Here is a 54805-nt window from a genome sequence, read left to right as displayed (position 1 = left end):
CGTTCAAGGTGCTGTTCGACTACGCCCACAACGCGCACGCCGTCGGCGTGATGGCCGACCTCGCGCAGCGCCTGGACGTGGAAGGCCGGCGCATCGTGGTGGTGGCCGGACCGGGCGACCGCCGCGACGACGACCTGGTCGCGATCGCGCAGGCGGTGGCCGGCCGTTTCGACCACTACGTCTGCCGCCGCGACGACAACCTGCGCGGCCGCGATGGCGACGAGGTGCCGAACATCATCGCCCAGGCACTGCGCGATGCCGGCGTCGGCGATGACGCGATCTCGGTCATCCCCGACGAACAGCAGGCCATCGACGCCGCGCTGCGCATGGGCGCGTCGGGCGACCTGCTGCTGGTGTTCGCCGATGCCCTGGCGCGCTCGTGGAAGCAGGTCACCAAGTTCAAGCCCGAAGGCTCGGCCGCCGACCCCACCCGGGCCGTGCAGCCGCCGCTGCCCGTCGTCCATGTCGAGGAGCCCGCCTACGACATGGAAGGACTGGTGCGCGAGGAGCGCGGCCTCGTGTTCGCGCCGGAAGAGGACAGCGACTGACGCCCGGCGCAGCGTGCTGCCGGCCATGCCGGTCGCGCGCTGACACCGGGCTGCACGCCACGACGATGACCGACACCACGCCGCCCTTCGACGACTCCCGCCGCCTGACCGGTCCCAACCTGTATTTCGCCGCGCCCGGCGCGGTGCTGGAGACGGGGGTCGGCGCGCCGGTCGCGCCCGCGCTGATCACCGCCTGGCGCCAGCGCATCGGTCGCGCGCGCAATGCGCTGGGCTGGCCCGACGGCACGATCGTCATCCGCGAGCACGCCAGCGGCGCGAGCCTGGCCTTCACCGCGCCTGCCGACCTGCTGTACACCGCCACCGAGGTCAACGAGTGGGCCTGGCTGTCGGCGCTTGCCGAGGCCGGCCTCGACACCGGCGAAGCCGTGCTGCAGCCCGGCCATGCACCCATCGGCGATGACGATGCCGCCCTGCGGCTGCTGCGCGCCGCCGCGGCGGGTGAAGGCCTGCCGCGCCTGCCCGCACTGCGCCACGCCGCGAAGGACCGCAACCTGCCCTTCCTGCTCGATGACGAGCAGCTGTCGATCGGCACCGGCACCGGCAGCCTGACCTGGGACAACCACGCCCTGCCGCAGCCCGGCGACGTGCCGTGGGAGCAGCTGCACGCGATCCCGGTGGCCCTGGTCACCGGCTCCAACGGCAAGACCACCACCGTGCGCCTGCTCACCGCCATCGCCATCGCACACGGCTGGCACACGGCGAACAGCTGCACCGACGGCATCTACCTCGACGGCGCGCTGATCGAAGGCGGCGACTACTCCGGCCCCGGCGGCGCCCGCAGCCTGCTGCGCAACCGCCAGGCGCAGGCCGCGATCCTGGAGACAGCGCGCGGCGGCCTGCTGCGCCGCGGACTCGGCGTCGAACGTGCCGACGTGGCCCTGGTCACCAACGTCAGTCCGGATCATTTCGGCGAATACGGCATCCACGACCTCGACGGCCTGGCGCAGGTGAAGCTGACCGTCGCCCGCGCGATCGATGCCGGCGGCACCCTCGCGCTCAACGCCGACAACGCACTCCTGCGCCGCCATGCCACCGCCGTCGATGCCCCGCTGGCGTGGTTTTCCGTCGACGACGCCCATCCGCTGCTGCAGCAGGCGCGGGCGGAGGGCCGCCGCAGCTGCGGCGTACACGAAGGCCATCTGCGGCTGTTCGACGGCGCCACCACGCACGACCTCGGCGCGATCGCCGACATGCCGCTGACCCTGGGCGGCCTGGCCGCGCACAACGTACAAAACTGCGCCGCCGCCGCGCTCGCGGCCGCCTGCCTGGGCATCGAAGCCGGCACCATCCGCGACGTGCTCGCGCGCTTTGGCAGCGACCATGGCGACAACCCCGGTCGCCTGCAGCGCTGGACGCTTGGCGGGAACGTGCAGGTCTACGTCGATTACGCGCACAACCCCGATGGCCTGCAGCACCTGCTGGGGCTTGTCCGCCAGGCGCACCCCGAAGGCGGCCGCCTGCACCTGCTGCTGGGCCAGGCTGGCAACCGCAGCGATGACGCCATCGCCGACCTTGCGGCCACGGCCGCGGCGAATCGCCCGGACCGGGTCGTGCTCAAAGACATGGAGGGCTACCTGCGCGGGCGCGAAAGCGGCGCCGTCGCCCGGCTGCTACGCGAGTCGCTGGTCCGCCACGGTGTCGCCGACGACGCCATCATCGAATGCCTGGACGAGACCGAGGCCACGCGCCTGATCCTCGCCAGCGCGCGCCCCGACGACAGCCTGGTGCTGCCCGTGCACGCCGCCGGCAGCCGTGCCATGGTCACCGACCTGCTCGACCGCCTGCATGCGCAGGGCTGGGCCGCGGGCGACATGGTTCCGGAGTCCGGGCAGCCGGAATAAGGCCCGGCTGGTGCGCAACCGCGCTCCCAGGTCAAGGGAACGGTGCTTCCCAGCACCATGCACGCGGCCGTCAACTCCTCGCCCGTAAGATGAACGGGCTCACACTCCGCACGGGGTGTGCCACCCATTCTTACCGGACGCCCACGGCGTCCTTCCAGGAGGACCGACCATGGTCGCAACCGTCGAACGCCGGTACGCACCCACGTTCCATCCGCTCCACGCCCTGCTGCTGGGCGGCGCCGTCACCCTGTTCCTGGGCGCATTGCTGAGCGACATCGCCTACGCACGCACCTTTGAGATCCAGTGGAACAACTTCGCATCCTGGCTGATCGCCAGCGGCCTCGTGGTGGCCGGCATCGCCATGGTCTGCGCCCTGATCGGCCTGGCACCGTCCCGCCGCACCCGCAACGCGGTGCTGCATGCGCTGCTGTGGCTGGCAACGTGGATCGTCGGTTTCTTCAACGCGCTGATGCATGCCCGCGACGCGTGGGCCAGCATGCCCGGCGGCCTGGTGCTGTCGGTGATCACGTTCGTCCTCGCCTGCGTGGCGACCTGCTTCGCCGTCTGCGCGACGCGCACCGGAGGTGTGAAGTGAACCGTCTTTCCCTGCTGGCCGTTGCCACGACCGCCCTGGTCCTGGGCGCCTGCAATCCCGACCCGGGCCCGCTGCAGTACGGCACCGAGGTGGATCTGCCCGACCCCAAGCGCGGCCTGCTGCCGCAGATGGTCATCGCCGACCCCGCCGACTGGGGCGACAGGCTGCCGATCGTGCCGGACGGCTATGAGGTCCGCGCCATCGCCACCGACCTCCTGATCCCGCGACAGACGCTGGTGCTGCCCAATGGCGACATCCTCGTGGCCGAAGGCCGCGGCGGCAACGCGCCACCGCTGAAGCCCAAGGACATCATCGCCGGCCCGATCAAGGCCGCCGGCACCACCCCGGTGAAGGGCGGCAACCGCCTGACCCTGCTGCGCGACGCCGACGGCGACGGCAACTACGAGCTGCAGACAGTGTTCGCCGACAAGCTCAACGCCCCGTATGGCATGGCACTGGTGGGCAACAAGCTCTACGTCGCCAACCAGGACGCCGTGGTGCGCTTCGACTACCAGCCGGGCCAGACCCAGGCCAGCGCCGCGACGCCGGAAACGCTCACCGAGCTGCCCTCCGCGATCAACCACCACTGGACCAAGGCGATGGCCGCCAGCGCCGACGGCCGTCTCCTGTATGTCGGCATCGGCTCCAACAGCAACATCACCGAGCGCGGCATGCTGGCCGAGTCGAACCGTGCCCAGGTCTGGGAGATCGATGCCGAAACCGGCATGCACCGCCCCTACGCCACCGGGCTGCGCAACCCGACCGCGCTGGCCATCCAGCCGGGCAGCGGACAGCTCTGGGCCGTGGTCAACGAGCGCGACGAGATCGGCCCGGACCTGGTGCCCGACTACCTGACCTCGGTCCGCGACGGCGGCTTCTACGGCTGGCCGTGGGCCTACTGGGGCAACAACGTGGATGACCGCGTGCGCCCGGAGAACCCCGAGAAGGTCGCGGCGTCGATCACGCCCGACTACAGCCTCGGCGCGCACGTCGCCTCGCTGGGCGTCGACTTCTCCAGCGCAACGATGGGCCCGCAGTTCGCCGACGGCGCCTTCGTCGGCATGCATGGCAGCTGGAACCGCTCCGAGCCGGTGGGCTACAAGGTCGTCTTCGTGCCGTTCCGCAACGGCCAGCCGGCCGGCGATCCGATCGACTTCGCCACCGGCTTCCGCGATGACGACGGCACCACCCGCGGCCGCCCCGTGGGCGTGACCGTGGACCCGCGCGGCGCGGTGCTCATCGCCGACGATCTGGCGAACATCGTCTGGCGCGTGACCCCGGTCGGCGGCACGGCGGCCCTGCCGTCCGACATGCCTGCCGACGCGGCCCTCCAGGGTGACGCGGCGGATCTCGCCGCGGACGCTCCGGCCGCGCCAGAGCCGGAACAGCCCTAAGCGGGCTTCGACGGGCCCCGGGTCGCGCGCGCGCGGCCCGGGGCCCGCTGCTTTCTGGCCGCCGGCGGCTGCGGGGCGGACGATGGCATCGCCTGGGCCTGGACGTCCTGCAGGCAGGCCAAGGCATCCACGTACGCGGTGAAATGCCGCAGGTAGCCCGGGGACTCCTCGCGCATCAGCACCAGGGTGCGATGCACCAGGGTGACGGAGTTGAGCGGCCCCGCATCGGCGGGCGCGGGCGCCAGCGCACGGCGCAGCTGCTCTTCGGTCCGCATGCGTGCCCACAGGGCGCGGAATCCCTGCAGCGCCGGCAGTTCCGGCCAGGCCGGGCGATCCGGCTGCCTTGCATCCGCGGCGAGCACTTCGCGCTCGTCGCGCCACGCATCCAGCGTGTCCAGCAGCCCGGCGAGCGACATGCCGCCGTCGCGCACGCTACCGCTCACCGGCCACCTGCGCCTGCTGTCCCTGGCGCGGCACCGGCGCCATTTCCACGCGGCGGTTGCGCGCGCGGCCGTCTTCGTCGGCATTGGAATCGACCGGATGCCCGGCGCCGAAGGCCGCCGCGAACACCGACGACGCCGGCACGCCCTGCGCGATCAGCGCGCGGGTGACGGTCAGCGCGCGCTGTGCGGACAGCTCCCAGTTGTCGGCGAACTGGCGGTTGCCGCCACGGACCTGGCGGTCGTCGGTGAAACCGCTGACCATGAGGATCTCGTCGCGCGAGGCGAGGAATTCGGCGAGCGGCGCGGCCAGGCTGTCCAGCAGCTCCTCGCCCTCGGGCTGCAGGCGGTCGGAATTGAGCGCGAACAGCACGCTGCCGCGGATGCCGATGCGGCCATCGACCAGGGTGATGCGGCCGCTCGCCAGCGGCGCGGCCAGCGCCTGCTCCAGCGTCTCGCGGCGCTGCTGCTCGGCCTGCCGCTGCGCGACCTCTTCCTGCAGCCGCGACTCCAGGTGCAGCTGCACGCCGATCACGCCGACCAGGATCAGCACGAACACGCCCAGCAGCACCGACATCAGGTCACCGAAGGCGGCCCAGACCGGCACCGCCGAATCGGCGTCGCCGTCGATCTCCAGGCTCATGCCGCATCGGCTCCGGCATGCACGGCCGGCAGCTGGCGGAGCTCGCCGATGATCTGCTTCTGCGCGAGCACGCTCAGGTCCACGACCTCGCGCGCCTGGGCCACGTAATAGGCCAGCTGCTCGTCGCTGCGCGTGCCTGCTGCCTCCAGCGCGCCGGCAATGCCTTCCAGCCGCTCCGTGAGTGCGGCATTGCTTTCACCGAACTGCTGCACGGCCCCGGCGAGCGACTCGCCCAGGCTGGCCACGCCGGCAACCCCGGCATCCACGCGCGCAGCGGCGGCATCGAGCACGCCGGCGCCGGCCTCGACCTGGTCGCCGAAGCGGGCGCCGGCCTGCTCCAGGAGCGACGAGGTGGTGGAGACCAGCGCATCGATCGCACCGCGCTGCTCGGTGGAGGCGTGGTTCACGGCTTCGAGCAGGGTGCCCAACGTGTCCATCAGCTGGGTGCGCTCGGCGAGCAGCGCGGTGTCGCGCACCATGCTGTCCGACAGCTTCTGCCGCAGTTCGGCCACCACTTCGGCGGCCGCGCGCGGCGCTTCCGATGCCGCGTCGACAAGCGTGGCGATCTCGGCGATGGTCGCGGCGGCGTGCGCCTGCGACTGCGTGCCGATGGCGTCGGCCGCGCGCGCCAACGCGTCGCAGACGGCCTGCTGCCGGCGCGCGGCGTCCTCGCCGATGCGCTCCCAGTCGTCGCGCAGTGCGGACGCCATGTCCGCCACCTGCCCACGCCAGGCGTCCAGGCGCTGTCCGTCGGCTTCGGCCAGCGTCGCCTGCAGGCGCGCGTGCGAGCCGTCGACCTCGTGCAGCAGCGCCGTGGCCTGCGCCGCGAAGCCGGCGGTGGCCGCATCCAGCGCCTGCCGGTGGTGCTCGGCCAGGCCCCTGTGCTGGGCCTGCTGACGCGAGAGCGCCTCGTCCCAGGCGGCGCCGACCTGCAGCGCAGTGGCATCCAGGCGGGAGGACACGTCGTCGAGCAGCGCGCCCGAACGCTCCACGAAGCGCTCGCCGGCGGCGTCCAGGCCGGTGCGCAGCGCCTGCGCGAGCGACTGCTGCGATGCCGCCTGTTCGTCCATCGCCCGCTGCCACAGCGCGGTGGCCGCGCTGGCGTTGGCATCGAAGCCGGCGCCGAGCGCGGCCAGCTGCCGGTCGACGGCGCTGGCGACGGTCGCGTTGAGCTGCGCCGCCTCGCGCGTGAGCGTCTCCATCGCGGCCGCCACTGCCGGCTGCACGGCCTCGGCCGCGGCCCGCGCGCTGTCGGCGGCGCTGCGTTCGAGCGACTGCGCCATGGCGTCGGCCAGCCGCTGGTAGGCCGCCGCCGTTCCGGCATGGAAGGCGTCCTGCTGGCTGGCCTGTTGCGCGTGCGCCGCCCGGGCCTGCTGCTCCAGCGCGTCGGTCATCGCCTGCAGGCGCTCGACCAGCGCCGGCATGGCCCCGGCCTGCAGCTGCATCAAGCGCAGCGACTCGTCGCGCTGGTGCGCCCGCGAATGCACGCGCAGGCTGGTCGCGACCGCCGCGTCGAGCGCGCGCACCGCGGCCGCGCGCTCGCGGCGGCACAGCGCCGACAGCAGGCCCAGCATCGCCGAAGCCGCCACGCCCGCGATCGACGTGCCGAAGGCGACGCCCAGGCCCTCGACGGGTGCTGCCAGCGAATCGCGCACCGCCTGCAGGTCACTGGCCGACTGCAGCGCCAAGCCGGTGCCTTGCAGGGTCAGCAACATGCCCAGCAGGGTGCCGAGCATGCCCAGCAGCACCAGCATGCCGACCAGATAGGGCGTGAGCGCGGGGGCCGGCAGCGGTGACTGCCCGCCTTCGATGCGCAGGCGCACCGCGGTGCGGAGCGAGGCGTCAACGCGGTCCAGCCATCCGGCAAGCGCGTCCGCAGGCGCCGGCGGCGCATCGAGCGCGGCCACCAGGGTCGCGGTCGCCTGCCGGTAGCGGTACAGCTCGAGGCCGCCCACGAGGTAGAGCACGCAGATCAGCGCGGTGACCGCCAGCGCGAGTGCGTGGCTGCCGACATAGCCCGCACCGATCCAGCACACGGCCAGCAGGCCGGCGGCGAAGACGAATCCGTTGAGGAAGGTTTTGTTCATGCGTCCAGTCGTGGGGTGCGGAGCGCCGCCAGCAGCGCTTCGATGGGTTGGAAACGTAAGTCGAGTTCGGCCAGCAGCACCTGCCGGGCCTCGGTGCGGAAGCGCGCGCGCCATGCGTCCGGGCCCGCGGCGGGCGGCGGCTCGCCCGCGCCGTGCAGCGCGTGCAGGTGTTCGAAGCGCGCCACCAGCGTCGGGATGACGGGGGCCAGCAGCGCGTGTTCGCGCGGCGCCAGCAGGCCTTCCATCACCGCATCGATGCCAGCCAGGCGCGCGTGGCCGTTTGGACGCCGCGCCAGCCGCTCGCGCAACTCGCCGCGCAGGCGCCCGGTGGCGGCCTGCATGTCGCGCTGCAGCCCCTGGCAATGGCGCAGCACCTCGGCGGCCCCGGCCGTGGCATCGGTGCCGGTCTGGCCCCGGCGCGGACGCAGCGGCAGGGTCCAGTCGCGGGCGTCGTCGGTGATCGCGGCCTCCAGCGTGGCGCGCCGGCGGCGGCAGTCGTCGGCGATGCGCTCGTCCGCGTCGGCTCCATCGGCTCCGTCGTCCGGGGAGCCGGCGTCGCCTCCGGCCGCGTCGGCGTCCGGGACGTCGGGGGCGTCATCGAGGGCATGCGACAGCGCCACGGCCCGCTGCCAGTCCAGCCACGCACCCAGCCTGTCCGCGGCCGAGTGCGTCGGCGGGGCGGCATGCCGCCCCGTCAACCGCGCCAGGAGGCGGGCCAGGGAGGCGCCGGGGACAGGCGCCGGGGAGTGGAGGTCCGGCATGCGATGGCCAAAAAACGACCATTTTAGCGCGCACCGGGGGCCAGGCCGGGACCCGGCGCCCGGGAATGGCCCGCGGGCGCTATTCGACGGTCACGCTCTTCGCCAGGTTCCGCGGCTTGTCGACGTCGGTCCCGCGCGCAAGCGCCGTGTGGTAGGCCAGCAGTTGCACCGGGATCGTATGCACGATCGGGCTCAGAACGCCGACGTGGCGCGGAGTGCGGATCACGTGCACGCCCTCGCTCTCGCTGAAGTTGCTGTCGGCGTCGGTGAACACGAACAGCTCGCCGCCGCGCGCGCGCACTTCCTGCATGTTCGACTTCACCTTCTCCAGCAGGCTGTCGTTGGGCGCGATCACCACCACCGGCATGGCATCGTCCACCAGCGCCAGCGGTCCGTGCTTGAGCTCGCCGGCGGGATAGGCCTCGGCGTGGATGTAGGAGATTTCCTTGAGCTTGAGCGCGCCCTCGAGCGCGATCGGGTAGTGCACGCCACGGCCCAGGAACAGCGCGTGCTGCTTGGGCGTGAAGCTCTCCGACCACAGTGCGATCTGCGGCTCCAGGTTCAGCGCGTGCTGCACGCTGCCCGGCAGGTGGCGCAGCGCTTCGATGTACTCCGCTTCCTTCTCGTCCGAAAGCCGGCCGTTGAGCTTGGCCAGCGTGGCCGCCAGCGCGAACAGGCCGACCAGCTGGGTGGTGAAGGCCTTGGTCGAGGCGACGCCGATCTCGGCGCCGGCGCGGGTGTAGAACACCAGCTTGCTGGCGCGCGGGATCGCACTCTCGGGCACGTTGCAGATCGACAGCGTGTGCGCGTGGCCCAGCGACTTGGCGTACTTCAGCGCTTCCATGGTGTCGAGCGTTTCGCCCGACTGCGAGATCGTGACCACCAGGTGCTTCGGGTTGGCCACCGCGGTGCGGTAGCGGTATTCGCTGGCGATCTCGACGCTGCACGGCAGGCCGCTGATCGCCTCGATCCAGTAGCGCGCCACCGAGCCCGAATAGAAGCTGGTGCCGCAGGCGAGGATCTGCACGCCCTCGACCTCGCGCAGCACGGCCTCGGCGTCCTTGCCGAACAGGGTGGGCTCGAACACGCCGGCGTCGATGATCGCCTCCATGGTGTCGCCCAGCGCGCGCGGCTGCTCGTGGATCTCCTTCTGCATGAAGTGCCGGTAGGGACCGAGCTCCAGCGACGCCAGCGAGACATCGGACAGGTGCTCTTCGCGCACGACCGGCTGGTCGTTGCCATCGAACACCTGCACGCCTTCACGGGTGACTTCGGCGGTGTCGCCTTCCTCGAGGAAGATCACGCGACGCGTGGCCTGCAGGATGGCCGACACGTCGGAGGCGATGAAGTTCTCGCCTTCGCCCAGGCCGACCAGCAGCGGGCAGCCCATGCGCGCGCAGACCATGCGCCCGGGCTCCTTGCGGCTCACCACGGCCAGCGCGTAGGCGCCATGCAGCTCCTTGACCGCGCGCTGCAGCGCCGCGAGCAGGTCGTCGCCGCCCTTGAGGTAATGGTGGATCAGGTGGGCGATGACCTCGGTATCGGTCTGCGACTCGAACTCGTAGCCCAGCGCCATCAGCCGCTCGCGCTGCTGCTCGTGGTTTTCGATGATGCCGTTGTGCACCAGCGCGACGCCGTGGCTGACGTGCGGATGGGCGTTGGATTCGGTGACGCCGCCGTGCGTGGCCCAGCGGGTGTGGCCGATGCCGAGCGTGGCGCTGAAGCCCTCGCTGCCGGCGGCCCCTTCCATTTCCGAAACGCGCCCGGTGCGGCGCACGCGGCGGATGTCGCTGCCCTCGACAACGGCGATACCGGCGGAATCGTAGCCGCGGTATTCGAGACGCTTGAGCCCTTCGATCAGGACAGGAACCACATCGCGATCCGCGATCGCGCCGACGATGCCGCACATAGGTGATGGACGCCTTGGTTGGGAACTTCACGAGTTTAACGGCGAAAGGCGGCGGGACCGTCCGCCGGACAGCGCGGGTGTCCGGGCGGACACCCGGACACCCGCGACGAATCAAACAAAATCAATGGCTTGGCGTTGGCACGGCGCTTGCGTCACTACAGGGCAGACAGCCCCCTTTGCAGAGACCACCGCCTCCATGGACCCGATCCGCGCCCGCATCCGCGACACCTCCGGCCAGGACCACGCGTCCGCCGCCGCGCCCGCCGCGCGCCGCCTGCTGCGCAAGCCCTGGGTGGTGGGCACGGTGGCCGGCGCGCTGCTTCTGGCGCTCGCGGCCTGGGTGGCGGTGGGCTGGAGCAGCGGTGGCCGCTCGCACGACGCCGCGCGCCTGCGCATCGCCCAGGTGACGCGCGGCGACCTGGTGCGCGACCTCTCCGCCGACGGCCGCGTGATCGCCGCCAACAGCCCGACGCTGTACGCGATCGCCGGTGGCACCGTCGCGCTCAAGGTCGTCGCGGGCGATGCCGTGGAAAAAGGCCAGGAGCTGGCGGTGATCGACAGCCCGGAACTGCGCAGCAAGCTGGTGCAGGAAGAGTCCACCCTCGCCAGCCTGCAGGGCGAAGCCAACCGCGCCGTGCTCGACGCACAGCTCACCCGGTCGGATGCGCAGAAGATGCTCGACCAGGCGCTGATCGACCAGGTCGCCGCGCAGCGCGACGTCGAACGCTACAAACGGGCTTTCGAGGGCGGCGCCGTGTCGCGCAACGACTACGACCGCGCGCTGGACGGATTGAAGAAGGCCGAGATCGGCGTCGCCTCGGCCCGCCAGGATTTTTCGCTGCAGGGCCAGGGCGCCGGCATCGACGCCGGCAACAAGCGCCTGATGGCCGAGCGCCAGCAGGCGGTCGTCGACGAACTGCGCCGCCAGGTGGATGCGCTCACGCTGCGCGCCCCCTTCGACGGCCAGGTCGGCCAGGTGCAGATCGCGCAGGGCACGAACGTGGCCGCCAACGCGCCGATCCTGGGCGTGGTCGACCTGTCGCAGTTCGAGGTCGAGATCAAGGTGCCCGAAAGCTTCGCCCGCGACCTCGGCATCGGCATGCCGGCGCAGGTGACCAGCGTCGGCAAGGCCTGGGCCGCGGAGATTTCGGCAGTGTCGCCGGAAGTCGTCAACGGCGAGGTCAACGCGCGGCTGCGCTTCGCCGACGGCCAGCAGCCGCCCGGGCTGCGCCAGAACCAGCGCCTGTCGGCGCGGATCGTGATGGATACGCGCGATGACGTGCTGATGGTCGAGCGCGGACCCTTCCTCGAGCAGGACGGCGGCAGCTTCGCCTACGTCGTCGACGGCGGCAGCGCGCAGCGGCGCCCTATCCAGACGGGCGCGTCCAGCCTGTCCGCGGTCGAGATCGTTTCAGGGCTGCAGGCAGGCGAACGCATCGTCGTGTCGGGCAGCGACCAGTTCCAGCAGGCGGACCGCGTCCGCATTTCCGGAGAGTGACCATGTACGCAACGACCGGCTTCCCCCACCACCTGAACTGGAGTTCGTTCGAACTGGCCGACGCCGTGCCGCGCAGGCTGAGCGAGCTCTACCGCTTCGACGCCAGGTTCGACGGCCCCGATGACGTGGCCTCCGCCAACGGCGACGTCCACCACGGCCGGATCACGCGCCAGTACGTACCGGCGTCGGCCCTTCCCGACATGTTCCGCGTCGACTGATGCCCACTACCACGCCCATCGAACAAGGATCCACCGCCATGCTGGACATGCGCCAGGTCACCAAGGTCTACCGCACCGAACTGGTCGAGACGCACGCGCTGCGCTCGCTCGACCTGCGCGTGGATGAGGGCGAATTCGTCGCCGTCACCGGGCCCTCGGGTTCGGGGAAGACCACCTTCCTCAACATCGCCGGCCTGCTCGAGACCTTCACCGGCGGCGAGTTCATGCTCGACGGCGAGGACGTGCGCGGACTCTCGGACAACCAGCGCAGCAAGCTGCGCAACCAGAAGATCGGCTTCATCTTCCAAGGCTTCAACCTGATCCCGGACCTGAACCTGTTCGACAACGTCGACGTGCCGCTGCGCTACCGCGGCATGCCGGCCAACGAGCGCAAGCTGCGCATCGAGGATTCGCTGGGCATGGTCGGCCTGGGCTCGCGCATGAAGCACTTCCCGGCGGAGCTCTCGGGTGGCCAGCAGCAGCGCGCCGCGATCGCCCGCGCGCTGGCGGGCAGTCCGCGCCTGCTGCTGGCCGACGAGCCTACCGGCAACCTCGACACGCAGATGGCGCGCAGCGTGCTGGAGCTGCTGGAAGACATCAACCAGCAGGGCACGACCATCATCATGGTCACCCACGACCCCGAACTCGCCGCGCGCGCGCAGCGCAACGTGCACATCGTCGATGGCATGGCGACCGACCTGTCGGTGGAGCCGAGCCTGACCCGCGCCGCGCGCGCCGAACGCATCGCCGCCGAAGCCGAAGCGGCCGACGCTGCCTCCGGAATCTGAGGAACGCCCCCATGTTCGGTTACTACGCCAGGCTCGCGCTGCGCAGCTTCCGCCGCAACAAGATGCTGACCGCGCTGATGGTGCTTGCCATCGCGCTCGGCATCGGTGCGTCGATGACCACGCTGACGGTGTTCCACGTGCTCTCCGGGGACCCGATCCCGGGCAAGAGCGACACGCTGTTCTACGTCCAGCTGGATGCCGACGGCATGGACGGCTACGTCGCCGGAGAGGAGCCCGACGAGCAGCTGACCCGCTTCGACGCCGAGGCGCTGCTGCGCGAGCGCAAGGGCGACCGCCAGGCGATGATGACCGGCGGCGGCGTCAGCATCGAGCCGACGAAGCAGGGCCTGAATCCCTTCGTGGTCGACGCCCGCTACACCTCGACCGACTTCTTCCCGATGTTCAAGGTGCCGTTCGCATTCGGCAGCGGCTGGTCCGCCGCCGACGACGAGGGATCGGCGCGCTCGATCGTCATTTCCTCCGCGCTCAACGCCAAGCTGTTCGATGGGGCCAACAGCGTCGGCCAGACCGTCCGCATCGACCAGAACGATTTCCGCGTGGTCGGCGTGCTGGAGGAATGGATGCCCACGCCCCGCTTCTACGACCTCAACCTGGACCGCTATGGCGAGGTCGAGCAGGTGTTCCTGCCCTTCTCCACGGCCGTTGGCCTGCAGCTTGGCCGTAACGGCTCGATGAGCTGCTGGGGCGACTCGGGCGGCGAGGAGACCGCACTCAACGCCCCCTGCGCCTGGATCCAGTACTGGGTCGAGCTGGACTCGCGGGAGAAGGTGTCGACCTACCGCCAGTACCTCGACAACTACTCGGCGCAGCAGCGCGCCGCGGGTCGCTTCGAACGCCCGGTCAACACGCGCCTGCGCTCGGTCATGGAGCATCTCGACCACAAGCGCGTCGTTCCCAGCGACGTGCGCCTGCAGGCCTGGCTGGCCCTGGGCTTCCTGCTGGTCTGCCTGGTGAACACCGTCGGCCTGCTGCTGGCGAAGTTCATGCGCCGCAGCGGCGAGATCGGCGTGCGCCGCGCGCTGGGCGCGTCGAAGGCGGCGATCTTCGCGCAGGCTCTGGTCGAGGCCGCCGCGGTCGGACTCGCCGGCGGCGTGCTCGGGCTGGTGCTGGCGCTGCTCGGCCTGTGGGCGGTGCGGCAACAGCCGGCGACCTATGCCGAACTCGCGCGCCTTGATCCGGCGATGCTGCTGCTCACCTTCCTGCTCGCGGTCACCGCCAGCGTGCTTGCCGGGCTGCTGCCGGCCTGGCGCGCGTGCCAGGTCGCGCCTGCCATCCAGCTCAAGTCCCAGTAACCGGGGCGCCGGGAGAACACCATGGAAATCCGTCCCATCCTGTCCGCGCTGTCCCGGCACAAGACCGCGGCCGCGCTGATCGTGCTCGAGATCGCGCTGACCTGCGCGATCATCTGCAACGCGCTGTTCTTGATCAACGGCCGCATCGAACGCATGGACCGCGTGAGCGGCCTGGCCGAGGCCGAAATCATCCGCGTGCAGCTCACCGGCATCGGGCGCGACGAGAACGCCCTGGCCATGACGAAGACCGACCTCGCCAGCCTTCGCGGGCTGCCCGGGGTGACGTCGGCCAGCGTCACCAACCAGGTCCCGTTCGGCAACTCGTCGTGGAACACCGGCATCCGGCTGTCAACGGACCAGACCCAGTCCACGCTGAGCGCGGCGTACTACATGGGCGACGAAACGCTGCTCGATTCGATGGGGCTGACCCTCGTGGCCGGGCGACGCTTCAACCGCGACGAGCTGCTGGACTGGGAGACGCTGTCCACCGGCGGCGACGATGCCAGCATTCCCTCGGCCATCATCACCCGCAAGATGGCGGACAAGCTGTTCCCCGGCGAGGATCCGCTGGGCAAGGCCTTCTACAGCATGGGCGGCCCGAACCCCACGCGGGTGGTCGGCGTCGTCGAGCACCTGATCCGCCCCAGCGAGCAGGGCGGGCCCGAGGCCTACGAGTACGCGATGTTGCTGCCGATCGACATCTCCTACGGGCTGGGCAGCAACTACCTGCTGCGCGTGGACCCGGAGCGCCGCACGGAGCTGCTGAAACTCACCGTGGACACGCTGCTTGCGAACAATCCGAACCGCATCATCCTCAACGAGCACACGCTCACCGACATGCGCGCGACGTACTACCGCCAGGACCGCTCGATGATGTGGATGCTGGTTGCCGTGATCGTTGCCCTGCTGATCGTGACCGCGCTCGGAATCATCGGCCTGGCGAGCTTCTGGGTGCAGCAGCGCAGCAAGCAGATCGGCATCCGGCGCGCGCTGGGCGCCACCCGGAGCCAGATCCTGCGCTACTTCCAGATCGAGAATTTCCTGCTGGCCACCGTCGGCATCGCCATCGGCATGGTGCTGGCCTTCGGCATCAACCAGATGCTGATGGGGCGCTACGAACTGCCGCGCCTGCCGCTGGTGTACCTGCCGGTCGGCGCGATCGCGCTGTGGCTGCTCGGGCAGCTGGCGGTGCTGGGGCCGGCGCGGCGCGCGGCCTCGGTGCCGCCGGCGGTTGCCACCCGGAGCGTATGATCCCGGACCGATGCCGACGATCCTGATCATCGATGACAACCCCGCCGTCGCCATCGCGCTGGAGGTGCTGTTCTCGCTGCATGACATCGACACCGTCGCCGCGCAGGCGCCGGACGAGGGGCTGGCGCGGCTGCGGCGGGGCGACATCGACCTGGTGATCCAGGACATGAACTTCCACGCCGACACCACGTCGGGGGAAGAAGGCATGGCGCTGTTCCAGGCCATCCGCGTGCAGGAACCCGACCTGCCGGTGATCCTGCTCACTGCCTGGACGCACCTGGAGGCCGCGGTCGACCTGGTCAAGGCCGGGGCCGCGGACTACCTCGGCAAGCCCTGGGACGACCGCAAGCTGCTGGCCACGGTCAACAACCTGCTGGAACTGTCCGAGGCGCGGCGCGAGCTGGCGCGGCACCGCGGCGGCGAACAGCGGCGGCGCGACGCGCTGTCGCGCGACAACGACCTGCGCGGCGTGGTGTATGCCGATCCCGCGAGCGAGCGCCTGCTGGCACTGGCCTGCCAGGTGGCACGTTCCGAACTGCCGGTGCTCGTCACCGGGCCCAACGGCGCGGGCAAGGAGAAGATCGCCGAGATCGTGCATGCGAACTCGATGGTGAAGGACGGGCCGTTCGTGGCGCTCAACTGCGGCGCGCTGCCCGGCGAGCTGATCGAAGCCGAACTGTTCGGCGCCGAGGCCGGCGCCTACACCGGCGCGGGCAAGGCGCGCGAGGGCAAGTTCGAGGCCGCCGACGGCGGCACGCTGTTCCTCGATGAGATCGGCAGCCTGCCGGCCGCGGGACAGGTGAAGCTGCTGCGCGTGCTCGAAACCGGCCGCTTCGCGCGCCTGGGCGGCAACCGCGAACGCCAGGTCAAGGTCCGCGTGGTCAGTGCCACCAATGCCGACCTGCCAGCGATGATCCGCGACGGCGGCTTCCGCGAAGACCTGTACTACCGGCTCAACGCGGTGGAGCTGAAACTGCCGCCACTGGCCGAGCGGCCCGACGACATCCTGCCGCTGGCACGGCACTTCCTGCCTGCCGGCAAGCGCCTGGGTGCCGATGCCGAACGCGCCCTGCTCCGCCACCCGTGGCCGGGCAATGTACGCGAGCTGCGCAACGTGGTGCAGCGCGCGGCGCTGCTGTCGATGGGCGAACTGATCCAGGCCGACGCGCTGGGCCTGCCGGTATCCGACGCACGGCCCACGCCCCCCGGCAACGAGGAGCCCGACCGCGCCGCGATCGAGGCAGCGCTGGCGCGCAGCGGCGGCGTGCTCGCCCAGGCCGCCGCGGACCTCGGGCTGTCGCGACAGGCGCTGTATCGCCGCCTCGACCGCCTGGGCATCCGGCGCGACTGATGCGGCGTCCGCTGCGACTGCCGCTGAGCGTGACGTTCACCGCCCTCGCGCTGGCCTACATGGCCATCGCGGCGGGGCTGGCTGTGCTGCTCGAACACTGGCTGCCCTCGCGCTGGCTCGCGGTGCTGCTTGCAGTGGTCCTGCCCCTGCCGCTGCTGCTCTACCACGTACGCCGCCTGCTCGCGCCCGCGCACTCGCTGTTCCGCGCACTCGCCAGCAGCGTCGCCAGCTACCGCGACGGCGACTACAGCTTCGGCCTGGCATGGGAAGGCGGCGGCGAGCTTGGCGCGCTGGTCGCCAGCCACCGCGCGCTGGGCGACACCCTGCGCGACCAGCGCCTGCGCCTGGTGCAGCGCGAACTGCTGCTCGACACCATGGTGCAGAACACGCCGGTGGCGATGCTGCTGGTGGATCCGTCGGGCCGCGTGGTGCTTGGCAACCTGGCCGCGCGCAAGCTGGTCGGCGACGGCCGCAAGCTCGAGGGCGTCGCCTTCGACGAGCTGCTGGCGCAGATGCCCGATGCCATGCGCGATGCCTTCTCCCGCGGCGGCGACGGCATGTTCACCGTCGGCAGCGATGACGACGAGGACATCTTCCACCTCTCCCGCCGCCTGTTCCGCCTCAATGGCCGCCGCCACGAACTGCTGCTGCTGCGCCAGCTCACCGCCGAGCTGCGCCGCCAGGAAGTGCAGGTGTGGAAGAAGGTGATCCGGGTGATCAGCCACGAACTCAACAATTCGCTGGCGCCGATCGCGTCGCTCGCACACTCCGGCGCCGAACTCCTGCGCCGTGGCCAGCACGAGCGCCTGCCGGCCGCGCTGGCGACGATCGAGGAGCGTGCGCGCCACCTCGAAGGCTTCATCCGCGACTACGCGCGCTTCGCCAAGCTGCCCGCGCCGCGATTGGAAGCGATCGAATGGCGCGTCTTCCTCGAGCGCCTGCGCAGCCAGGTCGACTTCGGCATCGAGGGCCACGTCGGCGGACACGTGCGCGCGGATGCCCCGCAGCTCGGGCAGGCCATGCTCAACCTGCTGAAGAACGCCCACGAGTCCGGATCCGCACCCGGCGACGTGCGCCTGGCGCTGCGCCGGCTTCCCGATGCATGGCGAGTGGACGTGCTCGACCGCGGCAGCGGCATGAACGAGCCGGTGCTGGCCAACGCGCTGCTGCCGTTCTATTCCACCAAGCGCCACGGCACGGGGCTGGGCCTGGCGCTCACGCGCGAGATCGCCGAGGCCCACGGCGGCCGCATCGCCCTGTCCAACCGCGAAGGTGGCGGGCTCTGCGTGAGCCTCGTCCTGCCCGCCTGACGCTCCCCCATGTGGGGCGGCTACAGCCGCGATCCGGGCCGATGCAGGAGCGGCTATCACTGCGACCTGCCGCAAATTTGGCGGTGACGGCAATTCCGATCGCAGCTATAGCTGCTCCCACAAAGGCACTCTTCTACCGCGGCTGCTTCTTCGGCCGCTGCCAGCCTTCGATGGTCTGCTGCCGTCCGCGCGCGATCGTCAGCTTGCCCTCGGGCGCATTGCCGGTGATCACCGAACCGGCGCCGATGGTGGCGTCGCGGCCGATGGTCACCGGCGCCACCAGGGCGGAGTTCGAACCGATGAAGGCGCCGTCCTCGATGGTGGTGGTGGACTTGTTGGCGCCGTCGTAATTGCAGGTGATGGTGCCGGCGCCGATGTTCACGGTCGCGCCGATGTCGGCATCGCCGATGTAGCTCAGGTGGTTGGCCTTGCTGCCCACCCCCAGCGCCGCGTTCTTTGTTTCGACGAAGTTGCCGATGTGCACGCCGTCGGCCAGCACCGTGCCCGGGCGCAGGCGCGCGAACGGGCCGATCTGCACCGCGCCCTCGGTGCGTGCGCCTTCGATGTCGCAGTGCGCGCGCACCTCGGTGCCGGCGCCCAGCTCGGCGTCGCGGATGCGGCAGAAGGGGCCGATGCGGACGCCGTCGCCCAGCACCACGCGGCCTTCGAACACCACGCTGGCATCGATCTCGACGTCACGACCGACGATCACCTCGCCACGGATGTCGACCCGGTCCGGATCGGCGAAACGCGCACCGTCCGCGCACAGCGCACGCACCAGGCGCCGCTGCATCGCGCGCTCCAGCTGCGCCAGCTGCCAGGGATCATTGGCGCCTTCGGTTTCGACCGGATCGTCCACGAACACCATTTCCGCGGCGCTGTACTCGGCGGCGGCCATCGCGAAGACATCGGTCAGGTAGTACTCGCCCTGCGCGTTGTCGCTGGACAGGCGCTGCAGCCAGTTCTTGAGTGCGGTCGACTCCGCCGCCAGCACCCCGGTGTTGACGATGTCGATGCGGCGCTGCTCGGCGTCGGCGTCCTTCTCTTCGACGATGGCACCGACGTTGCCTTCGGAGTCGCGCACGATGCGGCCGTAGCCGCGCGGATTCTCGAGCTGCGCCACCAGTACCGACAGCCGGCCGTCCACCGCCAGCAGGCGGCGCAGGGTGTCGGCGGTGATCAGCGGCACGTCGCCATAGAGCACCAGCACCTGGGCACCGTCGGGCACGCCGGGCATGGCCTCGCGCACGGCATGGCCGGTCCCGAGCTGCTGGGCCTGCTCGACCCAGTGCAGGTCGGAGCGGTGGCTGTAGGCCTCGCGGACGTGGTCGCCGCCATGGCCATGCACCACGTGGATGGCGGCCGGCGACAGTTGCCGTGCAGCCGCCATGACGTGCGACAGCATCGGCCGCCCGGCGATCTTCTGCAGCACCTTGGGCAGGGCCGACTTCATGCGCTTGCCTTCGCCGGCGGCGAGGATCACGACGTGGAGCGGGTTTGCAGTGCGGTCCTGTTCGGGCATGGTGCGTCCTGGCCTGGTGTCGTCGCGGCCATTCTATAAGGGGGTGCTGGTAGCATGCGCGCGATGTCGCGAGCCGTGCCACCGGAACCTGCCACCATCACCGGTCCACCGCGCGCTGCAGGCCGGCCTGGCCCGGCGTGGCTGGCATGGAGCGGCGGTATCGCCTGCCTTGCCGGCATCCTCGGCCACGGCATGTTCGAACACTGGGTGCCGGCGCGCACCACCGCCCTGCTGGTGATCGCCTTGCTGGCGCTGGGATTCGCCTGGGGCCTGCGTCGCATCACCGGGCTCGCCCTTGCACACGGACTCGCGCTCGCCTGGCTGCTGGCGCTGGCCTGGCTTGGCGGCCCGCTGCCGTTGCTGGCCACGATGCTCGCCGTGGCCGCGGCGATCGCCCTCGGTGGCCTGCTGCTGCCCAACGCCGCAGCGGCCACCCGCTGCGTGACCGGCCTGGCCCTGGGCGCCGGCGTGCTCGGCTGGTTGCTGCCGCTGCCGCTGCACACGCGCTGGAGCTACCTGGCCGTGGTGCTGGTCCTGGTCGCGTGGAGGCACCGCGCTGTCGCGATCGCGCTGCGCGATGCGGCCGGTGGCTGGCGGGATACGGTGGCCGCGGACCCGCGACCGATGGCGCTCATGGTGCTGGTGCTGGGCCTCGCATCCACTGGCTGCTGGGTGCCGACCGCACAGCATGACGACGTCGGCTATCACCTGCTTCTGCCGTGGTCGCTGCAGCTCGACGGCCGCCTGGCAATGGATCCCGGCGTGCACGCCTGGGCGCTCGCTCCCTGGGCCGCCGACGTGGTGCAGGCGGTGCCGCAGCTGCTGGCCGGGCCCGAGGCCCGCGGGGCGGTGAACGCGCTATGGCTCGTCCTCACCAGCGTCGCACTCTGGCGCCTGTGTGCCGCGCTTGGCGGCGACCTGCGCGCGCGCGCCTGGACCGTGGCGCTGTACGCGAGCCTGCCCCTGACCGCCGTGCTGGCCATGGGCATGCAGACCGAACTCCCGACCGCGGCGCTGCTGGCCTGGGCGGCCTGCCTGGGCCATGCCGCTCCGTCGCGACGTACGCTGCTGGCGGCGTGCGCGCTGATCGGACTGCTGCTGGCCACCAAGCTCGCAGCGGCCGCCTTCGCCGCGCTCCTGCTGCCGTGGCTGGCCTGGCGACACCGCACGGTGCTCGACGCGCGCACCGCGGTGGCCGCGCTGTTCCTGGTCACCGCGCTGGGCGGCAGCAGCTACGCCTACGCCTGGGCGATCGCCGGCAACCCGGTCCTGCCGCTGATGAACGATGTCTTCGGCTCGTCCTACTTCGGCGGCGACTTCAAGGATCCACGCTGGCACGCCGGCGCGGGGCCGCTGCTGCCGTGGCGGCTCACCTTCGATACCGGCCGCTACCTCGAAGCGTTCCCGGGAGGCGGAGGCTTCGTGCTGGTCGCCCTCGCGGGTGCCTGGCTGGCCGCGCTCTGGCAGCGTCGGACGCGTGCGCTCGCCATGCTCGCGCTGGCCATGCTGGTGGCCCCGCTACTGGCCACGCAGTACCTGCGCTATGTATATCCGGCGCTGGTGCTCGCGCTGCCGGCCCTGGTGGTGGCCACCCGCGCAGCGGCGCCGCGCAGCGCCCACGTGCTGCTGGGAGCGACCTGCGTCGCCAACCTGCTGTTCCAGGCCAACGGCCACTGGATGCTCCGCACCGGCGTGGTGAAGGACAGCGTGGTGGTGGCCGGACGCGATGCACCTGTCCTTGCCGAGTACGGGCGCGAGCGCCTGCTTGCCGCGGCCCTGCGCGAACGCTGGGAACGCGAAGGCACCCGCAGCGGTGCGGTCCTCGCGATCGCCCTGGACGTGCCGATGCTGGCGGAACTCGGGGCCACCGCGCGCACGCTGTCCTGGTACGACCCGTCGCTTGAAGCGGAGGCGCGGCACGCGGATGCCGACGCCACGGGCGCGGCCTGGGTCGCGCTGTGGCAGCGAGAGGGCATCGCCGAGCTGGTGCTGCGCGTGGATCGCCTGACGCCCGCGCAGTCCGCCGGGCTGGCGCTGGCCGGTGCCCGCCGGGAAGACGCCGTGGGCGAAGTGGAATGGTGGCGCCTGCCTCCCGATGCGGTCGACGCCCCGGCGACGCCTTCCGTGGAGCCGGCACGATGACGCTGCGACACCAGGGTCCGCGCTACCTGGTGGTGGGCGGCATCCAGTGGCTGCTCGATTGGGGCGTCATGGTGCTGCTCAGCCACTTCGGCCTGCGCATCGGCCTGGCCAACATCGCGGGCCGCATCACCGGCGCAATGCTCGGCTTCTGGCTCAACGGCAAGGTCACCTTCGTCGGCGACAAGCACGTCATCGGGCGCCGGCAGCTGCTGCGCTTCGTGGTGATGTGGCTGGTGCTGACCCTGCTGAGCACGGTGGCGATCGAGCTGATCGACGACGTGCTGGGACGCAAGTGGGCATGGCTGGCAAAGCCGCTGGTGGAAGCCTGCCTGGGCGTGCTCGGCTTCATCGGCTCACGACACTGGGTGTACCGCAAATAGCAGGACGCCGGCACTTGGCCGGCGTCCTGGAAACCTGCGTGATGACGGCTTCGCGGATCAGTGCTTCAGGTTCTTGCGCAGGCGTTCGAGCGCCTGCAGCTGCGCCGCGACCTCGGCCATTTTCTGCTGCGCCTCGGCGATGTCCATCGCCTCGCCGCGGCCGGCGAGCACGCGCTCGGCCTCTTCCTTGACCTTGCGCACCGCGGCCTCGTCGATTTCATCGGCGCGGATCGCGGTGTCGGCCAGGATCGTCACTACCTGCGGCTGCACCTCGAGGATGCCGCCGCTGATGGCGAAGTCGAGCTTCTCGCCGTTGGCCTGCGTGACGACGACCTTGCCGGGCTTGAGCCGGGTGATCAGCGGCGCGTGGCGCGGCGCGATGCCGAGTTCGCCGACTTCACCGGTGACGACCACCATGGTGGCCTCGCCGCGGAAGATCTCGGCCTCGGCGCTGACGATGTCGCAACGGATGGTGGTCATGATTGCCTACCTGCCTCAGGCCTTCGCGGCCATCTTCGCGGCCTTCTCGACCGCCTCGTCGATGCTGCCGACCATGTAGAACGCCTGCTCGGGCAGGTGGTCGTACTCGCCGTCCACGATGCCCTTGAAGCCGCGGATGGTTTCGTTCAGCGGCACGTACTTGCCCGGCGAGCCGGTGAACACCTCGGCGACGTGGAACGGCTGCGAGAAGAAGCGCTCGATCTTGCGCGCGCGCGACACGGCCTGCTTGTCCTCTTCCGACAGCTCGTCCATGCCCAGGATCGCGATGATGTCCTTGAGCTCCTTGTACTTCTGGAGCGTCGCCTGGACCTTGCGCGCGGTGTCGTAGTGCTCGGCGCCGATCACGTTCGGGTCGAGCAGGCGGCTGGTGGAGTCCAGCGGATCGACCGCCGGGTAGATACCCAGCGAGGCGATGTTGCGGCTCAGCACGACGGTGGCGTCGAGGTGGGCGAAGGTGGTGGCCGGCGACGGGTCGGTCAGGTCGTCCGCGGGCACGTACACGGCCTGGACGGAGGTGATCGAGCCGGACTTCGTCGAGGTGATGCGCTCCTGCAGCACGCCCATTTCCTCGGCCAGGGTCGGCTGGTAACCCACCGCCGACGGCATGCGGCCCAGCAGCGCCGACACTTCGGTACCGGCCAGGGTGTAGCGGTAGATGTTGTCGACGAACAGCAGCACGTCCTTGCCCTTGCCCGAGGCGTCCTTCTCGTCGCGGAAGTACTCGGCCATGGTCAGGCCGGTCAGCGCGACGCGCAGGCGGTTGCCCGGCGGCTCGTTCATCTGGCCGTACACCATCGCCACCTTGTCGAGGACGTTGGAGTCCTTCATCTCGTGGTAGAAGTCGTTGCCCTCGCGGGTACGCTCACCGACGCCAGCGAACACCGACAGGCCTTCGTGCGCCTTGGCGATGTTGTTGATGAGTTCCATCATGTTCACGGTCTTGCCGACGCCGGCGCCGCCGAACAGGCCGACCTTGCCGCCCTTCGCGAACGGGCACATCAGGTCGATGACCTTGATGCCGGTTTCCAGCAGCTCCGCGGAGGACGACTGGTCCTCGTAGGACGGCGCGGCGCGGTGGATTTCCCAGTGCGCCGAGGCGTCGACCGGGCCGGCCTCGTCAATCGGGCGCCCGAGCACGTCCATGATGCGGCCAAGCGTGCCTGCGCCGACCGGGACCGAAATCGCGGTGCCGGTGTTGGTGGCCACGAGGTTGCGCTTCAGGCCGTCGGTCGAGCCGAGCGCGATCGCGCGCACGATGCCGTCGCCGAGCTGCTGCTGCACTTCAAGCGTGATCTCGGTGCCGTCGACCTTCAGTGCGTCGTACACCTTCGGCACTTCGTTGCGCGGGAATTCCACGTCGACGACGGCGCCGATGATCTGAACGATCTTGCCCTGGTTGCTCATCACTTAAGTCCTCTGAAACCCGATGTCTTTCTTGTTTGTGGGAGCGGCCATGGCCGCGATTGTCGGGACCGGGCCGCAAGGCCCCTCCCACATGCTGTCTGGATCAGACCGCCGCCGCGCCGCCGACGATCTCGGAGATTTCCTGCGTGATCGCCGCCTGCCGGGCCTTGTTGTAGACCAGGTTGAGCGTGTCGATCAGCTTGTTCGCGTTGTCGCTCGCGGCCTTCATCGCCACCATGCGCGCGGCGTGCTCGGACGCGATGTTCTCCATCACCGCCTGGTACACCAGCGACTCGATGTAGCGCGTCAGCACGTGCTCGAGCACGGTCTGCGCATCGGGCTCGTACAGGTAGTCCCAGTCGTGGGTCACCAGCTTCTCGTCCGACGGCGGCAGCGGCAGCAGCTGGTCGAACGCCGCGCGCTGGGTCATCGTGTTGACGAAATCGTTGTAGACCACGAACACGCGGTCCTGGCGGCCTTCGACGAAGCCGTCGATCATCACCTTGACGATGCCGATCAGCTGCTCGACTTCCGGGGTGTCACCCAGGTGGGTGACGCTGGCCAGCATGTCCACCTTCAGGCGGCGGAAGAACACCGTCGCCTTCTGGCCGATGGTGACCACGTCGACCTCGACGCCCTTCTCGTGCCACTGGCGGATCTCGCCGAGCAGCTTGCGGAACAGGTTGTTGTTGAGGCCGCCGGCCAGGCCGCGGTCGGACGAAACGATGATGTAGCCGACGCGCTTGACCTCCGGCCGCTCCACCAGGAACGGATGCTGGAAGTCGGTGTTCGCCTGCGCGAGGTGGCCGATCATCTGCTTCATCGCACGGGCGTACGGGCGCGAGGCCTTCATCCGCTCCTGCGCCTTGCGGATCTTCGAGGCCGAGACCATTTCGAGCGCGCGCGTCACCTTGCGGGTGTTCTGCACGCTCTTGATCTTGGTTTTGATTTCTCTGCCGCCGGCCATGTCTTCGCTCGCTCTGCTCGCTTCGGGGGTTCTGGATCCGTGGTCCGGGGCTCAGGGTCGATGGACCCCGGCACCCGGCTCCTGCATCACCAGGACCCGGTCGCCTTGAACTCTTCGATGCCCTTCCGGAACGCCGCTTCGATCTCGTCGTTCCAGGCGCCGCTGCCGTTGATCTTCGAGACCAGCTCGCCGGCGGTGTTGTCGAAGTGCGCGTGCAGGCCTTCCTCGAAGACGCCGATCTTGGCGACCGGCACGTCGTCGATGTAGCCCTCGTTGACCGCGTAGATCGACAGCGCCTGGTGGGCGATCGACATCGGCGCGTACTGCTTCTGCTTCATCAACTCGGTGACGCGCTGGCCGCGCTCGAGCTGCTTGCGCGTGGCGTCGTCGAGGTCGGAGGCGAACTGCGCGAACGCCGCGAGCTCGCGGTACTGCGCCAGCGAGATGCGGATGCCGCCCGAGAGCTTCTTGATGATCTTGGTCTGGGCCGCACCACCCACGCGCGACACCGAGATGCCGGCGTTCACGGCCGGGCGGATGCCGGCGTTGAACAGGTCGGTTTCCAGGAAGATCTGGCCGTCGGTGATCGAAATCACGTTGGTCGGCACGAACGCGGACACGTCGCCCGCCTGGGTCTCGATGATCGGCAGCGCGGTGAGCGAACCGGTCTGGCCCGTGACCTTGCCCTCGGTGAACTTCTCGACGTAGTCCTCGGACACGCGCGCGGCGCGCTCGAGCAGGCGGGAGTGCAGGTAGAACACGTCGCCCGGATAGGCTTCGCGGCCCGGCGGGCGGCGCAGCAGCAGCGAGATCTGGCGGTAGGCCACGGCCTGCTTGGACAGGTCGTCGTAGACGATCAGCGCATCTTCGCCGCGGTCCATGAAGTACTCGCCCATGGTGCAGCCGGAGTAGGCGCTGATGTACTGCATCGCAGCCGACTCGGACGCGGTGGCGGCCACCACGATCGTGTGCGCCAGGGCGCCGTTTTCTTCCAGCTTGCGCACGATGTTGGCGACGGTCGAGGCCTTCTGGCCGATCGCCACGTACACGCACTTGATGCCCGTGCCCTTCTGGTTGATCACGGCGTCGATGGCCATCGCGGTCTTGCCGGTCTGGCGGTCGCCGATGATCAACTCGCGCTGGCCGCGGCCGATCGGGATCATGGCGTCGACCGACTTGTAGCCGGTCTGCACCGGCTGGTCGACCGACTTGCGCCAGATCACGCCCGGCGCCACGCGCTCCACCGGCGCGCTCAGCGCGGCGGTGATCGGGCCCTTGCCGTCGATCGGCTCGCCGAGCGCGTTGACCACGCGGCCCAGCAGCTCCGGACCCACCGGCACTTCGAGGATGCGGCCGGTGGTCTTGGCCACGTCGCCCTCGCGCAGGTTCTGGTAGTTGCCCAGCACCACGGCGCCGACCGAGTCGCGCTCGAGGTTCAGGGCCAGCGCGAACGTATCGTTCGGCAGCTCGATCATTTCGCCCTGCATCACGTCGGCCAGGCCGTAGATGCGCACGATGCCGTCGGACACGGAAGTGACCGTGCCCTCGTTGCGCGCCTCGGCGGCCAGCTTGACCTTCTCGATGCGGCTCTTGATCAGTTCGCTGATTTCAGAGGGGTTGAGCTGGGTGCTTGCCATTTCCGGTTCCTCGGTGCGCGCCAGCGGGTGGTGCGCGGTAAGTGGATCTTGTGGTGGCGTCGCCGCCGGCGGGTGCCGGGCCGCGACGTCCTTGCTTACTGGCTCAGTGCCGACTGCAGGCGCGCGAGCTTGCCGCGCAGCGAACCGTCGATGACGACGTCGCCGGCGCTGATCACCGCGCCGCCGATCAGTGCGGCGTCGACCGCGGTATCGATTTCGACCTTGCTGCCGAAGCGGCGCTCGAGCGCCGCGCGGATGCCGGCCATCTCGGATTCCGAAAGCTCGGCCGCCGACGTCACCGTGGCGCGCACGATGTTCTCGGCCTCCGAACGCAGGTCCTCGTACAGGCCGGCGATCTCGGGCAGCTGCGCCAGGCGTCCGTTGCTGGCCAGCAGCGCGAGGAAGTCACGCTGCTCGGCCGCCGCGGACTCCGGTGCCAGCAGCTCGACGGCCTCGGCGTCGGTGAACGACGGATGGCCCAGCAGCGGCGCGACGCGCGGATCGGCAGCGACGCGGGCGGAGAACGCCAGCGCCTGCGACCAGCCCGCGAAATCGCCGCGGTCGCGCGCGATGCCGAAGGCGGCGCGGGCGTAGGGACGGGCGAGGGTGATCTCCTGGCTCATCGGACTCAGATCTCCGCGGCGAGTTCGTCGAGCAGCGCCTTGTGGGCGCTGGCGTCGATCTCACGCTTGAGCAGCTTCTCCGCGCCGGTGACGGCGAGCGCGGACACCTGGCGACGCAGGTCTTCGCGGGCACGGTTGGCCGAAGCCTCGATCTCCGCGTCGAACATGGCCTTCTGCCGGATCGACTCGGTCTGCGCTTCCACGCGCGCGGCGTCGACGATCTGGTTGGCGCGCTGGTGCGCCTGGTCGATGATCTCGTTGGCCTTGGTGCGCGCGGCCTTGAGCTCCTCGTTCGCAGCGTCCTGGGCCTGCGCAAGCGCGCGCTGGCTGTTGTCGGCGGCGGCGAGGCCCTCGGCGATCTTCTGCTGGCGCTCTTCGATGGCCTTGAGCAGCGGCGGCCAGACGAAGGTGGCGATCAGCCAGATCAGCGCGGCAAACGAAAGTGCCTGGGCGATCAGGGTGAGATTGATGTTCATGGCAGTGCCTGTCGTGGTGGTCGGGGCATGCGGGGCGCATGCCGGCCTTGCTGCGTGGCGCGGGCGGCCTGCGCCACCCGCACCGTGCGCGGCGAGGCGATCAGCCGGCCAGCTGCGCCAGCTGCGCGGTCCACGGACCGATGAACGGGCTGGCGAACGCGAACAGCAGGCCGACGGCGACCGTGATGATGAACGCGGCGTCGATCAGGCCGGCGGTGATGAACATGCGGACCTGCAGCACCGGGATCAGCTCGGGCTGGCGCGCGGCCGACTCGAGGAACTTGCCGGACATGATGGCGAGGCCGAGGCCGGCGCCGAGCGCGGCGAGGCCGACCATGATGCCGATACCGAGGGCGGTGAAGGCCTGGACCTGGGCAAGCGTGGTGAGGATGGTTTCCATGGTGATCTCCGGGCGTGGTGCTTTGAGGGTTGGACGAAAGGGTTGGTTTACAGCTGGAACTCTTAGTGACTGTCTTCCGACAGGCTCAGGTAGACGATCGACAGCATCATGAAGATGAAGGCCTGCAGCGGGACCACCAGGATGTGGAAGATCATCCAGCCCAGGCCGAACACGGCACCGCCGAGCAGGCCGAGGATGCTGGCACCGCCAAGCACCCAGATCAGCAGGAACACGATCTCGCCGCCGAACATGTTGCCGAACAGTCGCATCGCCAGCGAGATCGGCTTCGACACCCACTCGACGATGTTGAGGATCAGGTTGGCCGGCATCATCCACTTGCCGAAGGGCGTGGTCAGGAAATCCTTGGTGAAGCCACCAAGCCCCTTCGCGCGCAGGCCGAAGAACAGCATCAGGAAGAACACGCTGATCGACAGGCCGAGGGTGGCGTTGACGTCCGCCGTCGGCACCGGCTTCCAGTATTCGACGCCGACCCAGGACAGCGGGACGGCGAAGAAGTCGGCCGGGATGAACTTCAGCATGTTCATCAGCAGGATCCAGAAGAACAGGGTGATCGCGATCGGCGTCACCAGCTTGCTGGTCCCGTGGTAGGTGTCGCGCGCCTGGCGGTCGACGAACTCGAGCATGATCTCGACGAAGGCCTGCCACTTGCCCGGCACGCCCGCGGTGGCGCGGCGCGTGCCCGCCCAGAACAGGAAGGTGATCAACAGCCCCATCGCCAGCGAGCTGACCAGGGTGTCGACGTGGAGGGTCATGAAACTTCCCTCGCCGACCGACGCGGTCAGGTTCTGCAGGTGGTGCTGGATGTAGCTGGTGGGGGTGAGATCCGCCGCAGCCGCCATTTCAATGCTTCCCGTTTCGATGTCCGCCGGCCATCGCCAGCACTTGTGCCACCAAGGCGACCAGCACGCCCCCGATTACCGCCAGGGCGGGCAGCCGCACCACGGCGATCGCGACGAAGAGCGTTGCGATCACCACGAACCACTTCGCCAGCAGCCCCAGCACCAGGCGCGAAAGCGCGCCCGCCGCCGGTGCGATGCCGCCACCGAGGGCCAGCGCACCGTAAAGCGCCCCGCCCGCGATGATGGCCGCACCCCCCACCGCCGCCGCGAGTGCCCATGCGGACCCCTTCGCAGCCAGTGCCAGCGCCAGCGCGGCGACGGCGACCACCTGCCAGGTGATCGTGCGCCGCACCAGCCGCGAACCTGCGGCAAGGGGATTCAACACATGGTGTACCTGTGGCTGTGGTGCGGGAGCCGGATCAACTGGCCCCGTCTAGCCCCGGAATTATAGCAGTCATATCCACTGGTCGGCCAATGCCGGAAGGAGACACTCCCTGAACGGCGGTCGCGGTCCCGGTTTGGGCCCGAACGCGGGCGATCGGCGCATTCGGCGGAAAGAAGCGGGTCAAGGGGAACCCTTTTGGAATCCGACGGTCTGACCCTGTGCCTGGCCTGCCCGCTCTCCCCTCGTCGATCCGTGCAGGCCCTGCAGAAGCCCCGGCATTGCGCCGGGGCTTCGACTTTTCAGGGATCCTGCCCTGCCTGCTCGCGGGCAATCCAATCCTCGATCGCGCGCCGGGCGCGTCGCTCCGCGGCCTTTTCGCGCAGCGCTTCGATGCTGAGCACCCGCTGCAGGCCCACCATGACCCCGACCATCAGCAGCGCGAAGGGCAGCGCGGCCACGGTGATGAGCGTCTGCAGCGCCTCCAGGCCGCCGGCAAGGAGCATGGCCGCCGCGATCAGGGCGATGGCGATGCCCCAGGCGAACTTCCGCGCAAGCGTCGGGTCGCCGGTGGTCTCGCTCGACATCGAGCCCAGCACCAGCACCGCGGAGTCGGCGGAGGTCACGAAGAAGATCACCAGCAGCAAAATGCTGAGCCCCGACAGCAGCTGCGACAGCGGCAGGCTGTCGTACATCCCGAACAGCACCGTCTCGTAGCCCTCCGCAAGCGCACCGGCCATGTCCACGCCGCCGAAGATCTGCCCCCAGAGCGCGGCGCCGCCGAAGGTGGCGAACCAGGCGAAGCCGAGCAGGCTGGGCACTGCCACCACGCCCAGCACGAACTCGCGCACGCTGCGGCCATACGACACCCGCGCGATGAAGGCGCCCACGAACGGCGACCACGAGATCCACCAGGCCCAGTAGAAGATCGTCCAGTCCGCGACCCAGCTGCTGCCCGAGAACGGCGCCATGGCGAGGCTCATCTCGACCAGGTGCGACAGGTAGCTGCCCAACGAGGTGGTGAAGGTTTCGAAGATGAATCCGGTGGGCCCAAGCAGCGCCACGGCCACCAGCAGTACGCCTGCAAGGACGAGGTTGAAGGTCGACAGCCACTTGATGCCGCGGTTCACGCCGCTGGCGCTCGACGCCATGTACAGCACGAAGCACACGGCGATCACCGACAGCTGCATCGTGGCGCCGCCGGGCAGCCCGAACACGCGTGACATGCCGGCGCTGATCTGGATGGTGCCGAAGCCCAGCGTGGTGGCCACGCCGATCGCGGTGGCAACCACGGCGACGATGTTGACGAGCTTGCCGATCCAGCCCAGGTGGCGGTCGCCGATCAGCGGCTGCAGCAGGTCGCTGATCAGGCCGCGGCCGTTGCGGTTGTACTGGAACCATGCGATGGCCAGGCCCATCAGCGCATAGATCGCCCATGGATGCAGGCCCCAGTGGAAGAAGGTGTAGCGCATGGCCGCGCGCGCCGCAGCCGGCGTGCCCGGCTCCAGGCCCTCGGGCGGGTTGAGCAGGTGCGACACCGGCTCGGCCGCGCCCCAGAACACCAGGCCGATGCCCATGCCGGCGGCGAACAGCATCGCGAGCCACGTGGGCCCGGAGAACTCGGGCTCGGCATCGCGTCCTCCGATGCGCAGCCGGGCCAGCGGGCCGAAGGCGAGGTAGCCGAGGAAGACGAGGGTCAGGAACACGATCAGCAGGTAGAGCCAGCCTGCGTGCGCGATGACGGCCGCGAGCGCGTCACCCGTCACCTGCCCGAACTGGACCGGCGCCAGGCCGGCGACGATGGCCAGCAGCACGACCAGCAGCAGCGAGATGCGGAACACCATGGCGGGACTCCCCTTGCGTGGCCGATGCCGGAACAGCATAGGCCGATGACATGGCCTGCGGAATGACGCATTCGCACGGTCAACGCCGATCGTGTTCACGCATCGGCCACCCGCGTGCACACGACACTTGGGCACCCCACAACGAGAGTCCCCCATGATGGATACCCGTAACCAAGCATCCCTGCGCCCCATTGCGCTGGCCCTTGCCACCACCGCGCTGCTTGCCGCACAGCCGGCGCTGGCCCAGGAAGGCAACGACCGCGATGACCGCTTCACCCTGCGCCTGAGCGCCTTCAATCCCGGCGCGGACCTGCGGCTGGGCGTCGATGGCGAAGCCACCGACGGGACCGACACCGTCCTGTTCTCCGACGCCGCCACCCTCGACACCGGCGACGACTGGCGTCCGCGCGGCGCGCTGAACTTCCGCATCAGCGACCGGCAGTCGGTCGGTGCCAGCTACTACGATTACGAGAACGACGACAGCTGGAGCTTCGGCGGTGGCGTGCTGGATCCGGACGTTCCGGGCATCCCCGGCGACCCCGTGCAGCTGCCCGCGGCCGATGCCACGGGTCGCATCAAGTTCGCGATGGCGTCCGTGCACTACGAGTACGCCGTGGTCGCGACGCCCGCGCTGGAGTGGGGCGTGGGCCTGGGTGCGACGCACGTCGACCTCGAGACCGTGGCCGACGTCGCCTGGAGCGCGACCGACGAGATCGATGCCGGCACTGCGCGGTTCGGCGAAGAGATCAGCGGCTGGAGCCCGGCCCTGCACACACGCCTGACCTGGCGGCCGGTGGATCGCTGGCGCGTCGACTTCGAGGGCCAGTACCTCGACGCGGGCTGGGGCAACTTCATCGACGAGGATGGCCACTTCGAACGCGCCGGCGTCGTCGTCGAATACCTGGTCACCGAGCGCATCGGCGTGCATGTCGGCTACGACTGGTTCCGCCTGGAGCTGCGCGACCGTTTCACCGGCGATTTCACGCTTCCGCCGGAAGCCGGCATCGGGCCGGTCGACTATGCGGCGGACGTGAGCAGCGAACTCAAGGTGCACGGTCCGCTGGCGGGCCTGACCATCCGCTTCTGAGCCGCGCGGCACGAACGCTTGCCGCGGGGCGGGGACAGCATCCCCGCCCCGCGGCCTGCGCTCAGTTCCTGACCTGCACGTCGTCGATGTAGACGTTGACGTCGTAGCTGGTGTTGGCGTGGTACAGCCAGATCGCGTCCAGCCGCACGGTGCCGGCGGTGATCGCGCCGTTGCCGCCCACCCAGGCGTTCCACTGGTTGGCATCGGTCAGCGACCAGGACACGTAGGTCCAGCTGTTGGCCGGGATCGACCGCGATACGGAGCGCTCGGTGCCGTCGCTGTCATCGATGCCCAGGCCCACGCTCATGCCGCTGCCGCCGGCAAACACCCAGAAGCCGACGCTGCCGTTGGCGCGAGTGAGGGCGACGTTGCTGCCCGGCGTGCCGCCACCGGACAGCAGGCGTACCGCCCAGCTTGCCGTGGTGTTGGGGTTGTCCTTCAGCAGCACCCGCAGCGAGCAGCTGCCGTTGCGGCGCGTGCCGCAGTCGCGCGTGGCGGTGGACGCGGTGGAGATGCCGACCGTGCTTCCGGAATACGCCGGCGCGGTATTGAAGTGGCCGACGTTGCTCTCGAAGCGGTCCAGGTACTGCGTGCTGCCGCCGCTGCCGGGGTTGAGCAGGGTGTAGTAGCTGGCCCAGTTCCAGTTGATGCCGGGGTCGGTATGGGTCTGGCCGCTGAAGTGCTGGTGGCCCTTGATCTTGACCGAAGTCGGCAGGACGTTGATGCCGCTGCTCGGCGCGCCCTTGTAGGCGCTGGAACAGGGAATGGCGCTGTACTTCGAGCAGAAGTTGCGCACCAGCGCCGCCGACGCGTTGTACATCGCCGAGGTGTACCAGGCGCTGTTGTTGACGTAGCCCTCGTGCTCGATGCCAAGCGTGTAGCTGTTCTGGTTGCGCACGTGCCAGGCCGTGTGCGCGTTGCGGACCATCTGCGTGACCTGCCCGTCCGAGCTGCGGATCACATAGTGCGCGCTGACGTTGGACGTCGAGTTCTTGAACCAGCTGATGGTGCCGGCATAGCTGCCCTGCGCGGTGTGCAGGGTGACCGCGCTGACCGCGGCGCTGCGGGATGCGTTGTAGTTGCTCGAATGCGCGGGATTCCAGATCGCCGGGCCGTAGTCGGTGCTCTGCGCGCGCACGCCACCGTCGCCATCCTTCTTCGAAGCCGCGCGCACCAGCTGCTCGCTCACCGGGTCGATGGCGAATCCGTCGACCTCGATGCGGTCGCCCTCGACGTCGAGGCGCACGAACGGCGCCTGCAGCTTGACCAGGGTGTCGGCATCGAAGGCGCGTTCCCACGCCACCGCCACCTGCGGCACCACCATGCCCTTCTCGTCGACGCCGCGGTCCTGGGCCAGCAGCACGTCGAAGGCGAAGCTGGCGCGGGCGTAGTCGGCGATCGCGCCCTCGGCGGGTGAGGCGGAGAAGCCGGCGTAGCGCGCAAGCTCCGGCGCCAGCGCCTCGAGATCCTTCATGTCCTTGCCGCGCAGCTGGCGGCCCAGCAGCGCGGCGGCGGCCATGATGTTGGTCGCGGCGTCGTGCTTCACGCGTTCGGCCGGCACCCCGAGCAGGGCCGCGGCCTCGCCCACCTGGTCGGCGAACCCGTCGCCGGCGTACAGGCCCATCACGCCGTGGGCGGCGGGCATGTGGTGATGGTCGCCCATGTCGCCCGCCTGGTCGGCGCGCACGTTGTGCCAGCGGCTCTGCACGTAGGCGATGGCCTCGAGCGTGCCGCGCGGTATCTGCGGGTACGCGGCATAGGCGCGCTTGAAGTAGGCGGGATACGCGGCGCGCTCGATGCGCAGCCGGGTCTCCTCCAGGCGCAGGCGCTCATCCATGGCGCGCTCCTGCAGCTTCAGCTCCATCGCTTCCGGATCCAGCCGGTTCCCCACCTCCACCCCGGCTGCGTTCGCCGCGCCCATGCCGGCCACGCCGACGCACAGCGCGGCCACTGCCAAGAACTGCCTGTTCGCAGCTTCCATGTCACCTCTCCTGGTTGCGCTTGCGCGCGTGATCCAGGTCCCTCGCCTGGAGCGGGCACGGACCCGCCCCCGGAGTTGGCGCCGGCTGCGATGCAGGTGACAGATAGGGTGCGCCCTAGAGCGCACGGAACGGCGACGGGCGTCAGCGGTGCGGCGGAACCGGGTCACGCTTTATCCCGGCCCCGCCTGGCGCGTGCCCCGCACCGGGGGCGTCCGGCCCTACTTCTTGCGCTTGGGCATGTAGAGGTCGGTGATGGTGCCTTCGAAGATCTCGGCAGCCATTGCCACCGATTCCGACAGCGTCGGATGCGGGTGGATGGTGTGGCCGATGTCGGCGGCCTCGGCACCCATCTCGACCGCCAGCGCGACCTCGGCGATCAGCTCGCCTGCGTGCGGACCGACGATGGCGCCGCCGATGACCCGCTTCGTCTCTTCGTCGAACAGCAGCTTGGTGAAGCCCTCGCCGCGGCCGATGCCGACCGCGCGCGCGCTTGCCGCCCATGGGAACTTCGCCACGCCGGGCTTGATGCCCTTGGCCTTGGCCTCGGTTTCGGTCAGGCCGACCCAGGCGATCTCGGGATCGGTATAGGCCACCGACGGGATCACCCTTGCCACCCATTCACGCTTCTCGCCGGCGGCGACTTCGGCCGCGAGCTTGCCTTCGTGCGTCGCCTTGTGGGCCAGCATCGGCTGCCCGACGATGTCGCCGATGGCGAAGATGTGCGGCACGTTGCTGCGCATCTGCGCGTCGACATCGATGAAGCCGCGCTCGCCCACGCGCACGCCGGCCTTCTCGGCATCCAGCTTGCCGCCGTTGGGCACGCGGCCCACGGCCACCAGCACGCGATCAAACAGTTTGCCGTCCGGAATGCTGTCGCCCTCGAAGCTGCAGCTGATGCCGTTCTTCTGCGCCTTGGCGTCGACCACCTTCGTCTTCAGGTGGATGGCCACGCCCTGCTTCTTCAGGCGGTCGGCCAGCGGCTTCACCAGGTCCTTGTCGGCGCCGGGCATCAGCTGGTCGGCCAGCTCGACCACGGTGATCTCGCTGCCCAGCGCGCGGTACACGGTGGCCATTTCCAGGCCGATGATGCCGCCGCCCACCACCAGGAGCTTCTTCGGCACGCCGGCCAGCTCCAGCGCGTCGGTGGAGTCCATCACCCGCGGGTCGTCCCAGGGGAAGCCCGGCAACTGCAGCGCCTGCGAGCCGGCGGCGATGATGCACTGCCCGAAGCGCAGCAGCTGCGTCTTGCCGTCGGCGCCCGCGACTTCAAGCTCGTTGGCCGAGACAAAGGTCGCGCCGCCGGACACCACGCGCACCTTGCGCTGCTTGGCCATGCCGGCCAGGCCCTTGTTGAACTGGCCGACCACGCGATCCTTGTGGCCGCGCAGGGCATCGATGTCGATCTTCGGCTTGCCGAAGCTGATGCCGTAGTCGGCGGCGTGCGCGGCTTCCTCGATCACGCCGGCGGCATGCAGCAGGGCCTTCGACGGGATGCAGCCGACGTTGAGGCAGACGCCGCCGAGCTGTTCGTAGCGTTCCACCAGCACCACGTCCATGCCGAGGTCCGCGGCGCGGAAGGCGGCGGTGTAGCCACCGGGCCCGGCGCCCAGCACCACCAGCGCGCACTCGATGTCGGCCTTGCGTCCGCTGGCCGCGGCGGGCGTGGGGGCTTCGGGCTCTGCAGGTGCGCGGTGCGAGCGCGCCACCGGCGGCTTGCCCGGGCCGGCGTCGGCCGCGGCAGGCGCCGCGCCCGTGGCAGCAGCCTCCGCCTTGTCGCCCGGGGGCTTCTTGTCTGCGGCGGGAGCCTTGTCGTTCGCGGGTGCTTTGTCCGCGGTCGCCGCGTCGTCGCCTTCCGCTTCAAGCACCACCACCACGCTGCCTTCGGCCACCGTGTCGCCGACCTTGACCTTGACCTCGCGGACCACGCCCGCGGCCGAGGACGGCACTTCCATCGTGGCCTTGTCCGACTCCAGCGTCGCCAGGCCCTGGTCGACGGCGACGGTGTCGCCCACCGCCACCAGCACTTCGATCACCGGCACGCCGTCGAGGCCGCCAATGTCGGGAACCTTCACTTCGATCGTGTTCGCCATCGCCGCGCCCTCAGAGCATCGCCCGGCGCATGTCGCCGAGCAGCTGTGCGAGATAGGCGGTGAAGCGCGCCGCCGAGGCACCGTCGATCACCCGGTGGTCGTAACTGAGCGACAGCGGCAGGATGAGCCGCGGCTTGAACTTCTCGCCATTCCAGACCGGCTTCATCGCGGTCTTGGACACGCCCAGGATCGCCACCTCGGGCGCGTTGACGATCGGCGTGAAGCTGGTGCCGCCGATGCCGCCCAGCGAGCTGATCGAGAAGCAGCCGCCGGACATGTCGGCGGGCCCGAGCTTGCCGTCGCGCGCCTTCTTCGCCAGCGCCGAGGTCTCCTGCGCGATCTGCATCACGCCCTTGCGGTCGCAGTCGCGCACCACCGGCACCACCAGCCCGTTGGGCGTGTCGGCCGCGAAGCCGACGTGGAAATATTTCTTCAGCGTCAGCGTCTCGCCCGAAGCATCGAGCGAAGCATTGAACTCCGGATACTTCTGCAGCGCGGACACCACCGCCTTCATGATGAAGGCGAGCATGGTGAGCTTGATGCCCTCCCCGCTCCTGTCGGCCGCGCTTTCCTTGTTCAGCGCGACGCGCAGCGCTTCGAGGTCGGTGACATCGGCATCGTCGTGCTGGGTGACGTGCGGGATCATCGCCCAGTTGCGCGCCAGGTTGGCACCGCTGATCTTGCGGATCCGCGACAGCGGCTGCTCTTCGATTTCGCCGAACTTCGAGAAGTCGACCTTCGGCCAGGGCAGCAGGTTGAGCCCGCCGCCCGCGGCCACCGCGCCGCCACCCGCGGCAGCGCCGCCGGCCAGCGTCGCCTTGACGAACTGCTGCACGTCCTCGCGGGTGATGCGCCCGCCCCGCGCGCTGCCCTTCACCCGCGCCAGGTCGACGCCGAGCTCGCGCGCGAACAGGCGGACGGCCGGGCTGGCGTAGGGGACCTTGCCCGGCAGCAGTGCGTCGGCGTCGAAACGACGCGGTGGCGCCGTGTCTTCGGCCGGGGTCACGGAGGCCTGGCGGTCGATCGATGCCTGGGCGATGTTGTCGGCGGCGGCCGGGACGGCCACGGGCTCGACCTGGGTGCCGGTCTCGGCGGCGGGCGCGGCCTTCGAGGGCGCCTCGGGCTGGGCGCGCTGCGTTGCAGCTGCGTCCGTCGATGCTCCGCGAGCGTCCGCGCTGCCAGCGGCGGCGGCCTTGCCGGCGCCGGTATCCTCGGCGCCCGCGTCGTCACCGGCCGGTTCGATCAGCGCGACCAGGCCACCTTCGGACAGGGAGTCGCCCACCTTGACCTTGACCTCGCGCACCGTGCCCGCGAACGGTGCCGGGACTTCCATCGTCGCCTTGTCGGACTCCAGCGTGATCAGGCTCTGGTCCTTCTCCACGACATCGCCGGGCGCAACCAGCACCTCGATCACCGGGACGTCGTCGAAGCCACCGATGTCCGGTACGCGTGCTTCCTGGGGGCTGGCCATCGGGGTCTCCACGGGCGATCTGATCGGACCGCTATTGTGGCCCTGCGGGATGCACCCGCCAACCTCGACCGGGGAAGGAGGCCCCGCGACGCCACGACGTCGCCGCAGGGCCGTGGGGGAACTAGCGCGTGCCCTTCGGGGCGCGGACCTCGAGCAGGTCCAGCCGGCTGCCATCGGGCAGGCGGAATTCCAGCGCCTCGTCGATCGCGTCCAGCGCCTCCATGCGGCGGCACAGGGCCTGGGCGTCGGCTTCCAGGGCGCGGGCGCGGGGTTCGACCAGGGCTTCGATCTGCGCGTCGAGGTTCTCGAGGCGCTGGAACCGGGCGGCATCGCCGCTGAAGGCCGCCCGCATCGCGCCGCCGACGATGTCGCCGATCAGGTGCGGGACCACCTTGGCAACGGCCTCGCCGATGGCGTCGCCCAGGTTGCCGCGGTCGAAACGGGTGGGACCCACGGCCTTCGCCAGCTCGACGTCGAGCACCACGCGTGCCTCTTCCAGCCGCTTGCGGCTGGCCTCGGGGTCGCTGCCGAAGCCCGCGGCCACTTCCGCCAGGGCGTCGAAGGCGATCGCGGTCGCTTCGCGCGCGATGTCCGCCGCCAGCGGCATGGCCGCGCGCGCCTGGCGCTCATAGTCGGCCAGGCGCCCGGCATCGGCCGGCGACACCGCGACCCAGCGGTCGTCGATGAACAGCTGCCCCTGGCGCATCAGCACCGTGTGCGGGGAGCCGTCCTGGTCCAGCAGCACCACGCTGCGCCCGGTGAGATGGAAGTCGTAGTCACTGTCGACGCTGCAGTCATCGACGTGCACCTGGGCCACGGCGTCACCAGCGGCGAACAGCAGCAGCGGAAGCAACAGCGTGCCCGTGGACTTGCGCATGGCGGTTCCCTCGATGGTGGATGCGGACACCAGTATGTGGGCCGCGTCCGCACCCATGGACGTGCCGTTGGGGGCAATGACCATGGTCACGAGCGGTTCACCCGCGTCAAGGCGGCGTGGGGCGGATGAACCGGCCGTGCAGAAGTTCCATCGCGAAACGGCCCGCGACAAGCGCGATTCATGCACGCATCGATAGGGTGGCGGCGCCCCACTCCCCGGGGCCTACAGGTTTTTAACGAGGAGACTCCCCCATGTCCCGCATTTCCCCCATCGCCAGCATCCTGGTTCCCGCGGCCCTGGCCATCGCCATCGCGCCGTCGGCATTCGCCCAGGACAGCGCCGCCGACAAGCGCGTGTCCGTGGTCGCCGGTTATTCGATGGTCGAGCCGACCCGCAATCCCGAGATCGCCGGCACGCGCACCGAATTCGACGGCGAGGGCACCCCGACCCTTGGCGTGACCTACCACATCACCGACAACTGGGGCGTCGAAGCCTGGGCCGCCGACAGCTACGGCCAGCGCATCAACGCTGGCGGCGGCAAGGTCGGCAGCGCCAAGGCGCAGCCCTACTCGCTGAGCGGCCAGTACCGCTTCGGCACGCCCGACAGCACGCTGCGTCCGTTCGTGGGCCTCGGCTACCACGAGACCAACTACGACAGCGAAAGCCTCGCGAGCGGCGACCGCCTCGGCATGGAGACCGCCACGGGCGCGGTGGCCACGGTCGGCTTGGACGTCAACATCACCCCGACCTGGTTCGCCCGTGCCGACGCACGCTATTTCCAGGCGGACTCGGACGTGGAGATCAACGGCGTGAAGGCCGGCGATGCCAAGCTCGACCCGGTCGTGCTGGGCGTGGGCGTTGGCGCCCGCTTCTGATCCAGCCGCGAACTTGTCGCGACACCACGCAAGTAAACGGGCCCTTCGGGGCCCGTTTTTTTTGGCTCTCTCATTTCCAATTCGAGGGAATGGGGCGCCAGTGATTCAACGGGCGGCGGGGGCCAAGGCCCCCGCTGGGCAGCAGTACGGGGCGGCCCCTCGAGCAAAGCCGGTATCCCGCGCACCTGCAGCAACGCCGAGCCCCGTCGTGGCCGGGAGGCCTTCGCGGGGAAGTAAAGGAGGAGGCATCCGCCGCCAGGCGGATGCCGGGGGACATGAGCCGCGAAGGCCTCCCGGCCGCGGCGGGGCCCTCCAGCTCACGGGCTGACTCAGGTGTCCTGCGCGGGAGCGGGCGCCGGCTGTGCGCGCACCACGCGCTCGCGTCGCATCAAGTACAGGCCACTGACCACGACGATTCCCGCGCCCAGCCAGGTCATGCCGTCGGGCAAGGCCTGCCACAGCACCAGGTCGAGCAGCACCACCCAGACCAGCGCGGTGTATTCCAGCGGCGCGATCAGCGAGGCCTCGCCCAGGCGGAACGCGTGCGTGAGCGCGATCTGCCCCAGGGTCCCCGACACCGCGATCCCGCCCAGCAGCCAGGCATCCGCTGCGCGCAGCGGTACCCACCCCGGCCAGGCCAGCAGCCCCGCGCCGACGGCGACCATGCCCAGGAACCAGAACACCAGCGCCTGCGCACTGTCGCGCTGCGCCAGCATGCGCACCGTGACCACGGACGCCGCGTAGCAGACGGTGGCGAACAGCACCAGCAGTCCGGCGCTGGTGAGCATGCCTTCGCCACCGGGCCGCAGCACCACCAGCACGCCGATGATGCCGACCGCGATCGCGGTCCAGCGCCGCGGGCCGACGTGCTCGCGCAGCAGCGGCACCGCCATCGCGGTCACCAGCAGCGGGCCGACGAAGGTGATGGCGTAGGCGGTCGACATCGGCAGGTCGCGCAGCCCGGCGACGAAACACGACAGGAACAGCACGCCGAGCACGCCGCGCAACAGGTGCAGCGGCCAATGCACGCGGAACAGCGGCCTGAGGCCCGTGGTCGCCGCCGCCCAGGCCACCACCAGCGGCAGCCCGACCATGCCGCGCAGCGCGGCCACCTGCATCGGCGGGTAGTGGCCGGCGAGCTGCTTCATGCAGGCGTCCATCACGCACAGCACCGCCACCGCGAACAGCATCGCCAGCAACGCACGGCTGTGGTCGCGCGCGGCGACGGCGTCCGCCGCGCCGTCACCGGCGACACCGGGGGTAACCGGATCCATGCTGTCGTCAGGCGCCGAAGGTGGCGGCGTCGATCACGAAGCGGTAGCGCACGTCGCCGGCCAGCATGCGTTCGTAGGCATCGTTGATGTTCGCCGCGTCGATCAGCTCGATGTCGCTGGCCACGCCGTTGGCGGCGCAGAAGTCGAGCATTTCCTGGGTCTCGCGGATGCCGCCGATCAGCGACCCCGCCAGGCGGCGGCGGCCCATCACCAGCGACGATGCCGCCACCGGCGTCGGCTCCGGGATACCGAGCAGCACCATGGTGCCGTCGATCTTCAGCATGCCCAGGTAGAGGTTGTAGTCGTGCGCGGCGGACGCCGTGTCGAGGATCATGTCGAAGCGCTTCGCCAGGCGCCGCACGGCCGTCTTGTCATCGCCTGCAACCTCGAAGGCGTGCGCGCCCAGCTTCATCGCGTCCTCGCGCTTGCGCTCCGAGGTGCTGAGCACGGTCACGCGCGCACCCATCGCCACGCCCAGCTTGACCGCCATGTGGCCCAGCCCGCCCAGCCCCACCACGCCGAGCTCGTCGCCGGCCTTGAGCCCGAACTGGCGCAGCGGCGAGAAGGTGGTGATGCCCGCGCACAGCAGCGGCGCGGCGCGGTCCAGCGGCAGGCCCTCGGGAATGCGCAGCACGTAGTCCTGGTGGACGGTGATGCGCGTGGAGTAGCCGCCCTGCGTGGTTTCGCCAGTGGACGGATCGACGCTGGCGTAGGTGCCGACCATGCCCTTCTCGCAGTACTGCTCCTCGCCGGCCGCGCACTGCGCGCAGCTGCGGCAGGAATCGACGAAGCAGCCGACGCCGACCGCATCGCCCACCTTGTAGCGGTCCACGCCCTCGCCGACCGCGGCCACGTGACCGACGATCTCGTGGCCCGGCACCAGCGGGTATGCGACCGGACCCCACTCGCCGCGCACGGTGTGCAGGTCGGAGTGGCAGATGCCGCAATAGCGGATGTCGATCAGGACTTCGCCTGCGCGCGGGTCGCGGCGTTCCAGACTCCAGGGGGCCAGCGGCGCGGTGGCGGACGTGGCGGCATAGGCGGCGGTCTTGTGCATCGAAGGGCTCCGGGGGCGGCCGGTGGGGGCGGTGGGACGCCCATGATGCACGAGGCCCGTGGCGGACGGGTTGCGGTACCCTGAAGCCCCGTTTTTTCAAGATGGAACGCGCCATGCCGTCCTTCGACATCGTCTCGGAAGTCGACACCCACGAGCTGACCAATGCCGTCGACCAAGCCAACCGCGAGTTGGCCACGCGCTTCGATTTCAAGGGCGTCGACGCCGCCTACGAGCGCGAGGACGCCGTGATCACCCAGCGCGCGCCCAGCGACTTCCAGCTGCAGCAGATGACCGACATCCTGCGTGCCCGCCTGGCAGCCCGGAAGATCGACACCCGCTGCCTGGAGTTCGGCGACGTCGAAAGCAACCTCGCCGGCGCGCGGCAGAAGGTCACCGTCAAGCAGGGCATCGAGCGCGAGCTTGCGAAGAAGATCGGCAACGAGATCAAGGCCGCCAAGCTGAAGGTCGACACGCAGATCAATGGCGACAAGCTGCGCGTCACCGGCAAGAAGCGCGACGACCTGCAGGCCGCGATGGCCCTGCTGCGCAGCAAGGAATTCGAGCTGCCGCTGCAGTTCGACAACTTCCGCGACTGACCCCGGCGATGCACGCGACCCACGATCCGATCGTTGACACCGAACGCTGGCTGCAGCGCGCGGTCATCGGCCTCAACCTGTGCCCGTTCGCCAAGGCCGTGGTCACCAAGGGCCAGCTGCGCATGGTGCTGAGCGAGGCCCGCGACGAGGCGGCGCTGCTGGAACAGCTGGGCGAAGAGCTGCTGCGCCTGCGCGACACCCCGGCCGACGTCATCGACACCACGCTGATCGTGCACCCGCAGGTGCTGGGCGACTTCCTCGACTACAACGATTTCCTCGAGTCCGCCGACGCCCTCGTCGGGGAACTCGAACTCGAGGGCGTGCTCCAGGTCGCGAGCTTCCATCCGCAGTACCAGTTCGCCGACAGCCATCCGGACGACATCGCCAACAGCACCAACCGCTCGCCCTGGCCAACCCTGCACCTGTTGCGCGAGGACAGCGTCAGCCGCGCCGTCGAGGCGTTCCCGGATCCGGACAGCATCGTCGAGCGCAATATCGCGACGCTGGAGAATCTGGGGCATGCGGGGTGGCGGGAGCTTTTGCGGGACGATTCCTAGGCATTGAAGCCAGCCTGTTTCCAGGCTACGTGAGAGAGCGTGACCTGGAGGGCCCCCGCCGCGGCCGGCAGGCCTTCGCGGCTCATGTCCCCCGGCATCCGCCGGCGGCGGATGCCTCCTCCTTTACTTCCCCGCGAAGGCCTGCCGGCCGCGACGAGGCTCGGCTTCGGCTGCAGATGCGCAAGGTCCGGGCTTCGCTCTCGGGCCACTGCGTACTGTTGCGCACCGGGTGCCAAGGCCCTTGAGAGCGAAGTAAAGGAGGAGGCGCTGGCCGCAGGCCATCGCCGGGGGACATGAGCACTCAAGGGCCTTGGTACCCGGCGCCCGAGAGCATCAATGGCGCGCCTCTCCTCAGTTGGGAGAAGAACCCAAAAAAAGCCCGTCGCGCTCCACCGCGTCGAGCATCCGCCACTGCCCTTCCGCAAGCCCGCCCAGGGACAACCCACCGACTGCGCTGCGGTGCAGGGTTTCGACATGGTTCCCCACCGCCGCAAACATCCGCCGCACCTGGTGGTAACGGCCCTCATGCAGCGTCAGCCGCGCCTGCGTCGACGACACCATCTCCAGCTCCGCGGGCAGCAGCGGCGTCTTCTCCGATTCCAGCATCAGCGTCCCGCTGGCGAAGGTCGCGGCCTCGTCGCCCCGCAACGGCTCGGCCAGCGTCGCCTCGTACACCTTGGGCAGCTTCGACTTCGGCGAAATGATCCGGTGCAGCAGCTGGCCGTCATCGGTGAACAGCAGCAGGCCGCTGGTCTCGCGGTCCAGCCGTCCCACCGTCGACAGCGTGGGCGAACGGAGCGCGAAGCGCGGCGGCAGCAGGTCGTACACCAGGCGACCGCGGTCCTTGGTCGAGCAGGTGTAGCCCGCGGGCTTGTGCAGCATCAGCAGCAGGCCCGGCGGCGGATCCAGCGGCTCGCCGTCCACGCGCACGTCGTCCCAGCCCGGCTCGTCGTCCGCGTACAGCACCTCCCCCGCGGCGTCGGTGACCCGGCCTTCGCGGAACATCATCGCGACCTGCTTGCGGCTGCCGAAACCCAGGTTGGCCAGCGTCTTGACCAGCTTCATCGCCGTGTACGCACCGGCACCGGACGCGCCGCCGCGGCCTTCACCGCCTCCACCACCTTGAAGCCGCCTTCCTGCGCCACGAGCCGCGCTTCGCCGAAGCCCGCGCCGAGCGCCTGCTCGTAGGGCAGGTGGCGGTTGGCGACCAGCCACAGGCGTCCGCCGGGTCGAAGCGCCTGCGCCGCGGCTGCGATGAAGGCGCGGCCGATGTCCGGGCGCTCGCGGCCGTTGGGCGAGTGGAAGGGCGGATTGGTGACGATCACGTCGTACGTGCCCGGAACGCCCGCCACCACGTCGTGCCAGTGGAAGCCAGGCGCCACGCGCAGCGCGAAGCCGGCGAGGTTGTGGCGGGCCAGCGCCAGCGCGCGGGCGTCGGCCTCGAAGGCGTCCAGCGCGGTGATGCCCGGGCTGCGTTCGAGCAGCTCGGCGGCGAGGTAGCCATAGCCGGCGCCGAGGTCGGCCGCGCGCCCCGCGAGATCCGCCGGCAGGTGCCGCGCCAGGAGCGCCGAGGCGAAGTCGATGCGGTCCCATGCGAACACGCCCGGACGGCTGAGGAAGCGCCCGCCAGCCACCGGCCGAGGTGCGTCGAGCCCGCGCCACTGCGCCGCCAGCGCGGGGTCACCGCCGGGCTGGCCGGCACGCGCCCAGAACACCCGGCACTTGTGCTTGCTGCGGCTGGTCACCGGGCCGGCGATGCGGGCGAAATCGGCCTCGGCGGACTTCGCGCCGGCATCGTTGGCCACGCTGGCGACCACGAAGGCACCGGGCGCCGCGCGCGCCAGCGCCTCGGCGAACAGCGCCCGCGCTTCCTCCCGCTGCCGCGGTGGCAGGAGCAGGACCAGCGGCCTCTGGCCGGAGGCGGCAGCGGCACTGCCGTCGCCACCAGGGTCTACACCGGCCGCTGCGTGGGCCCCTGAATCCGGACCCGTTGCCGAAACGTCCCGATGGTCGGCACCGGCCTTGGCCGCATCGCCTTCACCACCGGCGACAGTGAAGCCAAGCCTCTGCAGCCCGTCGGCATCGGGCTTGAACGCGGTTTCGCACACCAGGTCCGGCCAGTCGGGCGCAGCCAGTGCCGCGCCGGCCCGGGCGTGCATGAACAGCGCACCGGGCTCGCGCGCCAGCGTGCCGTCGGCGAAGGGAAGCAGCAGCGCGTCGAGGGCGGGATCGCCTTGGCTGGACATCAGGGGCTCGGGTTCATCGGAAGGACCGGGGATTGTAGTGCGGCGGCCGCCGTGCACGCGGCAACAACGCGCGCTTCATCGGGCGCGAATGCCGCTTTTGCCAGCATCGACCCCAACCCATGCAAGCAGAGGAAACGCCATGCGCGCACTTTTCGTCGGCGGCCCCGTCGACAACAGCGAACTCGACATCGATGCCACCACCCCGCCCACGCACTACCCGCCCGATACCGGCAGCGGGCAGTCGCGCTACCGCCTGCACCAGGTCGGTCGCAAGGATGGGGCGGTGGTCTACGCGGTCTACGGCGCGCCCGACAGTGCCGACGAGGAAGTGATCGCGATCGCGGAAGAGCGCGACTACGCGCGGCGTTTCGAGGCCCAGCCGGAGCAGGCCCGGGCCTGAGCGCGCCGCGTCCTCAGCCCTGCAGTTCCCTCAGGGTCACTGCCGGCGGCGCGTCGAGTACGCGCCGTGTGGCCCAGAGGCCCGCGACCAGGGCCGCGGCCATGCCGGCCAGACCGCCCAGGGCCGCCATCCCGATGTCCGGCTCCCACGGCAGGTCGAACACCTGCGTGGCCACCACGCCGGCGAGCACTGACGCCGCGACTGCCGCCACCAGTCCCGACAGCAGGCCGATGGCCGCGAACTCCGAAGCCTGCGCCAGGCGCAGCTGTCGCCGGCTGGCACCGAGCACGCGCATCACACCACCTTCCAGCAGGCGCTCATCCTGGCTGGCGCTGATGGCCGCGAGCAGCACCAGCAGGCCGGCGGCCAGCGCGAACCAGAACACCACTTCGACCACGGTCGAGACCTGGTCGGCGGTGTTCCTCACCTGCTCCAGCACGGCGTCGACGTCGATCACCGAAACGTTCGGATAGCGCTCGACCAGCGCGCGGGTGAACGCGGTGTCGCCCTGCGGCACGCTGACCGCGGTGATCCAGCTTGCCGGATAGCCTTCCAGCGCGCCAGGCGAGAACAGCACGAAGAAGTTGGGCCGGAAGCTTTCCCAATCGACCTCGCGCAGGCTGGTGACCGTGCCCTCGATGCGGCGCCCGGCGATGTCGAACGCCACGCGGTCGCCCAGCGCCCATCCCAGCGATTCGGCGAACCCGGTCTCGACCGACAGCTCCACGCCACTGCCGCCTTCCGGACCCCAGAACGCGCCTGCGGTCACCCGGTTGTCATCGCGCAGGGCGTCGGCGGTCGACAGGTTGAACTCGCGGTCGGCGCGCCGCTGCGCACGCTGCGCGTCCTCGCCTTCTTCATCCGCGTAGTCGGCACCGCTCACCACCTCACCGTTGTGCGTGGCCAGGCGCCCGCGCACCATCGGGTACAGCACCGGCTCCGCCAGCCCCTGCGCGGCGGCGACTTCGGCCACGCCGGCGACCTGGTCCTGCTGCACGTTGACGATGAAGCGGTTCGGCGCCTCCTCTGACAGCGCCAGCTGCCAGCGCGCGACCAGGTCGGTGCGCACGAACGTCAGCAGCAGCAGCGCCATCAGGCCCAGGCCCAGCGCCGACACCTGGGCGATGCTGGTGCCGGCGCGGCGGCTGACGTTGGCCAGGCCGTAGCGCGCGCTCCCGCGCAGCCGGGTGCGCAGACGGCGCACCGCGAGGATCATCAACCAGGCCAGCAGAGCGAGCACGCCCAGCGTGGCCGCGATGCCGACGAGCATCGCGATCGCAAGCGTCGCCGACCCTGCCTGCCACCACAGCAGCGCGCCGATGCCGGCCACGCCCGCAGCGAGCACGAGCAGCGCCGCCGGCTCGGTGGGATCGAGGTCGCGGCGCAGCACGCTCAGCGCCGGCACGCGGCGCAGCGCCAGCACCGGCGGCGCGGCGAAGGCAAGCAGCACCACCATGCCGACGCCATAGCCGCCCAGCGCCGGCATCACGCCGGCCGGCGGAATCGCAATGCCGAGCATGCCCGCCAGCCAGCCACCGATCACCCACTGCAGCGCCCACGCGATGGCCACGCCCACGGTGCAGGCAAGCAGGCCGAGCATCAGCAGTTCGCCGATGTGGATGCCGGCAAGCGTCCCCTGGCTCGCGCCCAGGCAGCGCATCACCGCCGCGCCCTGCAGGTGGCGCGCGCTGTGCCGGCGCGCGGCCATCGCCACCGCCACCGCGGCCAGCACCACCGACACCAGCGCGGCCAGGCCCAGGAAACGACCGGCGCGATCAAGCGCGGAACGCACTTCGGGGCGCGCATCCGCCGCGGTCTCCAGGCGCTGTCCACGCGCGAGGTTGTCGCGCGCGACGGTGGTAAAGCGCTCGACGGCGCCGGCATCGTCCCCGGCAACCACCAGCCGATAGCGGATGCGGCTGCCCTCCTGCACCAGGCCGGTCGCGGCGAGGTCGTCGGGATGGATGAACACCTTGGGCGCGACGTTGAAGTAGTCGAGCGCGGCATCGGGCTCCTGCACCACGAGCGCGCCGAGCCGGAGTTCGAGCTCGCCGATGCCGACGCTGTCGCCGATGCGGGCGCCCAACGTGTCGGCGCCTCCGCGGCTCATCCACAAGGTGCCGGGCGCGGGCACGCCCGGGGCCGCGCGCTCGACGCCGTCGGCGCCGGCGATGCGGTACTCGCCACGCAGCGGAAAGCCCTCGCCGATCGCACGCAGCTCGCCGAGCTTCAGCTGGACGTCGGCGCCGCGGCCGACGCGCACCATCGTGTCGAGTTCCACCGTGTCGGCGATGCGCAGGCCGGCGCTCTCCGCCGCATCGCGCGCCCGGCCTTCGATCGGGGCATCGGAGCGCAGCACCGCGTCGCCACCAAGCAGGCGGTTGGCCTCGATCGCCAACGCACGCGCGGCGCGATCGGTCACGAAGCCCACCGCGGTGACGGCCACCACCGCGAGCACCAGCGCCGCCAGCAGGATGCGCACGTCGCCCGACGCGAGGTCGCGCCGCAGCTGGCGCCAGGCAAGCCCGGCGATCTTCATGCCGCCTGCCCGCTGTCGGCGACCAGTCGCCCGCCCTCGATGCGCAGCGTGCGCCGGCAGCGTTCGGCCAGGTGCTCGTCGTGGGTCACCAGCACCAGGGTCGTGCCAGCGTCCTGGTTGAGCGCGAACAGCAGCTCGATGATCGCCTGGCCGGTAGCGGTGTCGAGATTCCCGGTGGGCTCGTCGGCGAACATCAGCGACGGCCCGGTAACGAAGGCGCGCGCGACGGCCACCCGCTGCTGTTCGCCGCCCGACAGCTGGCGCGGATAGTGGGCCAGGCGCTCACCCAGGCCGACCCGGCCAAGGATCGCGCGCGCCGGCCCTTCCGCGTCCGCATCGCCGCGCAGCTCCAGCGGCAGCATCACGTTCTCGAGCGCGGTCAGCGAGGGCAGCAGCTGGAAGTTCTGGAACACGAAGCCGACCTTCTGCGCACGCACCCGCGCGCGGCCGTCCTCGTCGAGCGTGGACAGCGGGGCGCCGTCGATCGTCACCGCGCCGGAGCTCGGCGCGTCCAGGCCGGCCAGCAGCGACAGCAGCGTGCTCTTGCCCGAGCCCGAGGGACCAACCACCGCCACGCTCTCGCCCGGACGGATGCTGAAGCCGACGCCCTCGAGGATCACGAGCTCGCCACCGGGCAGCTGCACGCGCTTGCCGAGGTCGCTGGCGACGAGCGCCGGGGTGGTGGCGGCAGGGGTTCGGGAGGAGTCAGCCATGGTGTCCTTCATCGGGGCATGATGTCCGCTTCGCCGCCACGGTGTAACCGGGCAGCACGACGGACAGGAGCGGGAGTCGCGGGATGAAGACTGGATATTGGGGGCTGCGGCGCCGGCTGCAATGTGCCATGGGTTTGTGCCTGCTGTTCCTGGCCACCGCCGCGCATGCGCAGCCATCGTCCGAGGTGGCGCGCGGGGACGCTGCGCCACGCACCGTGCTGGTCATGGGCGATTCGCTGTCGGCCGCCTACGGCCTGCGCGCGGAACAGGGCTGGGTGGCGCTGCTGGCCGAGCGCATGGCGGACGGTCATCCGGACTGGCGCGTGGTCAACGCCAGCATCAGCGGCGAAACCAGCGCCGGTGGCTCCGCGCGCGTGGTGGGCGAGGTGCTGCGGCACCGCCCCGACGTGGTGGTGATCGCGCTGGGCGCGAACGATGCGCTGCGTGGACTGCCGCTGGCCGAGCTGAAGTACAACCTCGCCCGCATGGTCGGGGCGTCGCAGCACGTCGGCGCGCGGGTGTTGCTGATCGGCATGCGCATGCCGCCCAACCTGGGGCCCGAGTACACGCAGGGCTTCGAGCGCACCTACCGCGAGCTCGGCGCGTTCTTCGACATCCCGCTGCTGCCGTTCCTGCTCGAACCCGTCGCCGTGGACAGGAGCCACTTCATGGACGACAACCTGCATCCGACCGCCGACGCACAGCCGGCCATCCGCGACCACGTCTGGCAGGCACTCGCACCACTGCTGCGCTGAAGCCGGCACCACGCGTCAGCGCGTTTCGACGGAAAGCAGCGGCCAGGGATCAATCGCCGCGCCCTCCCACCAGCGTTGTTCCGGACCCAGCACGAAGATGGCGAAATGCAGGTGCGGCGCTGTCGGATCCGCGTTGCCACTGCTGCCCACGTACCCGATCACCTGACCCTGACGGACATGCTGCTGCTCCGCCAGCCCTGGCGCATAGCGCTCCAGATGGGCGTAGTAATAGGCATGGCGTCCGCCGGGCTCGAACTGGTAGATCGTCAACCCGCCCTGCCTGCTGTCAAAGAGCTTCTCGATATGGCCGTCCGCCACCGCCAGCACCGGCGTGCCGGCGGGCGCCATGATGTCGAGCGCCTCGTGCACGCGCCCTCCGCTGCGCGCGTCCTCGAAGGTGGGCGACAGTTGCGACGGCGCCACGCCCTGCACCGGAACCACGAGGCCAGACGGCAGCACCGGCGCACTCACCTCCATGGGCGGGACGGATCCGGTGTCGACCGGGAGCGCCGGAATGCGTGGCTCGCCTCCTGCGGGGCCAAGGGTGGAGTCACCCGCCCCGGCTTGCATCGAAGTGGGCGCTGCCTCCACTGCACGCCCGCCCGAAGCATCCACAGGCACTGTCGTTGCACGCGTGATGTGCAGCACCTGCGCGCGCTCCGTTGGCGACATCAGCGCCAGATGCACCGCCGCCGCCAGCAACAGGCCGGCCAGGGCCATGGCGATGTACTTCATTCGTTATTCCTGCAGGACCGCCGGCGTGCCGGGCTTCACCGCCTCGGCCAGCGCGCGCACGTTCCAGTTCGTCAGGCGGATGCAACCGTGGGAATCGGTCTTGCCGACGTGCGCGGGCAGCGGCGTGCCATGGATGCCGTAGTGCTCCCTGGACAGGTCCACCCACGCCACGCCGACCGGGTTGTTCGGTCCCGGTGCCAGCGTTGCCTTGGCGTGCGAGGGATCGGCGTCCCAGAACAGGTCCGGGTTGTAGTGGAAGGTCGGATCGAGCGCGACGCCCTGGATGGTCCATTCCCCGATCGGCAGCGGATCATGCTCGCTGCCGGTGGACGCGGGGAACTGGGCTGCCACCGTGCCGTCGGCGGCAAGGAGCTGCACGACGGAATCCGACTTGTCGACCACCACCTTCGCGATCTCCGGCAGCGGCGCCGCGGCGGTCACGCCAGGCACCAGGATGCGCGTCCCCGCGGCGGCCAGGTCGGTGTCGGGATTGAGCCGCTGCAGCAGCGCCGGGCTGGCGTGGAATTTCTCGCCCAGAGCTTCGGCGGCGCTTTCGAAACCGAGTGCATCGAGCTTCGCCTTCTCGATCATGTCGTCGGGCAGCTGTCGGAACGGGCCGGCGACATCCCCTGCCGCGAGTTCGTGTTCGACCAGCACCGGCGCCGCATCCATGTTCAGCGCCTCCCAGGTGGCGGCGTCGAGTTCGCCGCTGGCCGTCAGGTCGCGGCTGCGCTGGAATGCAGCGATCGCTCGTTGGGTGTTCTCGCCGCCCAGGCCGTCGATCTCGCCGGGTGAGAAGCGTGCCCGCTCGAGCAGCACCTGGGCGCGCAACATGGCGCCGTCGCCGGACGTGGTCGCCGCGTCGTTGGCAGCATGCCCGGCGGCCTTCACTGCGGATTCCGCGATGGATCGGGCGGACACGGACTGAGGAGCCGATCCGAGGATCATGCACAGTGCGATGGCAAGCGGCTTGGCCAGGGTCATGCGTTCGTCCTTGGTGGTCAGGTCGCATGGGATGCTGCTGCAGCCGCGACCCGGGTAGCGTGAAGGGTGCGGCGAGGGCTGAACGCACCCTGCAACCCGTATGGAATGCGATTGCCGCGACGCCGACAGGAAGAGCAGACTCGGGGTCCCGACCACAGGAAGGTGTGCCATGTCCCGCCTGCATGTCCCGGCGCTTCTGATCGGCGCGCTGCTTGCACTCGTGCTGGCAGGCCCCGCGAGCGCGATCAACGTCACCGATCCCGACTATCCCCGCAGCCTGGAGCAGGACGGCCCCGTGGCCGTGTCGTGGACGGACCCGTCGCTCTTCACCGAGATCCGCCACAGCCGCAACCGCTTCGAGGCCCGGAATGGCGACTGGGTCCGCGACATCGCCAGGCACGTGGCCAGGCGTTCCGCCAGCGCCCTCGCACCCGGCGAAACGCTCGAGGTCGAGATCACCGACATCAAGCGCGCCGGCGAGTTCGAGCCTGGTGGCGGTCGCAACGACCACGTGCGCATCGTCCGCGACATCTACCCTCCCCGGATACACCTGCGCTATGCCCGACGCGATGCCGCCGGAAGCATCGTCGACAGCGGCGAACGCGAACTCACCGACCTCGGCTTCCTGCACAGGGCCGGCGGTACCGTGTCGATGAGCGACGGTTTGCGGCACGAGAAACGACTGATCGACGATTGGGTCCGCCGCGACCTGGCGCGCGGGGCGCGCTGACCGCGCAATGACGGTCTATGTGGACGACGCAGTCACGCTCTGGCGCGGCCGCCGCTGGGCGCACCTGATGGCCGACACCCTGGACGAACTGCACGCGTTCACCGCGGCGCTGGGCATGCCCCGCCATGCCTTCCAGGACAAGACCAGCGGTGCGCACTACGACGTCACGGCCGAACTGCGCGCACGCGCGATCGCGCTCGGCGCGGTGCCGATCTCCCGCCACCGCGATCGCGAACAGATGCGTGCGGTGATCGCCAATGCCCGCCGCCAGGGGCGCCGGCACCTGCAGTAAAGGGGATAATGCGCGCGTCCACCCCGCTGGAGCCGCCAATGTCCGCCTTCGACCTTTCTCCACCCGATGATGCGCAGCGACGCGCGCTTGCCGAAGCGCTCGATGATGACGCCCGTCGCGTGCTGCTCGCGCATGGCACCGAGGCGCCCTTCTGTGGCGCCTTCCTCGACAACGGACGCGAGGGCGCCTACACCTGCGGGTTCTGCGGCCTGCCCTTGTTCCGCTCCAGCGCCAAGTTCGACTCTGGCACGGGCTGGCCGAGCTTCTTCCAGCCCCTCGACCCGGCACACATCCGACTGGTGCGCGATATCAGCCACGGCATGGTGCGCGTCGAAGAGGTCTGTGCGCGCTGTGGCAGCCACCTGGGCCACGTGTTCCCCGACGGGCCGCCGCCCACCGGCGACCGCCATTGCCTGAACTCGGTCGCGCTGGGCTTCGTGGCCGAAGGCGAGCCGCTTCCCGACCTCCTCGACCGCGGCGCGCCGGAAGGCCGTCCGCTGGGCTGAAGACTGCAGCACGCAGCGCAGCCAAGTATGCTTTTGCGCCACGCGCAGGCGCTGGCGCCCGCTCCCGCGGCAAACTACACGATGGAATCCATATGACGCAGACCCCGCCCGACCGCCTCAGCAACCACCCCGGCAGCCCGCACTACGACGAAGCCATCCTCGGCCGCGGCATCGGCATCGTCTTCAACGGCGAGGAGCGCACCAACGTCGAGGAATACTGCGTCAGCGAGGGCTGGATCCGGGTCGCGGTGGGCCGGGCGCTGGATCGCCGCGGCAACCCGATGACGATGAAGATCAACGGTCGCGTCGAGCCATATTTCCGCAGCGGCGAGTAAGCCACGGCGGGGCGCGCCATGCGCCCCGCACGCCATCCTGCCTTCTGTGGGAGCGGCTATAGCCGCGACCGACCCCGCCGGAATCGCGGCTATAGCCGCTCCCACGGGTGCTGCTGGTTGGTGCCGCCTGTGCGCCCGCGTCAGTCGCGATCCTTGCCGACCACGCGTCCGGTCTCCGGATCGAGGGTCAGTTTCATCTCGCGGCCGTTGGCGTCGTCGGCTTCGGCGGTCCACATGCCGTCTTCGAACTCCACGTCGTGGATGTCTGCGTAGCCCGCGGCCGTGAGCTTGGCGCGCACATCGGCCTCGCCCAGCTGCGCGACCCTGTCTTCGGGATAGACCTCGCCGGTCGCGGGGTCGATGCGCAGGTCCACGCGCTGGCCGTCGGCGCTGCGCGCATCGGCCTGCCACACGCCGTCTTCGAACTCGATGTCGTTGACCTTGGTATAGCCCTTGGCCTCGAGCGCGGCGCGTACCTGCGGCGCGGTCATCGCGTCGGCCTGGGCGGTCTTCTCCTGTGCAGCGGCGACACCCGCGCACAGCGCGAGCGAGAGGGCGATCGTCAGCGTGGCTGCATGTTTCATGTGTCCGTCTCCGGATCGTGGGGAAGGGCCAGTGTTCGCGCAGCAGTGCGAAACGGCGATGAAGGCGTGCCGTTCGAAGGTGCCGTTCCAAGGGTCCCGTTCATGCGCTGCTGCCTGCGCTCACATGACGTCGATACGCGGGCAGACAGAATCGCAGCCTCCCCGAACCAAGAACGGAGCGTCCCCATGAACAAGCGCATTCAGAACGGCACCTTCACGGCAACGGCCTTGGCCCTGCTCCTGGCCGGTGGCAATGCCCTGGCCGCCGACGATCCGAAGACCGAGCGCTCGGACAACGCCGATTCGGCGCAGCCGGCGGGCGATACCTGGATCACCACCAAGGTGAAGGCCAGCCTGCTCGCCGATGAAGACGTCGCCGGCCTGCAGATCGACGTCGAGACCCTCAATGGCGTGGTGACGCTGGGTGGCGATGTCACAAGCCAGGCGCAGATCGACGAAGCACGCCGCATCGCGTCGGAAATCGAGGGCGTCACCGACGTCGACACCACCGCGCTGCGCGTCGACGCGACCGAGTAACCCGAAGCCAGGCGCACTTGCGCCAGTGCACATGAAGACACCGGCTGCATGGCCGGTGTCTTTTTTTGCGTTTGTTAGCGACGCCTGCGCACGCCTTGCACACGGACGCAACCCGCCACGCGCAATAGTCGTCCTTCCCCCACGACGCTGGAGCATCACATGAGCAATCGAGACAGCACCCCGGACGCCAATCGCGACCCGATCACTGGCACGCCCGGATCGCACCCCGTCGGCGTGGCCGCCGGCGGCACTGCCGGTGCGCTCGCCGGCGCCGCGGTCGGCAGCATCTTCGGGCCGATCGGCACGCTTGTCGGCGGCGGTATCGGCGCGGTGGGCGGTGCGGCCGGAGGCAAGTCGCTTGCGGAACGCGTGGACCCGACCGCCGAAGTCGAATATTGGCGCGAGGGCGCAGAGCAGCGCGACTACTACCAGCGCGACCGCGACTTCGACCGTGACTATGCGCCGGCCTATCGCATG

At 70.1% G+C, this 54805-nt stretch carries 54 protein-coding genes (2 of these 54 running past the window's edge); 25 read left to right on the top strand and 29 right to left on the bottom strand.

The annotated features are described in order from the left end of the window. From cphA to ACW5F0_RS08690, 4 genes are all read left to right on the top strand, one after another. On the top strand, positions 1 to 548 hold the end of the coding sequence (cphA, locus tag ACW5F0_RS08705) for a cyanophycin synthetase (protein WP_456963554.1). Its footprint begins 2239 nt before the window's first position; only the last 548 of its 2787 coding nucleotides appear in the window; the start codon falls outside the window, past its left edge; the stop codon is at positions 546 to 548. Between the two features lie 65 nt (positions 549 to 613). Next, entirely contained in the window at positions 614 to 2410 is a 1797-nt protein-coding gene (locus ACW5F0_RS08700; RefSeq protein ID WP_456999545.1) for a Mur ligase family protein, read from the top strand. Between the two features lie 169 nt (positions 2411 to 2579). Next, positions 2580 to 3005 (top strand): DUF2231 domain-containing protein, encoded by a 426-nt coding sequence (locus ACW5F0_RS08695; RefSeq protein WP_456963552.1) that lies wholly within the window; start codon positions 2580 to 2582, stop codon positions 3003 to 3005. Next, positions 3002 to 4399, top strand: a complete 1398-nt coding sequence (locus ACW5F0_RS08690; RefSeq protein ID WP_456963551.1) for a PQQ-dependent sugar dehydrogenase — start codon at positions 3002 to 3004, stop codon at positions 4397 to 4399. Before ACW5F0_RS08695 ends, ACW5F0_RS08690 begins: the two co-directional genes overlap by 4 nt. On the opposite strand, the gene ACW5F0_RS08685 is transcribed toward ACW5F0_RS08690, so the two are convergent. The 5 genes from ACW5F0_RS08685 to glmS form a co-directional block, all read right to left on the bottom strand. Beyond that, a complete protein-coding gene (locus ACW5F0_RS08685) occupies positions 4396 to 4842 on the bottom strand; it encodes a DUF2894 domain-containing protein (protein ID WP_456963550.1) in 447 nt (148 codons plus the stop codon). The two genes, ACW5F0_RS08690 and ACW5F0_RS08685, sit on opposite strands and share 4 nt — an antisense overlap. Next, the gene (locus tag ACW5F0_RS08680) at positions 4832 to 5482 is read right to left on the bottom strand and encodes an OmpA family protein (RefSeq protein WP_456963549.1); all 651 of its coding nucleotides are present in this window, start codon (positions 5480 to 5482) and stop codon (positions 4832 to 4834) included. The genes ACW5F0_RS08685 and ACW5F0_RS08680 overlap by 11 nt, the downstream gene beginning before the upstream one ends. Beyond that, entirely contained in the window at positions 5479 to 7569 is a 2091-nt protein-coding gene (locus ACW5F0_RS08675) for a DUF802 domain-containing protein (protein ID WP_456963548.1), read from the bottom strand. The genes ACW5F0_RS08680 and ACW5F0_RS08675 overlap by 4 nt, the downstream gene beginning before the upstream one ends. Beyond that, complete coding sequence (locus ACW5F0_RS08670) at positions 7566 to 8330, bottom strand: DUF3348 family protein (protein WP_456999543.1); 765 nt, start codon at positions 8328 to 8330, stop codon at positions 7566 to 7568. Before ACW5F0_RS08670 ends, ACW5F0_RS08675 begins: the two co-directional genes overlap by 4 nt. Before the next feature lie 79 nt (positions 8331 to 8409). Beyond that, positions 8410 to 10239, bottom strand: a complete 1830-nt coding sequence (gene glmS / locus ACW5F0_RS08665) for a glutamine--fructose-6-phosphate transaminase (isomerizing) (protein WP_456963546.1) — start codon at positions 10237 to 10239, stop codon at positions 8410 to 8412. Between the two features lie 196 nt (positions 10240 to 10435). On the opposite strand from glmS, the gene ACW5F0_RS08660 reads away from it, so the two are divergent. Genes ACW5F0_RS08660 through ACW5F0_RS08630 form a run of 7 tightly spaced genes read left to right on the top strand, consistent with a single transcriptional unit; the run spans position 10436 to position 17968 of the window. Next, positions 10436 to 11737 carry an efflux RND transporter periplasmic adaptor subunit gene (locus ACW5F0_RS08660; protein WP_456963545.1) on the top strand — a complete coding sequence of 434 codons (1302 nt, stop codon included), beginning with the start codon at positions 10436 to 10438 and terminating at the stop codon, positions 11735 to 11737. A gap of 2 nt (positions 11738 to 11739) precedes the next feature. Further along, entirely contained in the window at positions 11740 to 11955 is a 216-nt protein-coding gene (locus tag ACW5F0_RS08655; RefSeq protein ID WP_456963544.1) for a hypothetical protein, read from the top strand. Positions 11956 to 11993: 38 nt separating this feature from the next. Further along, a complete protein-coding gene (locus tag ACW5F0_RS08650; protein WP_456963543.1) occupies positions 11994 to 12743 on the top strand; it encodes an ABC transporter ATP-binding protein in 750 nt (249 codons plus the stop codon). 11 nt (positions 12744 to 12754) lie between these two features. Beyond that, positions 12755 to 14056, top strand: coding sequence for an ABC transporter permease (locus tag ACW5F0_RS08645; protein WP_456963542.1), 1302 nt, complete (start codon positions 12755 to 12757; stop codon positions 14054 to 14056). A gap of 21 nt (positions 14057 to 14077) precedes the next feature. Next, positions 14078 to 15307 (top strand): ABC transporter permease, encoded by a 1230-nt coding sequence (locus tag ACW5F0_RS08640; RefSeq protein ID WP_456963541.1) that lies wholly within the window; start codon positions 14078 to 14080, stop codon positions 15305 to 15307. Positions 15308 to 15317: 10 nt separating this feature from the next. Next, on the top strand, positions 15318 to 16658 hold the full coding sequence (locus ACW5F0_RS08635) for a sigma-54-dependent transcriptional regulator (protein ID WP_456963540.1): 1341 nt from the start codon (positions 15318 to 15320) through the stop codon (positions 16656 to 16658). Continuing rightward, positions 16658 to 17968 carry a sensor histidine kinase gene (locus ACW5F0_RS08630; protein ID WP_456999541.1) on the top strand — a complete coding sequence of 437 codons (1311 nt, stop codon included), beginning with the start codon at positions 16658 to 16660 and terminating at the stop codon, positions 17966 to 17968. The genes ACW5F0_RS08635 and ACW5F0_RS08630 overlap by 1 nt, the downstream gene beginning before the upstream one ends. Positions 17969 to 18101: 133 nt before the next feature. Here the strand turns inward: ACW5F0_RS08630 and glmU are convergent, their stop codons facing one another. Then, positions 18102 to 19490: a bifunctional UDP-N-acetylglucosamine diphosphorylase/glucosamine-1-phosphate N-acetyltransferase GlmU gene (gene glmU / locus ACW5F0_RS08625; RefSeq protein WP_456963538.1), complete on the bottom strand. Its 1389-nt coding sequence runs from the start codon at positions 19488 to 19490 to the stop codon at positions 18102 to 18104. Positions 19491 to 19553: 63 nt separating this feature from the next. On the opposite strand from glmU, the gene ACW5F0_RS08620 reads away from it, so the two are divergent. Together ACW5F0_RS08620 and ACW5F0_RS08615 are read left to right on the top strand one after the other, a co-directional pair. After that, on the top strand, positions 19554 to 21632 hold the full coding sequence (locus ACW5F0_RS08620) for a hypothetical protein (protein ID WP_456999539.1): 2079 nt from the start codon (positions 19554 to 19556) through the stop codon (positions 21630 to 21632). Beyond that, a complete protein-coding gene (locus ACW5F0_RS08615) occupies positions 21629 to 22012 on the top strand; it encodes a GtrA family protein (protein ID WP_456963536.1) in 384 nt (127 codons plus the stop codon). Before ACW5F0_RS08620 ends, ACW5F0_RS08615 begins: the two co-directional genes overlap by 4 nt. A 57-nt stretch (positions 22013 to 22069) precedes the next feature. Here the strand turns inward: ACW5F0_RS08615 and ACW5F0_RS08610 are convergent, their stop codons facing one another. The 10 genes from ACW5F0_RS08610 to ACW5F0_RS08565 all read right to left on the bottom strand — a co-directional run bounded on the left by ACW5F0_RS08610 (position 22070) and on the right by ACW5F0_RS08565 (position 31106). Next, the gene (locus ACW5F0_RS08610; protein WP_343277287.1) at positions 22070 to 22492 is read right to left on the bottom strand and encodes a F0F1 ATP synthase subunit epsilon; all 423 of its coding nucleotides are present in this window, start codon (positions 22490 to 22492) and stop codon (positions 22070 to 22072) included. A gap of 15 nt (positions 22493 to 22507) precedes the next feature. Then, positions 22508 to 23917: a F0F1 ATP synthase subunit beta gene (gene atpD / locus ACW5F0_RS08605; RefSeq protein WP_456963535.1), complete on the bottom strand. Its 1410-nt coding sequence runs from the start codon at positions 23915 to 23917 to the stop codon at positions 22508 to 22510. A gap of 103 nt (positions 23918 to 24020) precedes the next feature. Beyond that, positions 24021 to 24884, bottom strand: a complete 864-nt coding sequence (gene atpG / locus ACW5F0_RS08600; RefSeq protein WP_456963534.1) for a F0F1 ATP synthase subunit gamma — start codon at positions 24882 to 24884, stop codon at positions 24021 to 24023. Between the two features lie 86 nt (positions 24885 to 24970). Then, the gene (gene atpA / locus ACW5F0_RS08595) at positions 24971 to 26521 is read right to left on the bottom strand and encodes a F0F1 ATP synthase subunit alpha (protein WP_456963533.1); all 1551 of its coding nucleotides are present in this window, start codon (positions 26519 to 26521) and stop codon (positions 24971 to 24973) included. Between the two features lie 95 nt (positions 26522 to 26616). Then, the gene (locus ACW5F0_RS08590) at positions 26617 to 27144 is read right to left on the bottom strand and encodes a F0F1 ATP synthase subunit delta (RefSeq protein ID WP_456963532.1); all 528 of its coding nucleotides are present in this window, start codon (positions 27142 to 27144) and stop codon (positions 26617 to 26619) included. A gap of 5 nt (positions 27145 to 27149) precedes the next feature. Continuing rightward, positions 27150 to 27620: a F0F1 ATP synthase subunit B gene (locus ACW5F0_RS08585; protein WP_456963531.1), complete on the bottom strand. Its 471-nt coding sequence runs from the start codon at positions 27618 to 27620 to the stop codon at positions 27150 to 27152. Positions 27621 to 27720: 100 nt separating this feature from the next. After that, positions 27721 to 28020: a F0F1 ATP synthase subunit C gene (atpE, locus tag ACW5F0_RS08580; protein WP_456963530.1), complete on the bottom strand. Its 300-nt coding sequence runs from the start codon at positions 28018 to 28020 to the stop codon at positions 27721 to 27723. 62 nt (positions 28021 to 28082) lie between these two features. Continuing rightward, a complete protein-coding gene (gene atpB, locus ACW5F0_RS08575) occupies positions 28083 to 28880 on the bottom strand; it encodes a F0F1 ATP synthase subunit A (RefSeq protein WP_456963529.1) in 798 nt (265 codons plus the stop codon). 1 nt (position 28881) lies between these two features. Next, positions 28882 to 29262: a hypothetical protein gene (locus ACW5F0_RS08570; protein ID WP_456963528.1), complete on the bottom strand. Its 381-nt coding sequence runs from the start codon at positions 29260 to 29262 to the stop codon at positions 28882 to 28884. A gap of 302 nt (positions 29263 to 29564) precedes the next feature. Continuing rightward, a complete protein-coding gene (locus ACW5F0_RS08565) occupies positions 29565 to 31106 on the bottom strand; it encodes a BCCT family transporter (protein WP_456963527.1) in 1542 nt (513 codons plus the stop codon). Between the two features lie 154 nt (positions 31107 to 31260). Between ACW5F0_RS08565 and ACW5F0_RS08560 the strand changes: the two genes are divergently transcribed. Then, the gene (locus ACW5F0_RS08560) at positions 31261 to 32193 is read left to right on the top strand and encodes a hypothetical protein (protein WP_456963526.1); all 933 of its coding nucleotides are present in this window, start codon (positions 31261 to 31263) and stop codon (positions 32191 to 32193) included. 61 nt (positions 32194 to 32254) lie between these two features. On the opposite strand, the gene ACW5F0_RS08555 is transcribed toward ACW5F0_RS08560, so the two are convergent. The 4 genes from ACW5F0_RS08555 to ACW5F0_RS08540 all read right to left on the bottom strand — a co-directional run bounded on the left by ACW5F0_RS08555 (position 32255) and on the right by ACW5F0_RS08540 (position 38697). Then, the gene (locus tag ACW5F0_RS08555) at positions 32255 to 34174 is read right to left on the bottom strand and encodes an N-acetylmuramoyl-L-alanine amidase (protein ID WP_456999537.1); all 1920 of its coding nucleotides are present in this window, start codon (positions 34172 to 34174) and stop codon (positions 32255 to 32257) included. A gap of 219 nt (positions 34175 to 34393) precedes the next feature. Further along, on the bottom strand, positions 34394 to 36265 hold the full coding sequence (gene lpdA, locus ACW5F0_RS08550; protein ID WP_456963524.1) for a dihydrolipoyl dehydrogenase: 1872 nt from the start codon (positions 36263 to 36265) through the stop codon (positions 34394 to 34396). Between the two features lie 10 nt (positions 36266 to 36275). Continuing rightward, positions 36276 to 37910: a dihydrolipoyllysine-residue acetyltransferase gene (locus tag ACW5F0_RS08545; RefSeq protein WP_456999535.1), complete on the bottom strand. Its 1635-nt coding sequence runs from the start codon at positions 37908 to 37910 to the stop codon at positions 36276 to 36278. Continuing rightward, complete coding sequence (locus tag ACW5F0_RS08540) at positions 37858 to 38697, bottom strand: DUF2884 family protein (RefSeq protein ID WP_456999660.1); 840 nt, start codon at positions 38695 to 38697, stop codon at positions 37858 to 37860. The genes ACW5F0_RS08545 and ACW5F0_RS08540 overlap by 53 nt, the downstream gene beginning before the upstream one ends. 167 nt (positions 38698 to 38864) lie before the next feature. Here ACW5F0_RS08540 and ACW5F0_RS08535 point away from each other — a divergent pair, with 167 nt between their 5' ends. Continuing rightward, the gene (locus ACW5F0_RS08535) at positions 38865 to 39488 is read left to right on the top strand and encodes an OmpW/AlkL family protein (protein ID WP_456963521.1); all 624 of its coding nucleotides are present in this window, start codon (positions 38865 to 38867) and stop codon (positions 39486 to 39488) included. Between the two features lie 329 nt (positions 39489 to 39817). Here ACW5F0_RS08535 and ACW5F0_RS08530 read toward each other — a convergent pair whose 3' ends face one another. Both ACW5F0_RS08530 and ACW5F0_RS08525 read right to left on the bottom strand, forming a co-directional pair. Then, positions 39818 to 40678: a DMT family transporter gene (locus ACW5F0_RS08530; protein ID WP_456965196.1), complete on the bottom strand. Its 861-nt coding sequence runs from the start codon at positions 40676 to 40678 to the stop codon at positions 39818 to 39820. A gap of 91 nt (positions 40679 to 40769) precedes the next feature. Further along, complete coding sequence (locus ACW5F0_RS08525; RefSeq protein WP_456963520.1) at positions 40770 to 41819, bottom strand: NAD(P)-dependent alcohol dehydrogenase; 1050 nt, start codon at positions 41817 to 41819, stop codon at positions 40770 to 40772. A gap of 113 nt (positions 41820 to 41932) precedes the next feature. Here ACW5F0_RS08525 and ACW5F0_RS08520 point away from each other — a divergent pair, with 113 nt between their 5' ends. Further along, the gene (locus tag ACW5F0_RS08520) at positions 41933 to 42415 is read left to right on the top strand and encodes a YajQ family cyclic di-GMP-binding protein (RefSeq protein ID WP_456963519.1); all 483 of its coding nucleotides are present in this window, start codon (positions 41933 to 41935) and stop codon (positions 42413 to 42415) included. Between the two features lie 8 nt (positions 42416 to 42423). Beyond that, positions 42424 to 42972 (top strand): DUF1415 domain-containing protein, encoded by a 549-nt coding sequence (locus ACW5F0_RS08515; RefSeq protein ID WP_456963518.1) that lies wholly within the window; start codon positions 42424 to 42426, stop codon positions 42970 to 42972. A gap of 351 nt (positions 42973 to 43323) precedes the next feature. On the opposite strand, the gene ACW5F0_RS08510 is transcribed toward ACW5F0_RS08515, so the two are convergent. Together ACW5F0_RS08510 and ACW5F0_RS08505 are read right to left on the bottom strand one after the other, a co-directional pair. Next, positions 43324 to 44037: a pseudouridine synthase gene (locus ACW5F0_RS08510; protein ID WP_456963517.1), complete on the bottom strand. Its 714-nt coding sequence runs from the start codon at positions 44035 to 44037 to the stop codon at positions 43324 to 43326. Next, the gene (locus ACW5F0_RS08505; RefSeq protein WP_456999533.1) at positions 44034 to 45218 is read right to left on the bottom strand and encodes a class I SAM-dependent methyltransferase; all 1185 of its coding nucleotides are present in this window, start codon (positions 45216 to 45218) and stop codon (positions 44034 to 44036) included. Before ACW5F0_RS08505 ends, ACW5F0_RS08510 begins: the two co-directional genes overlap by 4 nt. 139 nt (positions 45219 to 45357) lie before the next feature. Between ACW5F0_RS08505 and ACW5F0_RS08500 the strand changes: the two genes are divergently transcribed. Further along, complete coding sequence (locus ACW5F0_RS08500; protein WP_456963515.1) at positions 45358 to 45618, top strand: hypothetical protein; 261 nt, start codon at positions 45358 to 45360, stop codon at positions 45616 to 45618. 13 nt (positions 45619 to 45631) lie between these two features. Here ACW5F0_RS08500 and ACW5F0_RS08495 read toward each other — a convergent pair whose 3' ends face one another. Together ACW5F0_RS08495 and ACW5F0_RS08490 are read right to left on the bottom strand one after the other, a co-directional pair. Then, entirely contained in the window at positions 45632 to 48157 is a 2526-nt protein-coding gene (locus ACW5F0_RS08495; RefSeq protein ID WP_456963514.1) for an ABC transporter permease, read from the bottom strand. Then, positions 48154 to 48870 carry an ABC transporter ATP-binding protein gene (locus ACW5F0_RS08490; protein ID WP_456963513.1) on the bottom strand — a complete coding sequence of 239 codons (717 nt, stop codon included), beginning with the start codon at positions 48868 to 48870 and terminating at the stop codon, positions 48154 to 48156. Before ACW5F0_RS08490 ends, ACW5F0_RS08495 begins: the two co-directional genes overlap by 4 nt. Positions 48871 to 48998: 128 nt before the next feature. Here ACW5F0_RS08490 and ACW5F0_RS08485 point away from each other — a divergent pair, with 128 nt between their 5' ends. Then, the gene (locus ACW5F0_RS08485) at positions 48999 to 49625 is read left to right on the top strand and encodes an arylesterase (RefSeq protein WP_456999532.1); all 627 of its coding nucleotides are present in this window, start codon (positions 48999 to 49001) and stop codon (positions 49623 to 49625) included. A 15-nt stretch (positions 49626 to 49640) separates the two neighbouring features. Here the strand turns inward: ACW5F0_RS08485 and ACW5F0_RS08480 are convergent, their stop codons facing one another. Both ACW5F0_RS08480 and ACW5F0_RS08475 read right to left on the bottom strand, forming a co-directional pair. Then, positions 49641 to 50360 carry a M23 family metallopeptidase gene (locus ACW5F0_RS08480; RefSeq protein ID WP_456963511.1) on the bottom strand — a complete coding sequence of 240 codons (720 nt, stop codon included), beginning with the start codon at positions 50358 to 50360 and terminating at the stop codon, positions 49641 to 49643. A gap of 3 nt (positions 50361 to 50363) precedes the next feature. Continuing rightward, positions 50364 to 51344: a L,D-transpeptidase family protein gene (locus tag ACW5F0_RS08475; RefSeq protein WP_456963510.1), complete on the bottom strand. Its 981-nt coding sequence runs from the start codon at positions 51342 to 51344 to the stop codon at positions 50364 to 50366. A gap of 169 nt (positions 51345 to 51513) precedes the next feature. Between ACW5F0_RS08475 and ACW5F0_RS08470 the strand changes: the two genes are divergently transcribed. The 4 genes from ACW5F0_RS08470 (at position 51514) to ACW5F0_RS08455 (ending at position 53207) form a co-directional block, all read left to right on the top strand. After that, the gene (locus ACW5F0_RS08470) at positions 51514 to 52074 is read left to right on the top strand and encodes a DUF3016 domain-containing protein (protein ID WP_456963509.1); all 561 of its coding nucleotides are present in this window, start codon (positions 51514 to 51516) and stop codon (positions 52072 to 52074) included. 7 nt (positions 52075 to 52081) lie between these two features. Continuing rightward, positions 52082 to 52366, top strand: coding sequence for a DUF4031 domain-containing protein (locus ACW5F0_RS08465; protein ID WP_456999531.1), 285 nt, complete (start codon positions 52082 to 52084; stop codon positions 52364 to 52366). Positions 52367 to 52404: 38 nt separating this feature from the next. Next, a complete protein-coding gene (msrB, locus tag ACW5F0_RS08460) occupies positions 52405 to 52872 on the top strand; it encodes a peptide-methionine (R)-S-oxide reductase MsrB (protein WP_456963507.1) in 468 nt (155 codons plus the stop codon). Positions 52873 to 52964: 92 nt separating this feature from the next. After that, complete coding sequence (locus ACW5F0_RS08455) at positions 52965 to 53207, top strand: DUF3297 family protein (RefSeq protein ID WP_456963506.1); 243 nt, start codon at positions 52965 to 52967, stop codon at positions 53205 to 53207. A 140-nt stretch (positions 53208 to 53347) separates the two neighbouring features. Here ACW5F0_RS08455 and ACW5F0_RS08450 read toward each other — a convergent pair whose 3' ends face one another. Beyond that, a complete protein-coding gene (locus tag ACW5F0_RS08450) occupies positions 53348 to 53791 on the bottom strand; it encodes a PepSY domain-containing protein (protein WP_456963505.1) in 444 nt (147 codons plus the stop codon). Between the two features lie 186 nt (positions 53792 to 53977). Here ACW5F0_RS08450 and ACW5F0_RS08445 point away from each other — a divergent pair, with 186 nt between their 5' ends. Both ACW5F0_RS08445 and ACW5F0_RS08440 read left to right on the top strand, forming a co-directional pair. Next, entirely contained in the window at positions 53978 to 54328 is a 351-nt protein-coding gene (locus ACW5F0_RS08445) for a BON domain-containing protein (protein ID WP_456963504.1), read from the top strand. A 159-nt stretch (positions 54329 to 54487) separates the two neighbouring features. Beyond that, positions 54488 to 54805, top strand: the 5' end (the start) of a protein-coding gene (locus ACW5F0_RS08440; RefSeq protein WP_456963503.1) for a hypothetical protein. It continues 456 nt past the right edge of the window; the window shows 318 of its 774 coding nt (coding positions 1–318); it begins with the start codon at positions 54488 to 54490; the stop codon falls past the right edge of the window.

Source organism: Luteimonas sp. A534 (assembly GCF_054072805.1).
The sequence above is the reverse complement of the archived record's forward strand: the minus strand, read 5'-3'. Positions and strand labels throughout refer to the sequence as shown.

Excerpts from the sequence above, each read along its gene's own strand:
- ACW5F0_RS08700 (WP_456999545.1), top strand. The coding sequence starts at position 614 with ATGACCGACACCACGCCGCCCTTCGACGACTCCCGCCGCCTGACCGGT.
- ACW5F0_RS08695 (WP_456963552.1), top strand. The coding sequence starts at position 2,580 with ATGGTCGCAACCGTCGAACGCCGGTACGCACCCACGTTCCATCCGCTC.
- ACW5F0_RS08680 (WP_456963549.1), bottom strand. The coding sequence starts at position 5,482 with ATGAGCCTGGAGATCGACGGCGACGCCGATTCGGCGGTGCCGGTCTGG.
- ACW5F0_RS08675 (WP_456963548.1), bottom strand. The coding sequence starts at position 7,569 with ATGAACAAAACCTTCCTCAACGGATTCGTCTTCGCCGCCGGCCTGCTG.
- ACW5F0_RS08670 (WP_456999543.1), bottom strand. The coding sequence starts at position 8,330 with ATGCCGGACCTCCACTCCCCGGCGCCTGTCCCCGGCGCCTCCCTGGCC.
- glmS (WP_456963546.1), bottom strand. The coding sequence starts at position 10,239 with ATGTGCGGCATCGTCGGCGCGATCGCGGATCGCGATGTGGTTCCTGTC.
- ACW5F0_RS08660 (WP_456963545.1), top strand. The coding sequence starts at position 10,436 with ATGGACCCGATCCGCGCCCGCATCCGCGACACCTCCGGCCAGGACCAC.
- ACW5F0_RS08655 (WP_456963544.1), top strand. The coding sequence starts at position 11,740 with ATGTACGCAACGACCGGCTTCCCCCACCACCTGAACTGGAGTTCGTTC.
- ACW5F0_RS08650 (WP_456963543.1), top strand. The coding sequence starts at position 11,994 with ATGCTGGACATGCGCCAGGTCACCAAGGTCTACCGCACCGAACTGGTC.
- ACW5F0_RS08645 (WP_456963542.1), top strand. The coding sequence starts at position 12,755 with ATGTTCGGTTACTACGCCAGGCTCGCGCTGCGCAGCTTCCGCCGCAAC.
- ACW5F0_RS08640 (WP_456963541.1), top strand. The coding sequence starts at position 14,078 with ATGGAAATCCGTCCCATCCTGTCCGCGCTGTCCCGGCACAAGACCGCG.
- ACW5F0_RS08635 (WP_456963540.1), top strand. The coding sequence starts at position 15,318 with ATGCCGACGATCCTGATCATCGATGACAACCCCGCCGTCGCCATCGCG.
- ACW5F0_RS08630 (WP_456999541.1), top strand. The coding sequence starts at position 16,658 with ATGCGGCGTCCGCTGCGACTGCCGCTGAGCGTGACGTTCACCGCCCTC.
- glmU (WP_456963538.1), bottom strand. The coding sequence starts at position 19,490 with ATGCCCGAACAGGACCGCACTGCAAACCCGCTCCACGTCGTGATCCTC.
- ACW5F0_RS08620 (WP_456999539.1), top strand. The coding sequence starts at position 19,554 with ATGTCGCGAGCCGTGCCACCGGAACCTGCCACCATCACCGGTCCACCG.
- ACW5F0_RS08615 (WP_456963536.1), top strand. The coding sequence starts at position 21,629 with ATGACGCTGCGACACCAGGGTCCGCGCTACCTGGTGGTGGGCGGCATC.
- ACW5F0_RS08610 (WP_343277287.1), bottom strand. The coding sequence starts at position 22,492 with ATGACCACCATCCGTTGCGACATCGTCAGCGCCGAGGCCGAGATCTTC.
- atpD (WP_456963535.1), bottom strand. The coding sequence starts at position 23,917 with ATGAGCAACCAGGGCAAGATCGTTCAGATCATCGGCGCCGTCGTCGAC.
- atpG (WP_456963534.1), bottom strand. The coding sequence starts at position 24,884 with ATGGCCGGCGGCAGAGAAATCAAAACCAAGATCAAGAGCGTGCAGAAC.
- atpA (WP_456963533.1), bottom strand. The coding sequence starts at position 26,521 with ATGGCAAGCACCCAGCTCAACCCCTCTGAAATCAGCGAACTGATCAAG.
- ACW5F0_RS08590 (WP_456963532.1), bottom strand. The coding sequence starts at position 27,144 with ATGAGCCAGGAGATCACCCTCGCCCGTCCCTACGCCCGCGCCGCCTTC.
- ACW5F0_RS08585 (WP_456963531.1), bottom strand. The coding sequence starts at position 27,620 with ATGAACATCAATCTCACCCTGATCGCCCAGGCACTTTCGTTTGCCGCG.
- atpE (WP_456963530.1), bottom strand. The coding sequence starts at position 28,020 with ATGGAAACCATCCTCACCACGCTTGCCCAGGTCCAGGCCTTCACCGCC.
- atpB (WP_456963529.1), bottom strand. The coding sequence starts at position 28,880 with ATGGCGGCTGCGGCGGATCTCACCCCCACCAGCTACATCCAGCACCAC.
- ACW5F0_RS08565 (WP_456963527.1), bottom strand. The coding sequence starts at position 31,106 with ATGGTGTTCCGCATCTCGCTGCTGCTGGTCGTGCTGCTGGCCATCGTC.
- ACW5F0_RS08560 (WP_456963526.1), top strand. The coding sequence starts at position 31,261 with ATGATGGATACCCGTAACCAAGCATCCCTGCGCCCCATTGCGCTGGCC.
- ACW5F0_RS08555 (WP_456999537.1), bottom strand. The coding sequence starts at position 34,174 with ATGGAAGCTGCGAACAGGCAGTTCTTGGCAGTGGCCGCGCTGTGCGTC.
- lpdA (WP_456963524.1), bottom strand. The coding sequence starts at position 36,265 with ATGGCGAACACGATCGAAGTGAAGGTTCCCGACATTGGCGGCCTCGAC.
- ACW5F0_RS08545 (WP_456999535.1), bottom strand. The coding sequence starts at position 37,910 with ATGGCAGCCGGCTGGACCTGCTCGAGGTCCGCGCCCCGAAGGGCACGC.
- ACW5F0_RS08540 (WP_456999660.1), bottom strand. The coding sequence starts at position 38,697 with ATGGTCATTGCCCCCAACGGCACGTCCATGGGTGCGGACGCGGCCCAC.
- ACW5F0_RS08535 (WP_456963521.1), top strand. The coding sequence starts at position 38,865 with ATGTCCCGCATTTCCCCCATCGCCAGCATCCTGGTTCCCGCGGCCCTG.
- ACW5F0_RS08530 (WP_456965196.1), bottom strand. The coding sequence starts at position 40,678 with ATGCTGTTCGCGGTGGCGGTGCTGTGCGTGATGGACGCCTGCATGAAG.
- ACW5F0_RS08525 (WP_456963520.1), bottom strand. The coding sequence starts at position 41,819 with ATGCACAAGACCGCCGCCTATGCCGCCACGTCCGCCACCGCGCCGCTG.
- ACW5F0_RS08520 (WP_456963519.1), top strand. The coding sequence starts at position 41,933 with ATGCCGTCCTTCGACATCGTCTCGGAAGTCGACACCCACGAGCTGACC.
- ACW5F0_RS08515 (WP_456963518.1), top strand. The coding sequence starts at position 42,424 with ATGCACGCGACCCACGATCCGATCGTTGACACCGAACGCTGGCTGCAG.
- ACW5F0_RS08510 (WP_456963517.1), bottom strand. The coding sequence starts at position 44,037 with ATGAAGCTGGTCAAGACGCTGGCCAACCTGGGTTTCGGCAGCCGCAAG.
- ACW5F0_RS08505 (WP_456999533.1), bottom strand. The coding sequence starts at position 45,218 with ATGTCCAGCCAAGGCGATCCCGCCCTCGACGCGCTGCTGCTTCCCTTC.
- ACW5F0_RS08500 (WP_456963515.1), top strand. The coding sequence starts at position 45,358 with ATGCGCGCACTTTTCGTCGGCGGCCCCGTCGACAACAGCGAACTCGAC.
- ACW5F0_RS08495 (WP_456963514.1), bottom strand. The coding sequence starts at position 48,157 with ATGAAGATCGCCGGGCTTGCCTGGCGCCAGCTGCGGCGCGACCTCGCG.
- ACW5F0_RS08490 (WP_456963513.1), bottom strand. The coding sequence starts at position 48,870 with ATGGCTGACTCCTCCCGAACCCCTGCCGCCACCACCCCGGCGCTCGTC.
- ACW5F0_RS08485 (WP_456999532.1), top strand. The coding sequence starts at position 48,999 with ATGGGTTTGTGCCTGCTGTTCCTGGCCACCGCCGCGCATGCGCAGCCA.
- ACW5F0_RS08480 (WP_456963511.1), bottom strand. The coding sequence starts at position 50,360 with ATGAAGTACATCGCCATGGCCCTGGCCGGCCTGTTGCTGGCGGCGGCG.
- ACW5F0_RS08475 (WP_456963510.1), bottom strand. The coding sequence starts at position 51,344 with ATGACCCTGGCCAAGCCGCTTGCCATCGCACTGTGCATGATCCTCGGA.
- ACW5F0_RS08470 (WP_456963509.1), top strand. The coding sequence starts at position 51,514 with ATGTCCCGCCTGCATGTCCCGGCGCTTCTGATCGGCGCGCTGCTTGCA.
- ACW5F0_RS08465 (WP_456999531.1), top strand. The coding sequence starts at position 52,082 with ATGACGGTCTATGTGGACGACGCAGTCACGCTCTGGCGCGGCCGCCGC.
- msrB (WP_456963507.1), top strand. The coding sequence starts at position 52,405 with ATGTCCGCCTTCGACCTTTCTCCACCCGATGATGCGCAGCGACGCGCG.
- ACW5F0_RS08455 (WP_456963506.1), top strand. The coding sequence starts at position 52,965 with ATGACGCAGACCCCGCCCGACCGCCTCAGCAACCACCCCGGCAGCCCG.
- ACW5F0_RS08450 (WP_456963505.1), bottom strand. The coding sequence starts at position 53,791 with ATGAAACATGCAGCCACGCTGACGATCGCCCTCTCGCTCGCGCTGTGC.
- ACW5F0_RS08445 (WP_456963504.1), top strand. The coding sequence starts at position 53,978 with ATGAACAAGCGCATTCAGAACGGCACCTTCACGGCAACGGCCTTGGCC.